This window comes from uncultured Pedobacter sp., assembly GCF_913776295.1.
Lineage (GTDB): Bacteria > Bacteroidota > Bacteroidia > Sphingobacteriales > Sphingobacteriaceae > Pedobacter.
The window spans coordinates 1-45964 of record NZ_CAJYOJ010000047.1; the positions used below are offsets into that span (position 1 = coordinate 1).

Annotated in this window: 35 protein-coding genes and 1 tRNA gene; 10 read left to right on the forward strand and 26 right to left on the reverse strand. The window is 39.0% G+C overall.

From position 1 onward, the window contains the following. Positions 1-609 precede the first annotated feature (609 nt). The 22 genes from feoB to QZ738_RS09960 form a co-directional block, all read right to left on the reverse strand. Positions 610-2724: a ferrous iron transport protein B gene (feoB, locus tag QZ738_RS09855; RefSeq protein WP_293787099.1), complete on the reverse strand. Its 2115-nt coding sequence runs from the start codon at positions 2722-2724 to the stop codon at positions 610-612. A 5-nt stretch (positions 2725-2729) separates the two neighbouring features. Beyond that, positions 2730-2945 carry a FeoA family protein gene (locus QZ738_RS09860; protein WP_039481214.1) on the reverse strand — a complete coding sequence of 72 codons (216 nt, stop codon included), beginning with the start codon at positions 2943-2945 and terminating at the stop codon, positions 2730-2732. Between the two features lie 96 nt (positions 2946-3041). Beyond that, positions 3042-5801, reverse strand: a complete 2760-nt coding sequence (locus QZ738_RS09865; protein WP_293787038.1) for an outer membrane beta-barrel family protein — start codon at positions 5799-5801, stop codon at positions 3042-3044. Between the two features lie 222 nt (positions 5802-6023). Continuing rightward, a complete protein-coding gene (locus tag QZ738_RS09870) occupies positions 6024-8843 on the reverse strand; it encodes an outer membrane beta-barrel protein (protein WP_293787040.1) in 2820 nt (939 codons plus the stop codon). 259 nt (positions 8844-9102) lie between these two features. Further along, on the reverse strand, positions 9103-9504 hold the full coding sequence (locus QZ738_RS09875; RefSeq protein ID WP_293787042.1) for a VanZ family protein: 402 nt from the start codon (positions 9502-9504) through the stop codon (positions 9103-9105). Positions 9505-9514: 10 nt separating this feature from the next. Beyond that, positions 9515-9895 carry a glycine cleavage system protein GcvH gene (gcvH, locus tag QZ738_RS09880; protein WP_293787043.1) on the reverse strand — a complete coding sequence of 127 codons (381 nt, stop codon included), beginning with the start codon at positions 9893-9895 and terminating at the stop codon, positions 9515-9517. Positions 9896-10084: 189 nt separating this feature from the next. Beyond that, complete coding sequence (dcd, locus tag QZ738_RS09885; RefSeq protein ID WP_293787045.1) at positions 10085-10705, reverse strand: dCTP deaminase; 621 nt, start codon at positions 10703-10705, stop codon at positions 10085-10087. Further along, positions 10702-11817 carry a hypothetical protein gene (locus QZ738_RS09890; RefSeq protein WP_293787047.1) on the reverse strand — a complete coding sequence of 372 codons (1116 nt, stop codon included), beginning with the start codon at positions 11815-11817 and terminating at the stop codon, positions 10702-10704. Before QZ738_RS09890 ends, dcd begins: the two co-directional genes overlap by 4 nt. A 10-nt stretch (positions 11818-11827) precedes the next feature. After that, a complete protein-coding gene (locus tag QZ738_RS09895) occupies positions 11828-12133 on the reverse strand; it encodes a hypothetical protein (protein WP_293787049.1) in 306 nt (101 codons plus the stop codon). Between the two features lie 275 nt (positions 12134-12408). Further along, positions 12409-19605, reverse strand: coding sequence for a cell surface protein SprA (gene sprA, locus QZ738_RS09900; protein WP_293787051.1), 7197 nt, complete (start codon positions 19603-19605; stop codon positions 12409-12411). An 11-nt stretch (positions 19606-19616) separates the two neighbouring features. Further along, entirely contained in the window at positions 19617-20201 is a 585-nt protein-coding gene (gene ruvA / locus QZ738_RS09905; protein WP_293787053.1) for a Holliday junction branch migration protein RuvA, read from the reverse strand. Between the two features lie 6 nt (positions 20202-20207). After that, entirely contained in the window at positions 20208-22529 is a 2322-nt protein-coding gene (locus QZ738_RS09910) for an NADP-dependent malic enzyme (protein ID WP_293787055.1), read from the reverse strand. 151 nt (positions 22530-22680) lie between these two features. Next, positions 22681-24084 (reverse strand): lytic transglycosylase domain-containing protein, encoded by a 1404-nt coding sequence (locus QZ738_RS09915; protein ID WP_293787057.1) that lies wholly within the window; start codon positions 24082-24084, stop codon positions 22681-22683. A gap of 204 nt (positions 24085-24288) precedes the next feature. Then, positions 24289-25707: an Asp-tRNA(Asn)/Glu-tRNA(Gln) amidotransferase subunit GatA gene (gene gatA / locus QZ738_RS09920; RefSeq protein ID WP_293787059.1), complete on the reverse strand. Its 1419-nt coding sequence runs from the start codon at positions 25705-25707 to the stop codon at positions 24289-24291. An 18-nt stretch (positions 25708-25725) separates the two neighbouring features. Continuing rightward, the gene (locus QZ738_RS09925) at positions 25726-25926 is read right to left on the reverse strand and encodes a twin-arginine translocase TatA/TatE family subunit (protein WP_029287719.1); all 201 of its coding nucleotides are present in this window, start codon (positions 25924-25926) and stop codon (positions 25726-25728) included. A 10-nt stretch (positions 25927-25936) separates the two neighbouring features. Beyond that, positions 25937-26296, reverse strand: a complete 360-nt coding sequence (locus QZ738_RS09930; protein WP_293787063.1) for a twin-arginine translocase TatA/TatE family subunit — start codon at positions 26294-26296, stop codon at positions 25937-25939. A 46-nt stretch (positions 26297-26342) separates the two neighbouring features. Further along, complete coding sequence (locus tag QZ738_RS09935; RefSeq protein ID WP_293787065.1) at positions 26343-27638, reverse strand: peptidoglycan DD-metalloendopeptidase family protein; 1296 nt, start codon at positions 27636-27638, stop codon at positions 26343-26345. A 147-nt stretch (positions 27639-27785) separates the two neighbouring features. Beyond that, entirely contained in the window at positions 27786-28577 is a 792-nt protein-coding gene (locus QZ738_RS09940) for a DUF4292 domain-containing protein (protein WP_293787067.1), read from the reverse strand. Beyond that, on the reverse strand, positions 28555-30252 hold the full coding sequence (locus tag QZ738_RS09945) for a tetratricopeptide repeat protein (protein WP_293787069.1): 1698 nt from the start codon (positions 30250-30252) through the stop codon (positions 28555-28557). Before QZ738_RS09945 ends, QZ738_RS09940 begins: the two co-directional genes overlap by 23 nt. A 41-nt stretch (positions 30253-30293) precedes the next feature. Then, on the reverse strand, positions 30294-30725 hold the full coding sequence (gene dut / locus QZ738_RS09950; RefSeq protein WP_293787071.1) for a dUTP diphosphatase: 432 nt from the start codon (positions 30723-30725) through the stop codon (positions 30294-30296). 53 nt (positions 30726-30778) lie between these two features. Further along, positions 30779-32257, reverse strand: coding sequence for a lipopolysaccharide biosynthesis protein (locus QZ738_RS09955; RefSeq protein ID WP_293787073.1), 1479 nt, complete (start codon positions 32255-32257; stop codon positions 30779-30781). 69 nt (positions 32258-32326) lie between these two features. After that, the gene (locus QZ738_RS09960; protein ID WP_293787075.1) at positions 32327-32599 is read right to left on the reverse strand and encodes an acylphosphatase; all 273 of its coding nucleotides are present in this window, start codon (positions 32597-32599) and stop codon (positions 32327-32329) included. A gap of 359 nt (positions 32600-32958) precedes the next feature. On the opposite strand from QZ738_RS09960, the gene QZ738_RS09965 reads away from it, so the two are divergent. After that, a complete protein-coding gene (locus QZ738_RS09965; protein ID WP_293787077.1) occupies positions 32959-33324 on the forward strand; it encodes a hypothetical protein in 366 nt (121 codons plus the stop codon). Positions 33325-33402: 78 nt separating this feature from the next. Here the strand turns inward: QZ738_RS09965 and QZ738_RS09970 are convergent, their stop codons facing one another. From QZ738_RS09970 to QZ738_RS09980, 3 genes are all read right to left on the reverse strand, one after another. Beyond that, positions 33403-34359, reverse strand: coding sequence for a nitronate monooxygenase family protein (locus QZ738_RS09970; protein WP_293787079.1), 957 nt, complete (start codon positions 34357-34359; stop codon positions 33403-33405). A gap of 283 nt (positions 34360-34642) precedes the next feature. Further along, the gene (locus QZ738_RS09975) at positions 34643-35809 is read right to left on the reverse strand and encodes an amidohydrolase family protein (RefSeq protein WP_293787081.1); all 1167 of its coding nucleotides are present in this window, start codon (positions 35807-35809) and stop codon (positions 34643-34645) included. 115 nt (positions 35810-35924) lie between these two features. Next, a tRNA-Thr gene (locus tag QZ738_RS09980) sits at positions 35925-35997 on the reverse strand. 400 nt (positions 35998-36397) lie between these two features. Between QZ738_RS09980 and QZ738_RS09985 the strand changes: the two genes are divergently transcribed. The 4 genes from QZ738_RS09985 to QZ738_RS10000 all read left to right on the forward strand — a co-directional run bounded on the left by QZ738_RS09985 (position 36398) and on the right by QZ738_RS10000 (position 38890). Next, positions 36398-36712 carry a hypothetical protein gene (locus QZ738_RS09985; protein ID WP_293787083.1) on the forward strand — a complete coding sequence of 105 codons (315 nt, stop codon included), beginning with the start codon at positions 36398-36400 and terminating at the stop codon, positions 36710-36712. Between the two features lie 78 nt (positions 36713-36790). Beyond that, positions 36791-37102, forward strand: coding sequence for a hypothetical protein (locus QZ738_RS09990; protein ID WP_205057711.1), 312 nt, complete (start codon positions 36791-36793; stop codon positions 37100-37102). A 77-nt stretch (positions 37103-37179) separates the two neighbouring features. Beyond that, complete coding sequence (locus QZ738_RS09995; protein WP_090982910.1) at positions 37180-37491, forward strand: hypothetical protein; 312 nt, start codon at positions 37180-37182, stop codon at positions 37489-37491. Positions 37492-37558: 67 nt separating this feature from the next. After that, complete coding sequence (locus QZ738_RS10000) at positions 37559-38890, forward strand: sigma-54 dependent transcriptional regulator (protein ID WP_293787087.1); 1332 nt, start codon at positions 37559-37561, stop codon at positions 38888-38890. Here the strand turns inward: QZ738_RS10000 and QZ738_RS10005 are convergent, their stop codons facing one another. Continuing rightward, on the reverse strand, positions 38891-41371 hold the full coding sequence (locus tag QZ738_RS10005) for an ATP-binding protein (RefSeq protein ID WP_293787089.1): 2481 nt from the start codon (positions 41369-41371) through the stop codon (positions 38891-38893). It abuts the gene before it with no gap. Between the two features lie 165 nt (positions 41372-41536). Here QZ738_RS10005 and QZ738_RS10010 point away from each other — a divergent pair, with 165 nt between their 5' ends. From QZ738_RS10010 to rlmN, 5 genes are all read left to right on the forward strand, one after another. After that, positions 41537-41695 carry a helix-turn-helix transcriptional regulator gene (locus tag QZ738_RS10010; RefSeq protein ID WP_367268581.1) on the forward strand — a complete coding sequence of 53 codons (159 nt, stop codon included), beginning with the start codon at positions 41537-41539 and terminating at the stop codon, positions 41693-41695. A 30-nt stretch (positions 41696-41725) separates the two neighbouring features. Then, positions 41726-41977, forward strand: a complete 252-nt coding sequence (locus QZ738_RS10015) for a hypothetical protein (protein ID WP_293787091.1) — start codon at positions 41726-41728, stop codon at positions 41975-41977. Positions 41978-42128: 151 nt separating this feature from the next. Continuing rightward, positions 42129-42689, forward strand: a complete 561-nt coding sequence (locus tag QZ738_RS10020; RefSeq protein ID WP_293787093.1) for a DinB family protein — start codon at positions 42129-42131, stop codon at positions 42687-42689. 135 nt (positions 42690-42824) lie between these two features. Continuing rightward, a complete protein-coding gene (gene rluF / locus QZ738_RS10025; protein ID WP_293787095.1) occupies positions 42825-43799 on the forward strand; it encodes a 23S rRNA pseudouridine(2604) synthase RluF in 975 nt (324 codons plus the stop codon). 89 nt (positions 43800-43888) lie between these two features. After that, positions 43889-44944 (forward strand): 23S rRNA (adenine(2503)-C(2))-methyltransferase RlmN, encoded by a 1056-nt coding sequence (gene rlmN / locus QZ738_RS10030; protein WP_293787097.1) that lies wholly within the window; start codon positions 43889-43891, stop codon positions 44942-44944. Positions 44945-45964 lie beyond the last annotated feature (1020 nt).

Genomic DNA, 45964 nt, shown 5'->3' on the forward strand with positions numbered 1-45964 from the left:
TTACTTTTTGATGCCAAAAAGTAAGAGCCCTTCGGCGGCGGTGAGCCGAGGCAAGACTGTGCTGTATGGCATAAGAAATCAGTTACGTCATTTATATTGATTTTTATACCATAAATTATTCCTCAGAGTGACATACAAGAGTCAGAGAAGAAAGTTATACTAATCAAGTTATTGTATTTAGAACAGCAGCTGCAGTTAAGCAGCCAGCCTAAAACAGCAGTAACGTACTGGCCAACTAGACCCGATTGAAGTGAACATTTCGATTTTTTATCGGGATAAAACGGAAAGCGGGAGGAAACTTTAATAATTATACAGGCCTTGCTCTCCCAATCTTAATCATCATGCTGATAGGAAGCCCTTCAACTACGCCACTATTGACAGAATGCCTAGTTCGGTCGTCCTCGACTGTAGCGCAGCGAAATGCCCGCCTGTGCGGACAGTCCTGCCTGTACAGGCGGGGAGAGATCTCTGAAATAGGCTATCGAAATCAGATCTAAAAGATTTCTCCACTGTGGTCGAAATGACGACTCATCGAGACCATCAGCTTCTTTAACATCTGTCCGTTTATATTGATTTTCATACAATAAATTATCGTCCGAAATCAATTATTTACTTCAACAACTGATAAGCAAGCAACGCAGCAACATATGCCATAGCCGTCATATAAGCCAACTGGATTATCGGCCATTTCCAGCCTTTGGTTTCGCGGTAAACGATTGCAACTGTGCTCATACACTGCATAGCAAAAGCATAAAAAAGCATCAGCGAAATACCTGTGGCAAAAGTATAAACGGGCAAACCAGTACGGTTATTAACCGAGGCCGACATACGTTCTCTTATCGTTGAGGTATCTTCATCACCCCCATCAACGCTGTAAATGGTGGCCATGGTGCCCACAAAGGCTTCACGGGCCGCAAATGAGGTAATTAAACCAATGCCAATTTTCCAATCATAACCCAAAGGACGGATGGCCGGCTCAATCCAATGCCCTAAAATCCCCACATATGAGTGTTCCAGTTTCTCAGTAGCGATAAGGGTTTTAATGTGATCGGTATTTTTTGTCGTGTCTGCCAGGGCAGATTCATATTTTTTATCAATATTTTCAAAGCGATTACCCGGCCCGAAAGAAGCCATTACCCAAAGAATGATGGAAATGGCGATAATTACTTTACCCGCTTCGAACACAAAGGTTTTCGATTTTTCGTACATGGTGTAGAATACATTTTTCCACCTTGGCATGCGATAAACCGGCAACTCCATAATAAAATAAGATCTTTCCCTGGTTTTAATGATAAATTTCATTACCCACGCTACCAGTACCGCAGCAATTACACCCACCAGGTACATCACCATGAGCGCCAAACCTTGCAGGTTAAAAATGCCAAGGACAGTTTGGGAAGGGATAATTAAGGAAATGATTAAAATATATACCGGAAGCCGTGCCGAACAGCTTACCAATGGCGTAACCATGATGGTAATCATTCGGTCTTTCCAGTTTTCGATGTTTCGGGCAGCCATAATAGATGGAACAGCACAAGCTAACCCCCCGATCATTGGTACTACTGATTTGCCGTTAAGGCCAACCTTGCTCATAATTTTATCCATCATAAAGGTAACCCGGGCCATATAGCCCGTATCCTCCAGAATAGATATAAATGCGAAAAGAATAGCAATCTGCGGGATGAAAACAAAAATACCGCCCAAACCTGCAATTACGCCATCTAACAATAAATCGGTAAGCATACCTGCGGGCAGATAATCATGTCCAATGCTGGTGATAAAACCAAAACCGGTTTCTATCCATTCCATCGGATAGGATGACCAGGCAAATATCGCATTGAAAATAACAAAAAGGATCAGCAAGAAAATGGCAAATCCCCAAACTTTATGGGTTAAAACGGCATCTAATTTATCACTGAACGAAAATTTCTTTTCAGTGCTTTTGTCAATCACCACATCAGCTAAAATGGTACTGAGATTTTTATATCGGGCAATGGTTTCTGCCGCCTGAATTTTAGAAGATTCGAAATGGTGGGCCTGTTCGATATTTTCAATTTCTTCCTGCTCTTTTTCGGTAAAGAAGGTTAAGTGCTCGTGCTGATGCAGCACCTGTAGTGCGTAATAATCGTTGTCGGATTCAAGCTTGGCTTTTATCGCATTAATTGCATCCGCAGCCAAAAAGTTCACATCTACATTCTTATACTGCGTGGCGATTTTATTGGTATTGGTAATAGCCTGTTTAAGCTTATCAATTCCGATGTTGTTCCTCGCCGAAATGGGAACCACCTGGATACCCAGTTTTTCAGACAGCTTGTCCTGGTTGATCTCAATCCCCTGCTTAGCGGAAAGATCAATCATATTTAGCGCTAAAACGATCGGGATGCCTAAGTCTGCCACTTGCGAATACAAAAGCATGTTGCGCTTTAAATTCGAAGCGTCAGCGATCAGTACAATCACATCAGGGTGGCTGTTATTTTTTTTATCGGCCAGCACCTGAAAAACGATGCTTTCATCAGCACTTTTCGGATACAAGCTATATGTTCCGGGTAAATCGATGATCTCTGCTTCTTTGCCATTTACAAGTGTTGTAAAACCTGTTTTCTTATCAACAGTGATACCTGGAAAGTTTCCAATTTTTTGATTTAATCCTGTTAAACGATTAAATAAAGTAGATTTACCTGTATTGGGATTACCAACTAATGCGACTTTAATATCCAAACCCAGTTTTTTTATTGAATAATAACAACATCAGCTTCACTTTTACGCAAACAAAGCTGATAACCAGCCACACGAATCGCCATAGGATCGCCGAGCGGAGCAAAACGTTCTACCTCTACTACCTCGCCAGGTAAGCAGCCCATTTCCATTAACTTTACAGACATATCTAAATCTGTAAAAGCTACAATTGTTCCCTTTTCTCCAACTTTTAGGTGCGACAGCTTCATGTGCTAAATTTGGCGCAAGTTAACCTTTCTTTAGATTTATTCCAAATAAGATAATCAGTATGGAATATAAATGATATAGCTTTACCGTAAAATGATCTAATTCCTTTGCCTGCCTCCGCCAAAGCCACCGCTGCCACCCCGGCCTCTGCCATCATCCGAGCCAGCTCTAATCATGTTTCTGCCTCCCATACGGTTTAAGGAGTAGGTAAACGAAAACATAAAATAACGCCGCAATACGTTGTAGCTTTCATCACGTATCGTGTTGTTATTAGCAGTACGGCTTACACCCTGGTTTTCATTTAGCAAATCATTTACAGCTGCTTTAAAAGTACCACGATTTTTAAAAAACTGCTTACTGATGTAAGAGTTTACAAGTGTAAAATGGGTATCAAAACCCTCTCCCCTACCTGTATTCTGATTATAATCGGCATCAATGAACCACCGGATATCGCCAGGGAATAAATAGCTCACACTCACATTGGGACTAAAAGTATAAAAAAGGGTATTAGAATTGGGCTGTACAGAATAAGTTGCACGGTTAACCGATCCGTTTACACCCGCAGTTAAATCAAGTTTATCTAAATTAGAAACCAAACGGTAACCATTATTAACCGACCAGCTGTTGGTGATATTTTTAAGTGAATTGGTAAAATTTACATCACGATCGTAATTGCCGCTCACATTGATATGAAAATTCAATTTATTCTCGTCCATAATCGGTAAACTTAAAGAAGAGGAAACAGATCCTGAATACACGCCACTCACGTTAACCGGTGTAACAGCAAGCTTTCCCTGGTCAGGTCCGGTTTGAATTAAACTGGTGCTGTTGGCGATACGGTTAGTGGTTTGGGTAAAATTTAAATTCACAAATAACGACCTGTTTTTCCCCACGGTGAAAGTATTGTAAGCCAGGCGAAGGCTATTATTAAATTCAGGCTTCAGATCAGGGTTACCAACCGGGATACTTTGGGTATTGGTATTGTTCCGGATGGGCTGCAACTGCTGAATGCTTGGCTGATTGGTACTTCCCCTGTAGTTAAATACCAAACGTTTACTGTTACTAAAATTATATCGGAACATGGCTGAGGGCGTATAATTAAACACATTTTGTTTTAGCACATATCCGGCACTGATGTTGTTATTGGTCCTATCGGTGTTTTGAACAGCCATACCTACATTCCAATTGTATTTTTTGGCCATTTTATTCAGGCTAAAACCAGCCGAATTGGTTAAAATGGTATTTTCATAGGAATTGCTAAAAGTCTGATCCAACAAATCATACTTCAGTGTAAACGGATTAAAATTATAGGTAAAACGATCGGAGGTATTGTGGTTATAACCGTTCTGATAATTAAATTCCAGGCTCAAAGTTTTATTCAGTGGTTCAGTATATACCAACCGTGTATTCTGACTAAGCGATTCACTTTCCTGATCATTAAACTGATCGGTAGTTTTTTGGCTTTCAACACCGTTTTCTTTGCGTGTTTCGGGGTTGTTATTATAATTATCGGCGTCGTTATTATTAATGTTCGTATTAAAATTAAGCGACAATGTTCTTCCGCGGCGCATAAATTTTTTACGCAACAAAATATTGTTACTTATGGCGGGCGCGGTATTATGGTTCCTGAGGGATTGCGTACCATTAATCATATATGTTTTATAATCTCTGGTATAAGTGCTGCTGTTGAAACTCTGATTATTGGTATAGCTTAGATTGGGCTGTACTTTAAGCGAAGTCAGGGAATCGAGCTTGGTATCGATCATAAAGTTTAAACGATGATTTAAGCGGTCTGAATTGTTGATTTGGTTATTATTAAAAACAGTGGTTACGTCGCCCAGCAAATTTTGGGTTACGCTGTTCCTGAGAATCAGGTTATCTGATTGATTAACAAAATAGCTGAAATTAATTTCAGTTTGATCGGCGTACACGTCTGAGAAATTAACTCCTCCGGCTTTGGTATCGGTGATACCACTACGTCCGCCATTGCCACCTCCGCCTCCCAAACCACCGCCAAAATTTTGTCTGTTCACATTATTAAACTGGGCCACTACACTCAGCCGTTTATCCTGATCAAAATGGTTGATATTTGCGTTTACCTCATAACGGTCGTTAGAACCATAACCGCCTGTGCTGTTTCCGAAATAGCCATTTTTCTTTTCTTTCCTGGTGGTGATATTAATAATTTTGGTTCTTGAGCCATCATCAATCCCGGTAAACTGTGCCTGATCGGAAAGTTCATCAATAATCTGAATTTTATCGATCATATCGGCAGGCAGGTTTTTAGTAGCCAGTAAAGGATCGTTCCCGAAAAATTCTTTACCATCTACCCTAACTTTGGTAATGGTTTCGCCCTGGGCTTTTACCGTCCCGGCTTTATCTACTTCTACACCTGGCAACTTCTTCAACAAATCTTCCACTACAGCATTCTCTACTACCTTAAATGAGCTTGCATTAAACTCAAGTGTATCCTTTTTCACCACAATCGGCGGAATTTCTGCTTTAATGTCAACCGTCTGAAGATCAATAGCCCCGCCCTCTAAAACAATGTCGGCCATGGTTATATCTAATTTTTCCCCAGTAATGGTAAAATCTCTGGTAGCATTTTTTAAACCCAAAAATGCAGCATACAGCCTGTAGTTTCCAGGCTTTAGGCTTTTAATAACGAACTTTCCGTCTTCTGCAGTGTTAACCGCACCTACCATGCTGGAATCTGTCAGGTTTTTAACAGCCAAAGAAGCATAGTCAATTGGTTTTTTATCTTTTGATTGGATAACCCGTCCGCTGACTGAGCCCGTTTTCTGGGCATAGGCAAAAAAAGAGAAAAAGATAAGAAGGATCGTGAAAGTCTGTTTCATTCATTTAGTTTGGTATACAGCATAAGAGACAACCCACCTTTATAAAGGTTTATTCTGCTTTGGTAACATTTGAAATACATAAATGTCAATTGTACATTTAATATAAAGATCTTATTAAAAAATAAAAGTCCCGACCTGGATCCGAACTTTTATTTCCATTGTAAAACTAATTAAAGATCAAAGATTTGCATTTCAATAGGCAACGGTTGCTTTAAGGTAAGGTTACATCCTCATGCGGCCTCCCCCACCACCGCCTCGTTGGCCTGGCATCTGCATATCGCCGCTCATGTTTCTACCCCCAATACGTGTTAATGAGTAGGTGAAAGAGAACATGTAATAACGTTTTAACACATTGAAGTTTACATCGGTAATAGAAGTACCGGTAGCTGTTCTGCTTACACCTGTGTTCTGGTTAAGCGCATCGTTCACTGAAAATTTAAATGTTCCCCGGTTTTTGAAAAACTGGCGACTGATGTAAGGATTAAGTATAGTATATTCCTGGTTGTACAAATCACCACCACCAAAGTTTCTGAAATAATCGATATCGATAGCTAACCTGATGTTGGCCGGCAACACATAACTGATATCAAAGCTTGGGTTAATGGTATAAAACTGTGTATTGGCCGATTGTTGTGCGGAAAAGGTAGAGTGGGTATAACTTCCGGTAATACCTCCTGTTAAATCGAATTTATCCACGTTGGTTACCAGTTTATATCCATTTGAGATGGTATAACTATTGGTTACATTTTTAACAGACGTTGTCCCTCCCTGTGGAATAATATAGTTTACATTTCTGTTATATGCACCGTTACCTGAAATATTTAAGGTTAATTTTCGCTCCGGCATTAAAGGTAAAGACCACGTTGCATTGGCATTACCGGCATACACACCATCAACATTAATATAACTTACCTGTTGGATACCACTAGGTAATTGCGCAACGCTATTACCAATGCTGTTAAATGTTTGGGTTAAGTTTAAACCAGCAAAAAAGAACCTTCCGTTTTCGATATTGAAGTTATTAAAATTGATCCGCAGCTGGTTATTGAACGAAGGTTTTAAAGCGGGGTTACCGACATAAATGGTTTGTGAATTGGTATTATCCGGAATCGGCTGGATCTGGTCAATACTTGGTTGTGTGGTAGATCCACGATAGTTGATGAACAAACGCTTACGGTTGCTAAAGTTGTACCTGAACTGTGCCGAAGGCGTAATATTGATGAAATTCTGTGTACGTTTTAACCCTGTGGTTAAATTGGTATTTACCCTGTTGGTCTGCTGCGCAGCTACGCCGATATTCCAGTTGTATTTTTTTTCTGTTGTGGTTAGGCTGGCACCTACAGCATTTGTTAAAGTGCGGTTGTTATAAATATTTGAAAAAGTATTGTCTATGATATCGAATTGCAGGGTTGATGGATTATAATTAAATACATCCCTCTGCGAATCGCTGTTTGCATAACCATTTTGATAGTTGAACTCTACACTCAAAGTTTTATTTAATGGTTCTGTATAAACTACCCTTGTGGTATTATTTATGGAGTGGCTGTTGGTATTGTTTAACTGATTGGTTAAAGAATCTCTTGTAACACCATTAATTGTGATTTTCTCATCACGATAATTAAGGTTAGTCCCATCGTTATCATTGATGCTGGTATTTACATTTAATGATAGGGTACGCCCCCTGCGTTTAAAGCTTTTCCTTACCAGTAAATTATTACTTACTGCGGGGGTTGCTGCTGTGGTGGCATTACGCTGTAAACCTGTTGTTAAAGAAGTGATAAAATCACGTGTATAATCCGTAACACTGTTTCCATCGGTTTCTGTGTAAGATACATTAGGCTGGATCTTGATCGATAAGGACGGGTCTATCTTGGTGTCAATCATAAAGTTAAAACGGTGATTGATCCGATCGGAAGTATTATCAAATTTCTGATTGATATTGGTTGTGCCGCTGCCCAATAGATTTTGAGTATTTGAGTTCTGAATAATATCTGATGTTGCCTTATTGAAGAAATAACTGGCCTGAAACTGGGTACCATCTTTATAGGTGTCGGCAAAGTTTAAACCTGCTGCATTGGTAGTAGTGATTCCTCCATTTCCGCCAGCATTATTTCCACCACCGCCGCCAAAACCGCCAAAACCACCACGGCCGCCGCCCCCCCCGCCAAATCCATTGCCCACGCCGCCGCCCTGGCCAAAGTTCTGCTTGTTCACATTGTTAAACTGGCCGATAAAACTGATCTGCCTGTCATCGTCAAATTTATTTACGTTCAAACTTGCGTCATAACGATCGTTGGAACCATAACCTGCGGTACTGTTACCGAAATAGCCGTGTTTCATGCCGTTTTTAGTGGTAATGTTTAAGATCTTATTTCTGGTACCGTCATCAATACCGGTAAATTGTGCCTGTTCAGATAATTCATCAATTACCTGGATTTTATCTACCATATCAGCCGGAAGGTTTTTGGTTGCCAGTAAGGGATCATTGCCGAAAAATTCCTTGCCATCAACCTTCACTTTGGTAATGGTTTCGCCCTGGGCTTTAACACTTCCATCTTTTGCTACCTCAACGCCCGGTACCTTTTTCAGGAGATCTTCTACTACGGCATTTTCACGCACCTTGATCGATTTTGCATCAAACTCTAAGGTGTCTTTCTTTACTACAATCGGGATAGTAGCCGTTACATTAACGGTATTCAAATCAACGCCATCATCACTCATGGCTATTTCTCCGGCATTTACTGCCGCTTTAGCCACTTCTACATCCTTAGTTGATGTTTTTAAACCTAAAAAGGCAGCATAAATCCTGTACTTACCCGGCGCTATCGCTTTAAAGGTAAAACTTCCGTCAGGACTGGTTTGGCCAGATGCCACAACGCTCGAATCTTTTAAACTTTTAATTGCAATTGTTGCAAAATCAACTGGCTTTTTATCTTTTGCATTAATTACTTTTCCACTTATCGAACCCGTATTTTGAGCCTGAACAATGTAAGTACAAAATAGGAGCGCCACAAATATTGCCCTCTGAACGTTTCTTTTCATTAAAAAATTAGATATTATGGTATAAAACTAAGCTATCAGACTGTAGAAAAGCCGAAAGGTTTGTTAAGGTCTGTTAAAAACAAGGTAACATTTTAAATACAGCCTCAGGAAAATATTGGGATCAGAAAGAAAGACCGATCGGTACGAAGATTATTTCTGTGATAAAGGATAGTTTTGGTAATATACTTTAGGACAATTGCAGTTTTTCTTAAAAATACTGCAGCTACTTCCGAACATTGCTAAAATTACACAGATGAAACTAATTTTCCTTCTCATTGAAATTAAATTTATGGAGCAATATATAACTAAAAACCGCCATAGATGCGCCTAACATATCACAGCCAAAATCCCACCATTCTGCCGAACGGTAGGTAAAAACTTTCCACTGCAATAACTCTATTCCTCCACCAATGATGGCATTGATAAGTAGAATTTTAAAAATGGTTAATTTTTGGACAGCGTAGTGATGTTGATCATTAATCTTGCCGAAAAACAGCAGAACGGATAAGACAAAGAAAAAGCCCATATGGGTCATTTTATCAAAGCCTTCGAAGAAAAAGCCACTTTTCCCAACAGAATCGGAAATGTGCATATTACAAAACACTAAAACAATGATGGTCCAGATAATAGCCCATCTCTGTTGTTTTAGTGCTTTGTACAAAATATCAGGATTAAGCACCTACCAGTTCCTGGTAAGCTTCTGCTGTTAATAAACCATCTAATTCAGTTGCATCGGCTAATGATACTTTAACCATCCAGCCTGCTCCATAAGGATCAGAGTTCACCAATTCAGGGTTATCGTTTAATTCTGCATTAACTTCCAACACCGTTCCGGTAACTGGCATGTATAAATCAGATACGGTTTTAACGGCTTCTACAGTACCAAAAACTTCTTCTTTTGCAACCTCGTCGCCTACAGTGTTAATATCAACATAAACGATGTCGCCCAATTCGCGTTGTGCAAAATCAGTTACGCCAATAAAAGCTTCGTTGCCTTCAACTCTAACCCACTCGTGGTCTTTAGTGTACTTTAATTCTGATGGAAAATTCATTATTTTATATGTTTTGAAAATAAGTTATCGGTTAAATTCCGTTAGCTAATATTTATTACAGTTTGTGCTTCAAAAATACAATTTAGTTTATCCATTCGCAATGGCTGAAAAATTTACTTATCAGAAAAGGGTTTAGAAGAATATCAACTTGAGAATGAAAATTATTTCATCCTGAAATTCAGAGAGGAATTATCTGTTATTATTTTTTTTCCAAAGCTTGGAAAGCGTGAAAAGATCTTTGTCATCTCCCGCCTTAGATGGCTCTGGCCGCACACTACACATATACTTTCTTGAAGTAGTAAAATATGTTGTAGTACTATCCGCTTCAAGAAAGATACCTTGAAAAATTCTAGCACCAACAGCTAGATTAATAGGGTTGTTATTGTTATTTGTTAATTCAATTGATAAGCATCCACAATAACCTGGTTGCACAAGAGTAGAAACAGTAAGCCCTAACCGAGAGTACGAACTTCTCATATACAACGAAATCATATATTTTTCTGGTAGCTTAACATATTCCAAACTACTTGCAAGAACCGTTTGGTTTGGATAAAGAATAAACGTTTCTCCCAACTGACGTCTTGTTTCTTGAAAGAACAGTCTTACGTCCCTTTGAGCATCGCCAGCATCTTCATTCATGGAAGTGTTAATAAATGGTTCCCGGCCCTGAACCGACACTAAAAAATTGCATCCTAACCTGAAATCTACCCCTATTTGGGTTACTTGACTACTTTCCAATAAAGGACGAATAGTTAAACTTTTGTCAGCTATTAATTCATTTATTTTCTGACCTGATATAAACCCGCTCATATTAAAGAGGCCTCCCAACTTTTTTCAATAAAATAATTACCTATGGATTTTTCAACTAAGTTGTTTAGAACCTTGTAAGCATTATCAGAAGTAAAGTCACCTGTTAGACCGGCATTTACCTTAAAATCGTCCGGTCCTTTTAGCCAAATTTCCCAAGCATAGGCAAAAACTCCATGTAATTTTGCAGTATTATCTATCTCAATTGGAAGAAACTTATAAAATTCGTCGCTGACTATATCCTCATGCCTTTTAATCAGATGTCTTCCTGATCTATTAAATGTAATTTTCTTGATGAGTTTTACTATTGGATTATCTATGTTATCAATAAAATCATTTACTACTTTTACCCTGTTAATTGTGGAAGGATGACTATAAGAAGCATTACTTGAATTTCTGGTAAGATATTGCAAATAATAATTTGATGATTTACCAATATACTGAGCAGCAAAGATATCACAGAAATATTCGGCTAAGTGATCAGTTAGAATATCAATTTCGTTTTGACCTCCAACTAAAAATTGTTCATACTGAATAAAATCCGAAGATGAGATAGATTGAACTTCCATGGCAACAATTTTTGAAATAGCGTACTTCAGATCAATGAAGTGCCCTAATTCATGATATAATACTACTGAAGAAAAATAATCCCGTGACAAAATCAACGGTAAATTGATTTGCACTAAGCGTTTTGCAAAAGTTATTCCATATTGTATATCAATTGACTGATAAACAAAGTCCTCTAATGCCAATGTGGGGTCATAACTAAAGGCAAGAGTATTATTGTTAAGGCTGGTTACAATTATATATTGCTGATCGATCCAATCATTCATAGCCACATTAAGACAATTAACAACTTCAAAGGGCATTGAACTTAATATACTATCTTTTAAAAATTCCAAACTATTGCATATAAAGCTAAGGTGCTCCTGTTTTTCAAATACAGGGGCTACAGCTGATAGACCTGATATGGATCCTTTTACAGCAGAAAAAAGTTTATTAAGATTATCTTGATAATTTTTTTTATCCAGATCAGAATAACTATTATTCTTTGATTTTTCTACAAAAATTTCAGTTTGTGAGAGATGAAGATTTAAGAGCGATGTATAGTCCATTGTAAATTAGCTATGCTAAAGCATGCCTTTTGTTCTCGTTCAGAACATTTAAAATATCATTAAATATTTTCCTATTCAATTTATCTTCGCTTAAACCGCTAAATAATGAATTTGCTTTTTGGGAAAGCAAAATTTTCACATTTAAACCTACACTATCTAATTCAGATATACCTTTTTCTTGATTTACAACCTGTATGACATCAGATAATATTGGCTGAACCAATTTGATATATTCATCATCTCCTTCAATAGCGTGTTGAAGAAATGAAATAAAAAAATCGAACTCTAGTTCTTGTTGGTTATGAGATCTTAACATTTTAGGTAGTTTAGGCAATAAATTAACCGAAATACAATGTAAATGTTCGAAAATTAATTCTAAAATTTAAAACTTTTACACAAAAGTTGCTAACTGTTCAGAGAAAAAAAACATAAAAACATGAAAATCAATTGTTTACATGAGCAAGTTATCAACATTTCAGATACAATCACTGGAGAAATCTCATAGATTGCAGTTTTCTTTAACTCGTTAATACAAAGCTAATGTTTATTTTATTATTGTTTTAATTTATTAAGTTTAACTTATTTTATTTTTTAGTTCAATGTAAACCTTAAACTAAAACCAAAATTACTGAACGAAGTATTAAAGGTTTGTGAGGTATAAGGTTTTGTGATATTTGAATCGTAAAACAATTTGATGTTGAATTTCTGATTTAACACATAATCTACACTTGGCCTCAAGGTAATATTCTTGGCTCCTGAAGATACTTCTGCCTCACTTACATCAGCACGATAGATCACTGTTTTATTATCCCGGATGGCCACATCCAATTTAAAATCCATATTGTTATCCATTTTGAGGCTTTTAAACCACCCGAACGGGAAACGGAATTTATTGGTGCGGTAGCCCAGCCCCAATACCATATTGTTTTCTGATAATTGGGCCAACTGACTGTTTGATAAGCTAAGTCCCAACAAACGCGATCGGTTTAACTCGAAAGAGGCAGTGAGGTTATTTTTAAACCTGGTATCAACACCAACCAAGGGAGAAAAATATTCAGAAATGGTTACCTGAGCAAACTGGTATTCCGGTAAAAAATTATTATTTACATCTCTGCTGCTAACCGAACCGTTCGTTTCCTGATAACGCAATAAGGTATTAAAGCCATTGATATTATAGGCTGAGCGATAGCCATGACGGATATCGACCGATGAAAATTTATCGGCAATAAAAGGAATACGGGTTAAACCGCTATAAGTTAGACTCCAGTTTGGAAGCGGTATTTTAGGGAAAGCATTCATTTTTGTTTTACCAGCATCTTTACCCGAATAGGCGGCCATAAAAGCAGATATGATTACGTCCTGGCTCTCCTTACCGTATCCGTCTGCATAGCCTCCACTGATACCAGCCGAATTCGGATTTTCAGCACCCAGCCTCCTGGAAATAATTATTCTATTGGCCATGAACTGGTTAAACAGTCCTGAGATAACCGTAGCATTACTTTCTTTAAAAGCCGTACCCAAAGCGATGTATGATACACTATAATCACCCGTGGTAATTGCACTCAGGTTCTCAAACGATGATACGCTGGCGACATACCTAAAATTGGTACTGAAATTTCTGGTCTGTGCTTTATTGGCTTTTAGCGTAATCCGTAAATCTTTAAAGGGTTCTACCAAACCGGTAAACTGAAAATCTTCACGAAGTGTGTTTACATATAACTGGTTTTGTAAAGTATCAGTTGTTAACCAGCCATTGCCCAGTGCCATCTCACGGATATCGCGCTGACTCCCAAAAACGAAACCCAGACCTGGGGCGCCAGTAGCCCTGTCAAGGCCAAAAAACTGTGTTGTTGGCATATAACCTGGCAGAAAAATACCTTTTGTTTGCACAAAACTGGCATTAACATTTTTTAAACTGGTTAAAATATTAATAAAGAAGTTCTTCGCTTTGTTGCCATCGTCATTACCGGCACTCCTGATGAAGCCAAATTTGTTGTATAGCGTAGTCAGATTTAACGTGGGGTTCACCTGAACGGTTCTGCTGTTTTGTACAGTGTTACCCAAATTTATATTGGGATCGCGCAGGGTAGAAAGTGGTTCCGTTTGCCAGTTAAAATTGGTACCATAACGGGTTTTTACGGTCACCCAGTTTAATCCCGGTATTTTATCAATCGGTAAATTATAGGTCACATTTAAATTGTGGTTATAATCGGTTGTACGTCCTAATCGTTTTAGGTTTTGCCAAACCGTATCACGTTTGATGCCATCAATTCTTCCATCCGGTTCATCGATAATCGAATAATTTGTGGCATTAAAATCCAACTGTAACGAACGCGTAAGGTTCCAAGCAATGCCATAAACCCGGCTCATGGTGAAGTTTTTGTTAAAGGTAGTTCCGTAGCCGTTCCGGTAAAGCCCAATGGTATTATTCGGATCGTTGTTCCGCAAGGTATTTTCTGAGTATAAACGGTCTACATCAATCCTGAAATTAATGGCACTTGGGAAAATGCTAAAGTTAAAGTCCTTTAACAAAGCCAGCATGTTCGATTTTATAATCTTTTCAAAAGGTGCTATTGTTTTGGCTTCTTTTGAATAACTATACTGTAATGAGGCCCTATAGGTATTCTGAATGCTATTTTGGTTAATAAAATCACGATGATTATATTGGGTATAAGCATAACTTGCAGCAAAATTTTCAATATCCCAAAGTTGGGCAGGTTTACTGGTATTGACACGTTCTTTCCTAACATTGGTAAAGTTAATGCCTCTTCTAATAGTATAATCCTGTGCAAAATTTAAAATCGAATCTTTTTGTTCTTTAGTAGATTGCGATAAAGCATTTTTGAGTTCGATATCTGGTGTTCTTGGATTGAACTGCGGGGTAGAAACCTGTTTAGAGTAATTCACAAACATCGGGATTTTCACACCCGATTTCTGAGGAAGGAACTTGCCCAGTTCCACCGCCGAAGAAACATCAAGCAATACATTGTCTGCACGGTTCCGCTCGCTCACTTTCGAATCAATAGTTCCAAAACCAATGGTAGATTTACTTCCTGAAATATTTACATCTGCAAAATCGGCCAATTTTAAGTTCAATCTTCCTGTTGCTGCCCAGCCGCCTCTTTCATCAAATTCAGTTAATCTTAATTCATTAAACCAAACCAGTGCACTTTTATCCAGGCCATCGTCATTTCGCTCATCATTGGCAGCACGGAGCGGATTTTTAACACCCACCATATATATTCTAACCTTACTCATATCAGGTTGCCCTTTAACGATAATTGTCCTGGTACCGTCAGTGTAGGTAAATGGGACATTTGTAGGCCACGGCTGGCCGTTAGCTTGTTTGGCTACGTTCCGGGCTAATTTTGCATTCTGGAAAAGCGTTAAGTTAATATCCATTCTATTGGCTTCAGGCCAGATGGCATCGGCATCTCTTGTACCTGGATTGGTAACCTTTAACGGAATTACATATTCATAATAATTGTCTTGATTATCGGTACCGATCCGTAAGAATGCTGCAACATCATTGTCATTTAAAACCTGGTTATTAACCGCTTCAGCATGAATAAACATTTCTAAATGTTTGTAAGACCGGAAATCGCTATAGGCAGTTTTAAACGCCGCTCTACCGTAACCATCTCTTAACGACTTTACAGTAACCGATAACGATTGCTCATTTAAACGGGTATCGCCACGATAATTGCTATAGTCGCGCTCCCGAAGAATACCAGGCGGTGTTACATATGGGATTGGTGACCGCTTACCATTTTCTTCGATGTTTACCGTTGAAACTTCAATAGTGGAATTATCGGGAGTTAGTGCAGGTAAAGATGGATCTACTATTACTTGTGATGCCTGGTTGGAAGCATTATATTCTCTCCACTCTCCACGGATTAACTGCAACTTCGCAAAACGCATTACGGCAGTATCTGCAAAATTGGTCATAAACATCCTAAAGAAACGGATAGATTTAAAATCCTGGATACCACCTACCCGATCCTGGTACTGGCTGATTGGGATTCTGAATTGATACCATGAAACAGCTTGCGTATTTCCATTGGCCAGTTTTACCTGTGAGGTCACTTTATCTGTAATAAAATTCTGGCCCACATTTAAATCGCCCGGACGCATCGAAACTTTGTACTGAAAATACTCATCACTTTGCGTCATGTTATTATCGCGGTTGATGTCTTCCCCATCGGGTAAAGAGGTAGAAGCAGAGTTTTCAAGTCCTAATTCTTCCTGCGACTGCTGGGATGTTTTAGAGTTTCCTTCTGTTCCGTTATATTTTTCGTAACGTTTAAGGATACCTGCATTAATCTGATCTAGCGCCGGCCCCCTGAAATAAGTATAGTTATCAGATGACGGATCGGCATCAAGTGCTGCCGAAGCTGTTGCATTCAGTTGCGATTTGATCTGAGTAATTGCCGCAGCAAATTTTACTTTTTCATCAGCATCTGATAATCCGTCCAAACCGACGTCCTGAGCCCTACGCGAACCGGGATTGTTATCGAAAGCCTGCACAACGGGTTGCAGTTTCGGTACGCGCCCCCAAACGGTTTCATCATATTTGCTTGGATCGTTTGTAGCAGGCAGACCATTTTCCAATGATTTTCTCCCATCTTTAAGAATATCTTCTGATATATTGCCCAGGTTAAAATAAATATCACCACCGGCAGAATTCGGTTTGTAAATAAATGGATCCATCACCCAAAACTCAATAAAGCCAACATTTAAGGCTTCAAAATCATTGGTTTCGATCTTACGCTGAAAACCGCCCCAACTATTTCTGGGTTGCAGTAAACTTCCATCAGGCCTAAAGTCAGTTGTACGGAAATTATATGGCCCCCTAACAGTTGGATAATAGGCCACATCTAAAGTGGTAATATTTAAAGCCTGCCCGGTTGCCGTTTCCTTAAATGGAAAAACTTCCTGCTCAATTACCTCTCTTACGTAATGATTGGAAAGTTCATTGCGATTGCCCCTGATATTGGCAGGGGTAGTAGAAGCTGCTGAATTATAAAAAGTTGGATCGATGTTGTAAAAAGCAATCCTTGCCCTGTTATAACCGTAAGACAAATCGTTGGATCGGTTAAACTCCGGGAAAAGCTGTGGTGTACCGGATAGCTGCCAGGCAATAGCACTCTTTAGATCGATTACAGATCTTGACGCCTCGAAATCATCCAGATAACTTACCCCGTTTTTACTGCCTGCAAAATTCAGTGCTCTGGGGTGCCCGGGAATGAGTTGAGCAAATTCACCATAAAATGTTACACTCGATGGTGCTTTGGTTGAAATGAACGGAAGCTTATCCACCAGTTTTGTTAAAAAGCGTGATGGTGAGCTATAGTTAATATCTGCTCCCCAAATGGTATTCGAAATGGGTTCTTCCCCGATATTTACCTTCTGGGTTAAAGGTTTTTCGGTCAGGTTCATGATCGTACCCCCAAGGTTTAGCTTATTGTTTACTCGGTAATCTAAACGGGTTCCGAAGAGCGACCGTTGCTGCAAACCAAAGGTTTCACTGTTTTCCGTGGTAATCCTGATCGGTTGGCCGGAAACCAGAAGTGCCTGGTTGATGATGCTTACACGACCGCCTTGATAGTCGACTGTAAAATCTACCCCCTCGGTAAGTGGCATAGTCCCTGCAAACACCTTTACCGATCCTTCCGGAACATTGATGGCATTTAAGCTGAATTCAGATGAAATATCAGACTGGTAGCTTACCTTGATGGTATACCTGTTCTGGTTTTGAAATAGTTGCCTGGCAATGGTTTGCGTTGAATCATATAATGCGGTAAATGTATATTTGTTGATCAATGCCTGTTCGCTGGGTAAAAACTTTGCAGCCAGATCTTTACCAAAAGGTTCTATCACGGGAAAAATAATCCTTCCATTTGCCGGATCGATCGTGATATAACCCGAATTGGTATTGGTAACCAACGAGGTTTGCCCGTTGCTGCCCACACCGAACATACTGGCCTGGTTGGCATTGCTTGCCGTAGAGTAAGATCCGAAGGCATTATTTGCCGCCACAAAATCGAAAACCCCATCAGGTTTCCGCTCGTTCTGCTGGTTCAGACGATCGAATTCTGTTAAGGCAATCCACTGTTTGTTAGCGGTATTCTGACCCTCGGTCATTACCGGATTATCTACCCCCGTTTCATTATCGATACGGTAAATATCGAGCTTAAAATTCTGACTGCTGATCTGGTACCCGCCGATAGAGTAAATATTTTTCATCATCAGGTCCCAGATTGGCAGCTGGATCTTGGTCGTTTCGTTCTTAAGCAATTTGGCATAAAGCACCTTAGGGTTAGCCGCATCAAAAGGGACATCGGTAGAAAACTCACCTACCTGATACTCCACACCGTTATAGGTGTAGCGATAGGCAACGGCCAAAACCTCATCGGCATTAAGTGGGTTGTTTAACGATAGATAACCCAGCTGCGGCTGAAAGGTGAATTCACGGTCTGTTAACTTCCTGGCATAAACCAGTTTGGCAAAGTTATCGGTGTTACTGCTGTTGGCTGGTGTTGTCTGGAAGAAAGAAAGCACGGCATTCGAATTTGTTTGCCTGATGGCACCGCCCTGATAAGCATTTAACTGCGAAATCAGATTGTTTGATTGTTGCGGAAAACCTGTAGCAGTGGTTCCTGCCGGTAAGCCAGAAGTCCCCCCATTAATCAAAACATTGTTAAAAGGAGCATTTTCACCCAAATCCATTAAACCCAACACATCCCTGGAGTCGTTTGTATTCCCTGCTTTATTGGTAATCCATACCTCTATTTTGGTAATCTGAACCGGTGAAGTAATAATGGGCGCATTGGCCAGGTTTCTGTTATAGTTATTCCTGAAATATTGCGACAGGAAATAGTGTTTATTCGCCTCGTAGCTGTCGATACCTACAGTTGTTGTATTTTGCTGTGCGCCATTGGTAATCTTGATCTCTCTTGATTGTGATTTTTGTTGTGTATAAACACTGGTTACATTTAAACGTCCGAATTTAAGTTGCGTTTTTATACCGAAAAGGGCCTGTGTACCGGTAATTAATGAAGTATTTAATGGCAAACTTACGTTACCTGCTTCTATTTTTTGAATGATATCATCTACGCCGCCCGTATAATCCAATTTGATCTGATTTTCGAAATCAAATTGTGCTTCTGTATTGTAATTACTTTTAATTTTTAGTTTGTTACCAATATTTCCAACCAGGTCCATCTGTATCCTTTGGTTAAAATCGAAATTGGTTTGTACCCTTTGCCTTTCGTTAAAGAGAGGGTTTTCATTTTTATTGATCCTACCCAAAAAAGTAAGTTCAGCCTCTCCACGTGGCTGGATATCAATCGTTGTGCCACCGAAAAGTTTCTCAAAAGCTTTACTATTTACCTGAATTTTCGGAATAATACCGGTACTTCTGTAATCACTCACTTCTGCATTGGAAATGCTGCGCCAATTACCCCTTTTAATTTCACTGTTTACCAAACGTTGGTACTCATCAATAGTTAAGTATTGCGTATTCAGAACAAAATTTTCACCGATTAGTTCCTTGATTATATAACGTTTATTCTTCGCATCGTATTCTACAACACGTTTTAAATTACTTGGAGATGGATAGAATGGATTAACTGCCGGATTAAGTCCCAGTTGTTCTTTTTCCCGTAGGCTAAAATTATTTTTCGGCTTAATAGTATCCGTTTTGCTTGGAACAACCTGGGCGTAAGTAGTTTGAAAAGCAATTAGAAAAAGAGGGATGAGAAACAGAAATGTAGATATTCTCTTCAAAGGCGTTAAGGCTATAAAGTTTTCAAAGCTTGTTTAATTAGTTGCTCAACCGAAAGGGTTCCCTCTGTCACTTTTAGTATCTGATCAATAGTTTTTTCGGCGGTTTGTTTGGCAAATCCGAGCATCACCAATGCTGATAACGCTTCATCTTTAACAGTATTGTGTTGAGGCATAGAAATTAATGAATCTGCCCCTTCTTTTTTCAGTTTATCCTGAAGTTCTAAAACCAGACGTTGTGCGGTTTTAGCGCCTAAACCTTTAATGCGTTGTATTAGTGGTAAATCCGCTTTAATAATTGCAGTTTGAATTTCACTGGGTGTGATAGAGGACAAAATCATCCTCCCGGTGTTGGGGCCAATGCCTGATACCGATATTAAATGTAAAAATAAACGGCGTTCGCCTTCATCAGCGAAGCCGTATAAGGTGTGTGCATCTTCTTTTACATGCAGCCAGGTATATAATTTGCACCTTTCCACATCGCCCAACGCACTGTAAGTATTTAATGAAATGTTGATATGATAGCCTATACCTCCGGCTTCAACCACCACATAAGCAGGGTTTTTAAAGGTCAATCTACCATCAATATAGGCGTACATGCAATATTACTTTTTAGTTGTTTTCCCAAATATACCTTTTCGTTTCGATGTTGCAATTTCTTCTTTTGCTTGCACATCTACAACAGCAATAGTAACCATATTAACAATTTCGCGTACGGAACTACCCAATTGAACAATATGAACAGGTTTATTCAGTCCTAACAGGATCGGACCAACTGCCTCGGCACCGCCAAGTTCTTGTAACAATTTGTATGCAATGTTTCCTGACTCCAGATTTGGGAATACTAAAGTGTTTGCCGGGGCATCAGCCAAAGTGCTAAACGGAAAATTATCCTGCAACAATTCGTTGTTGATGGCAAAGTTTCCCTGCATTTCTCCATCCACCACAATTTCGGGATGATTTTTATGAAGAATACTCACGGTTTCCCTTACTTTGTTTGGTGTTACCCCATCATTAGAACCAAAGTTTGAATACGATAATAAGGCAATGCGCGGTTTAATATTGAACTGTTTAACAGATTTATCAATCAATAAAGTAATATCTACTAATTCTTCTGCAGTTGGATCTACGTTTACTGTGGTATCGCCAAAGAAAACAGGGCCTTTTTTGGTCATCATCATGTACATCCCCGCAACACGTTTAACACCTGGTTCAACACCGATTACCTGCAAGGCAGGTTTAATGGTAGCGCCGTAATTTTTGGTCAAGCCCGAAATCATCGCATCAGCCTCGCCAAATTCAACCATCGATGCACCGTAATAGTTACGGTCTCGCAATAGCTTTGTCGCATCGCGCATAGAAGATACACCCTTACGCTGGCGTTTTTTGAAAAGAGCTTCAGCGTATTGTTTGGTCTTTTCCGGATTCTGCATCTGATCGATGATCTCCACTCCCCCAAGCTCTAAAGCATGCTCGTCGATAATGGACTGTATTTTCTCTCTATTACCCAATAGGATAGGAATGGCAATATTCTCATCTTTTACAATCTGGGCAGCTTTTAAAATTTTATAATTATCAGCCTCTGCAAATACCACCCGTTTAGGATCCATTTTCGCTTTGGTTGTTACCGCTCTCATAATGGCATCATCCAATCCTAAACGTTTCCTCAGTTCTTCATTGTAGGCGTCCCAATCGGTAATATTTTTTCTGGCTACACCACTTTCTATGGCAGCTTTTGCCACAGCCGTTGATACTTCGGTAATTAACCTGAAATCAACAGGTTTTGGAATGATATAATCACGCCCAAATTTTAGGTTGCGTGCATTGTAGGCTAAATTAACTGCTTCAGGAACTGATTTTTTGGCCAATTCGGCAATCGCCTTAACCGCAGCAATTTTCATGGCTTCATTAATACTGGTTGCCCGTACATCAAGCGCTCCACGAAAAATATAAGGGAAACCCAGTACATTATTCACCTGGTTCGGATAATCAGAACGGCCTGTAGCCATAATCAGATCTTTTCGGGTTTTGATCGCCAGCTCATAGGCAATTTCAGGGTTTGGATTTGCCATGGCAAAAACAATTGGGTTTTTGGCCATGCCCATTAACATGTCAGGAGAAATGACATTTGCTGCCGAAAGTCCGATAAATACATCGGCCCCTTTCATGGCTTCGCCGATATTAGCAATATCCTTCCTGGTGGTAGCGAAGCTCATGCGGATATCATCCAGATCGGTACGGTGGATATCAATCAACCCATTGATATCGAACATCACCAGGTTTTCTTTTTTAATGCCTAAGCTCAGGTACATTTTAGAGCAGGAAACCGCAGCAGCACCCGCACCACTTACCACAACCTTGATCTTATCTATTTTCTTCTTTTGTATTTCGCAGGCATTTAATAAGGCTGCACCAGAAATAATGGCTGTTCCATGCTGATCATCGTGCATTACCGGGATATTCATCTCCTGTTTTAAACGACGCTCGATCTCAAAACACTCCGGGGCCTTAATATCTTCCAGATTGATTCCTCCGAAAGTTGGCTCCAACGCTTTAACGATTTTTACAAAATCATCTACATTTTCGGTATCCAGCTCCAGATCAAAAACATCAATATCGGAGAATATTTTAAACAAAAGGCCTTTGCCTTCCATTACCGGCTTACCCGCCTCAGGGCCGATATTGCCCAGCCCTAAAACGGCTGTACCATTACTGATTACTGCAACTAAATTACCTTTGGCGGTATATTTATAAACATCCTCTGTATGGTTTGCTATCTTTAAACAAGGTTCTGCAACTCCCGGAGAGTATGCGAGGGTTAAATCCCTTTGCGATGTTGTTGGTTTAGTAGGTACTACCTGTATCTTTCCCGGACGGCCTTGCGAATGGTAATCCAACGCATCTTGCTTTCTATTCGTATTACTCATTAAGTAACTTATTAGTGACGGCGCAAAGGTACAATTCTTTTTATGAGGCTTAAAATAAAATGCCGTTCAAAAAAAGTTAAATGAGATACGGAGATAACCGGAATTCACCTGAAAAACAGGTTAACTGAGGCCTCAGGTTCAAGATTTTAAATTAGCCCTTACTAATTTTAAGGATCATCCCAACCTGCAAGCCTGCTTTTAACAAATTATTATCTTTTCTGATACTTTGAACGGTTGCCCCGTCAAACTTCTCCGCAATTTCTGATAAGGTATCGCCCGTTTTTACTTTGTAACTTAAAAACGATGATGGCGCTTTTAATGGTTTACGGTTTTTGGCATAAATCTTCAATCGTTGTCCGGGTACCAGGGTTTTGCTTTTTAAGCCGTTCCAAACCCTTAAATCCTGAACTTCTACACCAAATTTATCAGCTATGGTGGTTAAACTTTGTCCTGAAGCAACCCTATGATAAACTAGAGCGGATGCGGTTACGCTTTTATTCTTTTGCTTTCTCAAATCCCGAACATCATCTGTCCTGGCAGCCACCACTTTCATATCAACATCTAATTCTTGGTTGTTCAGCACCTCGTAAATCCCTGCGTAATCGATATCCCTTAACTTTGGCATTACAATTCGTTTAGGTTCATCGTCTGTGCCGTTAACAATTTTTTTCTTGTAGGAGGGATTTAAAGCCATCATAGCCGACTCTTCTATATTAAGCACTTTGGCGAGGGTAGCCAAGGATACAAAACGGTTAGTCTGCACCGTATCTGTTTTCAGGAACATATTGGAAGCCTGTGCCGTAATCTGGTGTTTATGGGAATAATTCATCACATAAACCGCAGCAATAAAGGCCGGTACATAATTTCTGGTTTCCTTTGGTAAAAACTGCCTGATTACCCAAAAATCTCTTGATCCCGCTTTATCAATGGCCCGGTTCACATTTCCTTTTCCGCAATTATAAGCGGCAATAGCCAGCAGCCAGTCGCCGAGTTCTTCAAAAGCATCTCTGAAATAGGCAGCGGCAGCATAACTGGCTTGTATCGGATCTTTGCGTTCATCTACAAAATTATCCATCTTTAAGCCATAGGCTTTGCCTGTACCAAACATAAACTGCCAGATGCCTGTTGCGCCTACTCTCGAAATAGCATGCGGATTCATCTGCGATTCTACAATAGTAAGATATTTTATTTCCTGCGGAATATGATAATCCTTTAAGGCTTTGTCAAAAATCGGGAAATAATAGCTTGATAAACCGATCATTTTACCAAACATATCCTTACGCCTGGCATAAATATCGATATACTGCTGAACGTATTCGTTATAAGGAAGGGGTACCGTTTTAGTAATAGAATCTAGCCTGAGTTTGTAGATAAAGTTTTGCCCCATGCTCAATGGGTTTTCCGAAACAACCGGTACGGCTACGGTATCGGTATTGATGAAGATGTTGTTGCGAATCTTTGGTAAGCTATCCAGTTTGAGCGTTTGCTGCGCAAAAGAGCAAGAAACATATCCTAAACAAGCGCAAATTGAAGCAAAAAGTAATTTTTTAATCATGGGCTATTGGTTCAAATTTTTATTAACCATGGCTTGTATTCCAACAATCCTTTGTACAAACTCCCTTTTCTTTCCAAATATAGGAATTAAGCGAAATCTGCGAACCTCCCAGACCATGCCTGGAAAACAGTTAATAAAATGTCACGCCATACTCAACCGTAATGCTTTTGCATTAAAACTGCTCGTATTTAAATGACAATAAAACTATGATAAAAATGCCTGAGAAAAAGCTAAAAGCTTATCTTCCTCAAAATGTTTGGCTGTAAATTGTATACTTAACGGCAAACCTGCAGTATTATTGCCTATTGGCAAAGCAATTGCCGGATTTCCACTTAAAGAAGGTAGAACGGTAAAAATATCGGCCATGTACATCACCAATGCATCCTGTAGATGGTCACCTATTTTAAAAGCTGCTGTTGGTGCCACAGGAGAAAGAATCAGATCATAATCCTGAAACAAACCATCCATTTTTTCCCTGATTAACCGACGAACCTGCTGTGCTTTTTGATAATAAGCATCATAATACCCTGCACTTAAAACAAAAGTACCTAAAAGGATACGACGTTTAACTTCTTCGCCGAAGCCCTCGGCGCGGGATAATTTATAAAGTTCATTTAAGGATTTCGCTTCGAGGTTACGGTATCCGTAATGAACGCCATCATAACGCGAAAGATTTGAAGAAGCTTCGGCCGTTGTTAAGATATAATAAGCCGGAACCAGATAATCCAACAGATCAAAAGAAACATACTCCACAGTATGCCCATCGGCCCGGAGCTGCTCAATTGATTTTAGAATAGCGGATTTGATTTCAGGGTCAAGCGCCTCGCTTTCAATGGTTTCTTTTAATACCGCTATCTTATGTTTTTGATGTTTATGCAACTGAACAGGATAATCAGGCACTGCAAGAGGGGAAACAGTAGAATCATACTCATCCGCGCCGGCTAAAACCTGTAAAAGCAATGCCGCATCTTCAACTGAAGAAGTAATAGGTCCAACCTGATCAAAGGAAGAGGCATAACCTATTACTCCATATCTTGAGATACGGCCATAGGTGGGTTTAAGGCCAATCTGTCCGCAAAATGCAGCTGGTTGCCTTACTGATCCACCGGTATCAGTACCCAGGGCAGACAAACACATATCGGCCTGAACGGCCACTGCCGAGCCGCCTGAAGAACCACCTGGAACCAGTTCTGGATTTGCCGCGTTTTTGACAGCACCAAAATATGAGGTTTCATTAGAACCGCCCATAGCAAATTCATCACAGTTTAATCGCCCAATAATAACGGCATCTTCCTGTAATAAACGTTGCACAACTGTAGAAGAATATGGAGATACGAAGCCATCGAGCATTTTTGATGATGCTGTAACGATGTGACCTTCATAACAGATATTATCTTTAATACCAATTACCATCCCTGCAAGTTTACCTGCAGTGCCATTTTCTATTTTTTGCTGTACTGCTTTCGCTTGAACCTCAGCCGACAAAAAAAACACCTCATTAAATGCATTGAGGTGTTCATTATTTTCAATTTGCTTAAAATAATAAGCCAATAAATCGGGTAAAGTTAATTGCTTTTGCGAAATGAGTGTTTGAATCTCTTTCAGAGAGCTGTACTTCTTCAAAACCAAAAATTATTGCAATTAAACAGTTTTATCACGGTTAGATGGATCCACCTGCTCTCCATCAACACCATCCTTACCATCTTTAAATTCTTTAACACCTTTACCTAAACCTCTCATCAGTTCAGGAATTTTTTTACCACCAAATAATAACAATACCACTACCGCAATAATGATAATTTCTGGTGTTCCAAGCATTGCTGCTATTGTTGTATTTAACATAACTTTTTGTTTAAACTTTTTCTTTGTCGGTTATAATTTTTTCGTCAGCAGGTTTAGTTGCTTCAGTATGCGTTGTACCTGGCGTTACCTTTTCATCAACAGCTGTTTCTTCTGTTGGATGATGACGCTGACTGTGGTTTACCGCTGTTTCTTCTGCCTCTTCCTTATCCAGATCCATCGCATTGATATTTCTATGGATCTCACGTTTTACGCCATCAGAAGCATCTTTAAACTCCCTGATCCCTTTCCCCAGTCCTCTCGCCAGTTCGGGTAATTTTTTACCGCCAAACAACAAAAGAACCACCACTAAAATGAGTACGATCTCCGATCCACCCATGTTTAAAAACTCTAATAACGTGCCTTGATACATCACTAATATAATTTATACAAATATAGACATTTTAAAAACTATTCTTTTATTTACTGATCCAGGCTTCCGGATTTAAAGCCGCCTGCCCTCTTCTGATCTGAAACTTTAGAACAGCATCATCACCGGTATTGGCAACAACCCCAATGGTTTGTTTAGTATCAACAGAATTACCCACACTCACACTTACCGATTTTAGATTCTGGTATACTGTAAAATATTCACCATGGTTGATCAGAACTACCGTTCTACCCATCACTACCTGAACAGCGGCAACTTTACCAGCAAATACGGCCCTGACTGCGGCACCATCTGTTGTCGTAATGTCAACCCCATCGTTGGTATAACTGGCCTGATCTAACTTGTGCAGACCAAACCTTTCGGTTATTGTTCCTGTTGCTACAGGCCAAGGTAACCTCCCCCTGTTATTTTCAAAGCCTGCCGATAGTCTGGCCGTTTCCGGGGTTGCCGTCAACAATTCCCCGGTCGATTTGGCTTTAGCAGCTGGTGTACTTGGAGTTGCGGGTGCAGGTTTGTTTTCTGCTTTGGCTTTAGCTGCCGCAATTCGTGCTTCTTCTGCCGCTTTCCTTCTCGCTTCTTCCGCCGCCTTTCTTCTCGCTTCTTCAATGGCCCGCTGAATTGCTGCACTGATGGCCCGGTCTATCTGCGCCTGCTGTTTTTTACGGCTGTTAATATCCTGTCTAAACTGTTTTTCGTCTTTGCTCAGCTTATTTAATTCTACGGATTGTTTACTTTTATCTTTACTTAAACGTTCACGTTCTCTTTCCTGCTCTTTTAAAAGATCGCTTTTCTCTTTGAGTGTTTTATCCAACACCCTAATTTTTCCGTTAAGATCTTGCTTCGTACTTTCAATATATCCAGCCTGTTTTTTACGGTATTGACTAAATTGCTGTAAATATTTTATCCGTTTGTACGCCTGGTTAAAATCCTTTGCTGCAAATATGAACATCATTTTATCATACGAATTCCTGTTTCGCTGGGCAAAACGGATCATGCCTGCATATTCTTTTTTAAGATCGCCTAACTGACCCTGCAGAGTATGTACGGTATTTGTGTTCTGAGAGATTTGGTTATCCAGATTTTTTATTTCAGAGTTAATGGTACCAATTTTATCCTGGCGCAACCTAATCTGGGCATTTATGGTATTAATCTGCTGTATGGTAAGCTTTTTGCCATTAGCAGTTTTATTCAAATTCTTTTGAAGCTGTTCGATTTCGCGTTGTATAGCTTCTTTTTTCCTTCTGAGCTGGCTTTCAGTTTGTGCAACTGCCGAAAAAGTTAGCACACTTAAAAAAAGGATAAGTAGGAGTTTTTGTAGCTTCATTAAGCCAAAAGTATAAAAATTTTACAGGAAAAAGCACTAAAATTGAGATACTAAAGTCATAATCACTTATTACAGAACCATCTTCACTTAATCTTCATCACATGCAAGGCTTGCCTGATGATTATCAATATCCACCAGCAATTATTGTTATTTCACAACCGTAAATCTCTTTGGTACATTAAACGGAAAATCAACCGGAACATTGCCATCAATTTTTACATATTGGAGGTCGATATTGATGGTTTTCGCTTTAGATAGCGTTTTGATCTTCAGCGCACCCGGAAATAAAAACTCGTTTAATTTTTGATAATCAGTATAAGTAACTTTTAAAGCCTGACCATTGTTAGCATCATTTAAATTGGTTTCAGCAACTTTAAAAAGTGTGTTAAAAAGTAGCCTGTAATCTAACGCTGATTTGCTTCCGGAAACTACCCAAACGCCATTTTCCTGTTTAATATCCGATTCAGCCGTTAAAAACTCGCCCATGGCATTCCCGGTCAAAATGGATTGCAGCGTATTAAAATTAACCTGTTTGTTGGTAAAATTGTAAATATAACTGAACGGTTTTTTGAGGTACTCGTTTTTCATCCGGTTCATGATCCTGATACTATCAGGCGTAATTAAAGCACGTGCCACCTCTGCCATACCACCCAATGCCGTAATGCTAACCCAAATGGTTTCTTTGTCTTTTAATTTGAAATTCATGGTTACATCATTCGCATCGCCGGCAATATCCAGAGTTGCTTTTGCTTTAAGCGAAAGGGTATTAAATTTAAGTTGTTTGCTATTTAATAGCGCTAAGGCCTCTGCTTTAGAATTATCCGTTTTAGTTTCGGTTTTTGTAGGAGGAGCTACTACAATTTCTTTTTTAGGTTTACATGCCGAAACAAAAATTACCGCTCCCAACAGGAATAGACTATTTAAAATATTTCTTTTCATTTATCTTTTTAATTAATACTTCTGATCTGTTTCCGGCCTCTTTTGCTTTTTGCCATTGGACTAATGCAGCATCCTTTTCACCTTTCAGGAAAAGTATATCTCCATATCGCTCCAGGTAAACACCATTTTTAGTACTATTGTTTTGCAATGCCTTTTCGATCCAGGTTTTCGCCAGATCATATTTTTGCTGTTTAAACAGAATGAAAGCATAGGTATCTGCAATTGAGGGATTATTCGGCATGGCAAGTGCAGCTGTTTCGGCATATTTAGCTGCCTTTGTTAAGTCGTCATTTCTTAAGGCCAGATAATAGGCATAATTATTCATAATGAGATAATTATCGGGCTCTATTGCAATAGCTTTATCAAAGGCGCTTTTAGCTTGCCCAAAATTGTTTTGATTAATGTACACATCACCCTGAAGTGCATAAATTTGCGCTTGCAGGCTTTTATTCTCTACATCTAACTGTGAAGAGGTTTTCAAATTGTTTTGGGCAGCCACATATTCGCCGGTTTTAAATTGGGCATAAGCCATATAATAATATAAACTGGCCTGATTGGGATAAATACTTAATGCCTCATCGCCAACTTTTATGGCTTCATCATAGTGCCCAAGCAATGTTTGGATGTTAATCACCTGTTCCCAAATTACATAAACCTGCTCGTTAAGCTTCAAAGCAGCCTGATATTGGACCAATGCTTCTTTTAAATTGTTTTGCTGATAAAGTACGTCGCCATAAAGTGCTAATGCTTTTGCTTCAGCCGGGTTTTTCTCTGCAACCAGCTTACTCAGTTCAGTTACGTTTTTAGCAACAACGGGCTGGTTTAGTCTGGGGAAAAGTGCGGCAACAATCTTCACTTTTTCTGTGAGCGGCATCTCATTGCTTTGGAAAGCCAGTTTTAAGGATGAAAAGGCTTCCTCATCATTTTTCTGTCTATGGTAGATATCGGCCAGAGCGAGGTTTACCTCAAAATTATTCGGGTCCAGTTGCTGTGCTTTGATCAATACCTTTAATGCTTCCGGATCGTTCCCCTTCTGTAAAAGTAAACCTGCAGCATATAAATAGTTCTTTACATCGGCCTGATTACCTTCCAACAATTTCACAATGTCACTCTCGGTAGTATTGCCATTAGATTGCAGCCGCTTCCTGGCATTTGCCAAATCCCTTGACTCCCCAAATTTGCCCTGAATTTCTTCATAGGTTTTTTTGGCAGCATCCAGCTGATTGGCTAAAAACTGGGCATTGGCCTTATCAAAATAATAGGCATCGTTTTTAGGATCAAGACGGATGAGTTGGTTAAATACCCCGATTAGTTCAGGCATATTATTACTGCGTTTATAAACTTCCCCAAGTAAACGCCAGTACCATAAATTTCCGGCGTTTATTTTTATGGCCTGTTTAATATGTTGTTCAGCTTCCAAAAGCTTATCTAAACGCAGATCTGCATTGGCCAGTTCGAAATGAGCAGCATGATTATTAGGATCTAACCCCACAATTTTATTGAAATGGATAGCGGCCTGAAGATAATTTTCAGACATTTTCTCCCGAAGACCCGCAAAGAACAACTGCTTTACCATATTGCTATCGCGATTGTTACCTGGTGCAACCGTTCCCTGCCCAAAAGCCTGGATGCTCACCAAAATGGCTCCGATAAGAAAATGTATTTTATACCTCATTATCTAAAAATTACTGCAAACTGTCAACTCCAAACTGAAAACTATTTTCCGGTATGTCCGTAACCGCCTTCTCCGCGAACCGTTTCACCCAGCTCAGTAACCGGCTGCCAGCTCACGGTTTCGTGTTTGGCCACTACCATCTGGGCAATCCTGTCGCCATTAACAATTTTAAAATCCGTATCTGATAAATTTACCAATAAAACTTTTATTTCGCCACGGTAATCGGCATCTATGGTACCGGGTGAATTTACAATACCGATGCCATGTTTATAGGCTAGCCCACTTCTTGGTCTGACTTGTGCTTCGTAACCAACCGGTAACTCGATAAACAAACCTGTAGGCACTAATAGCCGTTGTAACGGCTTAAGTATGATATCCTCTTCGATAGCGGCTCTTAAATCCATTCCTGCTGCATGTGCAGTTTCGTATTTCGGTAGCGGATGCGCTGATGTATTGATGATTTTTATTTCCATTTACTAGATATGAGATTGGAGATGTGAGATTTTAGATAACTGTTTCTAACGATTTACTTTTTTAATATTTTCACAACATTATTCTTTTCGGAATAGAAAATACCCAGGAGAAATAAAACTAAAATACCGTTTCCAATATAAATATTGCGTTTAAACACCCAAAAAGATAAATATACCATTACAATGGAAACCAATATATATGTACTCATTGCTTTGAGTTTATAAGGTATCGGGTAATGCTTTTGTCCGAGTAAATAAGAAATGACCATGATAATGAAATAGGCAAACATGGATACCCATGCCGAACCCATATAACTAAATTTGGGAATCAGGATAATATTCATGATTATGGTAAAGACTGCACCTACTAAAGAGATATATAAGCCATAGCGTGTTTGGTCGGATAAACGATACCATACTGACAGGTTCATATAAATGCCTAAACAAACGTAGCCAAACAATAAAAATGGAACTGCATTGAGCCCAACCCAATACCTTGAATTTATAAAATATTTGATGATTTCAATGTTCGCCGTTAAACCTACAAAGAGAATAGATAAAGCGAGTACAAAATAATACAGGATATTGGCATAGGTTTGCTTTGCATTGGCATTTTTAGCATGACTAAAGAAAAAAGGTTCGGCACCTAATCTAAAAGCCGTATTAAAAATACTAATAAAAATGGCCAATTTACATACAGCTCCATAAATACCTACATCGTGATTGGCAATGCTTTCTGGCAGGTATTTACCTAACAAAATTTTATCTAGGTTTTCATTAATGATAAATGATAGATTAGCAACAAGTACAGGCCAGCTATAACCAAGCATATTATTAAATAAGCTTTTGGTAAACTTAAACTGAATTTCTAAGAACTGTGGAATAAGCATCAGCATGGTAACTAAACTTGCGATCAGATTGGCTACGAATACATAACCCACCCAACGACCTTTATACCATGAAGTGAACCATCCGCTCATTATATCATGTTTGATGAGGAATGGGATAACGTAAATGAATACCAGATTTAAGCCCACAAAAGTACCTATATTCAGAAACTTGATTAAACTATATTTTAATGGCTTTCCATCTGCTCTTAATTTGGCGAATGGAATTACACTGATCGCATCCACAAATAAAATCCATGCGAAATAATGTACATAAGATTTTTGATCGGCCAATTCAGCTATGTTCCCGTCCAAAGTATACCTGGCCAGATAATCAGAAAAAATTAATGCGGTAATTAAAAATAGGGTTGATATAAATGCAATTACCAGGAAACTATTGTTATAAACCTCCTGTTTGCGATCTTCATGTTTGTTTAGGTACCTGAAAAAAGTGGTTTCCATGCCAAAGGCCAAAATTGGATTGATAATGGAAACATAACTGAACATTTTGGTAAAAACACCATAAACGCCAGGAGCGAAAACACCGGTATAAACTGGCGTTAAGATAAAATTGAACAACCGCGAAAAAATGGTGCTAACACCATAAATCATGGTTTGTCCAAGAAACTTTTTATATACAGACATTTAGTATCTAGATAAAAGTATCAGGTATCAAGATTATACACCGATAGCGAACTTGATACAAAATACTTTTTACTTTTTAAAGATTTCAAAATTACGATAGTTTTTTACTTCGCCATTGCTTACCTCCACATTTTCGACACGCGATCGGTCAGGCCCTTCATGGCACCAGTTTACAAATTCTTCCAGAAAAACGTCCTCGCCTTCTGCTTCGATATAAACCGATCCGTCTTTTTCGTTCCTTACAAAACCATTTACCATCATCTGGTTGGCAATAATCTTGGTGGTTTCTCTAAAACCAACGCCCTGCACTTTACCTGTTACTTTTATATTGAGGTGTTTCATTTTTTGTTGTAAAGTTGAAATTTAGCCGTAAAGGTAAATGAATTATCACAATTCTTAAGCAACTGCTAACGACCACATCAAAACCGATTGAGAGATGCTGTTCATAAATGGCAGCAAATTTTGCTGAAATTTAATCGCTTTTTGCTTTAAAACTGTTAAATGTGGGTGATATCAACAAATCCCAAGATCAACTGTCATATGGCTCTAAAGTCGCGATTTAGCCTTTACGATTACATCTTCACCAAACAGTTAGCATTACCCTTTAAATAAAATTATAATTAGACTGGTTATCATTAACACTAATTTTTCCGGAATAGGTTAACATTTAAGTAATTTGAATTTTAAAACGGGAGATAATAATGAGTGTACATATAGGATTGATGATCTGGAAGGAAATGAAGACCAAAGAGATTCCCATTTCCATATTTGCAAAAAAAATGGCCATTAGTAAAACCAGGGCGCAGGAAATCATTAACAGTTCTACCTTGGATGTTTCTCTACTGGCTCATGTAAGTGAGGTGCTGGGCTACAATTTTTTTAGTTATTACGAAAAAGGCAAACTATTCTCCGAGCTTAGTAAAAAGGAAACACAAGCATCAGCAGAAGAAATTAAAAGATTAAAAAGCCTGCTGAGTGAGAAAAACAAAACGATTGAACTTAAAGACAAAATGATCCAAAATCTTTCGCATACTGTTTCCTTACTCGAAAAAGTCCAGTACCGTTAATTTGGGAGGTTTTATAGTGATTTTGATTTTATTCGGATTTCCTAAAATAAACCACTGTATTGTTAGATACACTTCGATCTAACTATCCCATTCGTTTCGCAACTGGGTGAGCCGGCCTGTTGTGATTTTAAATTCCTGCCATATTTCTTCCAGGATAACCCTCGCAGGCTTGATTTCTTTCAGCATTGCTGAAACCTGACCAATTTCGAGTTCACCGTTTTCTATATCGCCCTCAAACATACCCAGTTTCGCTTTCGCATGTCCCAGGAGTTCTGACAGCTCATTCCGTGTTGCTCCTTCAGCTTCTGCATGGGCAACAGCATCGGCAAATTCATTCTTCAATAACCTTACCGGAACCAGCTTTTTCATCGCTAATTTAGTTTCGCCTTCAGCAGCAGCAATAATTTTTTGTTTAAATGCATCGTGAGCAGATGATTCTTCAGCTACGGCAAAAGCCGAACCGATTTGTACGGCATCGGCTCCCAATGCAAATGCAGCCAGCATGGCTCTTCCACTCCCAATACCTCCAGCTGCGATGACCGGAATTTCGACCTTCTCTTTAATCAGCGGGATTAAACACATGGTGGTGGTTTCTTCTCTCCCGTTATGTCCACCCGCCTCAAAACCTTCGGCAACAATCGCATCAACACCAGCTTCCTGCGCTTTTATGGCAAATTTGGTATTTGCAATAACATGAACGACGATAATACCCCTTTCTTTTAAATAACTGGTCCACGTTGCCGGATTACCGGCAGAGGAAAATACAATTTTAACCTGCTCTTCAGTCACCACATCTATAATTTCCTGAATGTTAGGATAAAGCAATGGAATATTCACACCAAAGGCCTGGTGAGTAGCTAATTTACATTTTCGAATATGCGATCTTAAAACTTCAGGATACATGGAACCTGCCCCGATAATGCCCAGGCCTCCGGCATTGGAAACCGCTGAAGCCAGTTTCCAACCGCTACACCAAACCATTCCAGCCTGGATAATTGGGTATTTAATATTGAAAAGTTTACAGATGGGGTTCATAGGTCATTTATTTTATAAATGATGGGCCAATTATGGAGTATTAATTTATGCTGAAATAATTCTATATAATTCTAAATTAAGAAAATAGTGACCTTTGCCTAAACTTCTTTTTTCAAGAATCCCCATCTCTGTTAATCGTATTAAAAAGATTGAAACCGAGATTTTGCACATTAAAAATGTTTAGTTTTAGTGTACAAAGATCAAGTAACCTCAAAATTATGGGCGAAATAAGTTTATACTTTAAAAAACTCTTTTTTTAAGGTTATTAGAAAATGAATAATTCTTAAATCAATCGCTCAACCCGGACACTCTCAATTGTAAAATCGGCCGACAGTTGGATTAAATTCAATCCCGGCTTTTTGCCAGCTTCTATTGTTCCCATTTGCTGATCAAGCTCCAAAAACTCTGCTCCGTTTATGGTTGCCCAGTTTAACAGCTTTTCAAAAGGAACCTGTTTGTATTTCTGCAATGTCAGCATTTCTGACAGAATATTAAGATGGTGGTTGCTGGCCAAACTATCTGTTCCCAAAGTGATTTTTAATCCTTCATCCATTAACAGGTCAACATCAGGCAAAGCATTTTCGATATATAAGTTGGCTTGCGGACAAAGGCACCAATATAAATCGGGATTGCTTCGTTTAGCAAATTCAATATCAGCCTTATTCGTAACCGTATTATGTACAAGTAAGGTTTTTTGTTTTTTAATATAAGGCAACCAGGTTTTTAATGAGGTTTTGTTTGTTGGATCAAAAAAAGTAATATCCATTCCTAAAAACTTATAAAGCTTTAAAAAACCACCTGTTTTACTTTCAAAAAAAGCATTTTCATCGCTAGTTTCCTGATTGTGTACACTAATAAATGAATTTGATTTTTCAGCTTCTTGCCTGATTAATTCGAATAGTTTAGGTGAAACAGTGTATGGCGCGTGTGGAACTATCGTTGAAGGCAGAGGTTTGAAATCTTTTTTGATTTCCTTTAGATGTTCTAATACCGCATCCGCACGTTCAGGATTAAAACCTAAAGCCTCTATAAAAGTATGATAATAAATCTTACTTGTTTCTTTTACCTTTTTGGAAGAAATTTGGTTGGAAATATCGCCAACAGCAATAATTCCATTATCAAACATCTGTTGATCGGCTTTTCGCAGTGCTAAATCGATCTGTTCGGCATCGCCCTGTCTGCTTTTAATAATATGCTGCACAAATTCTACCAAACCTGTTCGCTCAGGAATTTGGTCCAACATGTGCGATAATTCTAAATGACAATGGGTATTTACAAAGCCTGGAACAATTGCGCCCTTATACTTAATGATATCCAAATCAAGGTTCACCCAATCTTTTTCGGCTAAAACCTCTTTTATTTCGCCATCGGGCGTTATTGCAACCACTCCATTCTTAATTGGCGGGGAAGAAACAGGAAATACCCAATCAGCTGAAAAGTATTTTAACATACCGCAAATTAATGGAATAATCGGGGCAAATAAAATATTTTCCTGGACTGCTTTATTTAATTATGAAGTGAATTTTAAATTACTAATCGAAGAACAGTAGTACTGAGAAAAAAAGAGCCTCCTATCGGAATCGAACCAATGACCTACTGATTACAAGTCAGTTGCTCTACCAGCTGAGCTAAGGAGGCTTTAATCGGGCTGCAATGATAGAAAAAATTCTTCACTTTTAAAAATTGAAAATTATTTTTCTCCGCTGTCAATCGACCTGCTGTTGAATGTTAGCATCCCACAGCTAAAAGGAACTCGGGAATGTAGTCCTGATAGTCATAATTCTACTATAAAGATTTTAAAATCCGGAAAGTGGTAACATCCGGTGGCAAAAAAGCGCCTTAAACCATTGATGATAATAACAAATGAATGCAAACTTGTAGTGCTTCACCACAGAGTGTAGACATCCTCCACAATCTAAAAAGGTTGGCACAAAAACAATTAACTGAAAATCAGGTCTTTAATAAAATAAATTCATTTGGCATCATTATGAAACATTAGCAAGTATTGTTACACAAATTAAATTTTAAAATATATACTATGAAAAAGTTCGTTTTAGCAGCTACAGTATTAGCATTAGCAGGATTCTCAACAGTAAAAGCAAGTGAAGTAAATACAACCAAAAATACTGCAATTGTCGCAGTTCAAGATAGCGCAGTAAAAACTCCGGTTAAACTGGAAGAATTGCCTGAGCCGGTAACCACCGCATTAAAATCCGATGCTTACAAGGGTTGGACCGCTACCGAAGCCTGGTCAGTTAAAGAAGGTACTAAAGAGTATTATTTAATCAACGTAAAAAAAGAAGCAGAAACCGGATCTGTTAAAATCGATAAAGACGGTAAACCTGTTCAATAAATAAAAACAATTAGCGCTCTACAATTAACAAGTATTTAACGTAACAGAGGTTACAAAACATATTTAAAACACAATATCATGAAAAAGATCATTTTAGCCGCTACTTTAGCATTCGCAGGATTCACAGCAGTACAAGCAAGTGAAGTAAATACAATCAAAAATGCTGTAATTGTTGCAGTTCAGGATAGTGCAGTAAAAACTCCGGTTAAACTGGAAGAATTGCCTGAGCCGGTGACCACCGCGTTAAAATCTGATGCTTATAAAGGATGGACCGCTACCGAAGCCTGGTCGGTGAAAGAAGGTACCAAAGAGTATTATTTAATCAACGTAAAAAAAGAAGCGGAAACCGGTTCTGTTAAAATCGACAAAGACGGTAAACCCGTTCAATAAATAAGGACAATTAGCGCTCTTAATTAACAAGTATTCAAAGTAACGATAGTTACTAAACATATTTAAAACACAATATCATGAAAAAGATCATTTTAGCCGCTACTTTAGCATTCGCAGGATTCACAGCAGTACAAGCAAGTGAAGTAAATACAATCAAAAACGCTGCAATTGTTGCAGTTCAGGATAGTGCAGTAAAAACTCCGGTTAAACTGGAAGAATTACCTGAGCCGGTAACCACCGCATTAAAATCTGATGCCTACAAAGGATGGACCGCTACCGAAGCCTGGTCGGTGAAAGAAGGTACTAAAGAGTACTACCTAATCAACGTAAAAAAAGAAGCAGAAACCGGTTCTGTTAAAATTGATAAAGACGGTAAACCCGTACAGTAACCCAAATAATTACATCTACCTATAATAAGAAAGCCAGATTATGTCTGGCTTTTCTTATTTTTGTTATATGGCGAGAATCCTGATTTTAGAAGACGATACTACATTTGCTCAAATACTTGATGGTTTTTTAACCAAAAACGGTCATGAGATTACCCTTGTAACACAAGTAAAGCAATCACTTAAGCAAGTTGAAACCAATACGTTCGATTTACTTTTAATCGATTACCGCCTGCCGGATGGAACCGGATTTGAAGTGCTTACCCACCTTCGCGATTTGGGTCTTTCTATTCCATTAATTATTATGACCAGCTTTAACGATGTTCGTACAGCGGTCAAATCTATTCAGTTAGGTGCCTTTGATTATATTACCAAGCCTGTTAATCCAGATGAGCTATCAATGGTGATTAAAAATTCTTTAACCAAGAAGGATTTAAAAAGCATTGAACCAAAAGAGGTAAACAGCGATTTTATAAAGGGCAAAAGTGCCATTGCCGATAAACTGTATGAGCATATTAATTTAGTAGCACCTACCGACATGTCGGTAATTATACAGGGCGAAAGCGGCACAGGAAAAGAATTTGCAGCCAGAACCCTGCACCAGCAGAGTAAACGTGCCGATCGACCTTTCGTTGCTATAGATTGCGGTGCATTATCCAAAGATTTAGCTGCCAGTGAATTATTCGGACATGTTAAAGGCGCATTTACCGGGGCATTAAATGATAAAAAAGGCCAGTTTGAGGCTGCAAATGGCGGAACTTTGTTTTTAGATGAAGTGGGCAACCTGAGTTATGAGGTGCAGATCAAGTTGCTCAGGGCTTTACAGGAAAGGGTGATCCAGCCTTTGGGCAGCACCAAACAGATTCCTGTTAATGTCCGTATCATCACGGCTACCAATGATGATCTGGCCAATAGTATTCAACAGGGGGAATTCAGAGAAGATTTATATCATCGTTTAAATGAATTTAAAATCCAGCTTCCGCCATTACGGGAAAGAGGTGGGGATTTAGAGTTGTTTATCAGCCACTTTATAACTTTATCTAACCGAGATCTGGGCCGAAATGTTAAAAGTATTTCCCCCGAAGCAAAAGCATTATTGTTGAGTTACGATTGGCCAGGAAACCTACGCGAGCTAAGCAATGTGATTAAACGAATGGTCTTATTAACACAGGGCGACGTTGCTCAAATTAACGCATTACCTGATGAAATGATGATTTCTGTCCGTCAGCAATCGGCCCCAGGCAATTCATCCGATCTGAAAGCTGTTAATGAACAGAATGAAAAAGCATTGATTACGGAAACGCTGATCAAAGTAAGATATAACAAATCAAAAGCGGCAAAAATCTTAAATATCGATCGCAAAACGTTGTACGCTAAAATGGAACGCTACGGGATAGAGTAATTATTCGGCATTAGCGTAGTCGATTTTTTCTATAAAGGAAATTAAATCATCCAATGCTTTCATCTGTAATAACACTTCAGATTTAATATTTGCTGTTAATCCTTTTTCGTTTATTTCCATTTCCAGAATTCTAAAGGCATTTGCTAATGTTTTAGCGCCCATCTGCGCTACACGCCCGGCAAGGCGATGAACCAATAACCTGCTTTTATCCCGATTGTTCTCATCCAGGTATTTTTTAAGCTCAAACGCATCATCAATCGAATCTTGTTTAAAACGATTAAGGATTTTCTCCAAAAGCTCCTGATCGCCAAAGGTCATCTTTTCAATAGAAGAAAAATCAAATTCAGGCTGGTGATCTGTTAAGATCTCTGTTTTATCAAAAATAGAGAGGATATCAACTGCCCTAAACGGCTTCATAATTAATCCATCAAAGCCCTCGCTTAAAACCATTTCGCGCTCTTCAGGCAAAACCTGGGCAGTAATGGCATAAAATTTAACATGTTGCGGTAGCTTCTTTTTTAATAAGTGACAAAGTTCAAAGCCTGTCATTTCAGGCATACGCATATCAATCAGAACATTCTTCAAATCAGGATCGGGTTCAGTGTGAAGAATATCGGCCACCTGGGTAAAACTTTTGTAAGGAACTTTATTTTTTTGAAAAATCATTCCGCATAAATCCAGGATCAGCTTATCATCATCAATAACCCATACAGTACCGGGGTTTACTATGGCATAGTGTGTTAAGTCTAAAGCATCGTTTACACGCTCATTGGTATTTTCATATTTGATATAAATATTAAACGTAGTGCCAATGCCCCGCTTACTTTTCACATAAATCCTTCCTCCCTGTGCTTCAATCAATGATTTAACGATGGGCAGGCCCAAACCGGTACCAGTAGGATTAATCACATACTTTTCAGGAGATTCTATCTGCTCAAATTCATTAAATATCTTAGGAATATCTTTTTCTTCGAAACCAATTCCAGTATCCTTTACGGTAAAATGAAAGTGAAGATCATTTCCTTGCCTTTTGTAAGATACCGCAAGCTTAATCTCTCCTTTCAAAGTAAATTTTACCGCATTCCCCAGTAAGTTAAATAAAATCTGCTTTAGCCTGAAAGCATCGCCTTTTACAAATTCAAGTTCGGCAAGATCAAATGCTGTATTCAACTGGAGTAACTTCTGCTCTGACAATGGCCGCATAACCGAAACCACTTCATCCAAAGCTTTTTGGATATTAAATACCTGATTGTTAAAGCTAAACTCTCCTGAAGTAATCCGGTTATAATCCAATACCTCGTTTACAATCTGAAGTAAATGAATGGATGATTGATAAATGGCATCGACATCTTTTTTATTCGGTACGTCCTGTTGAGTAATCAGTTCGGCATAACCCAAAATAGATTGTAAGGGAGTTCGGATTTCATGGCTCATGTTTGACAGAAACCGCTGTTTTGCTTTACCATGGTATTCGGCCTCATCTTTAGCCAGTTCCAATTCTCTTCTATATCGGTTGCTCTTTGTAATATCTGCCATAATCAGATACAGCAAAATAACCGTTAACAGAAAAAAGATAATGATAATGGTTGTGATCTGCGTAATTCCATCATTAACCACTTCCTTTGCCTGGATGCCGTTCAAATCTACCTGGGCTACAGCCTGTCCTTCAACTTCTCTTAAAATCTGTAGTATTTTGGCCGTCAAAGCATTGGTTGCACTCGATAAATCAGCTTCCCGTTTTAAAAATTTCTGGCTTTTCTGACGTTGTTCCTGTTCGATATTTTTTAACGAACCCGTCATGCTTTTCATGATACTATCCTCGGCCTTTGCATTTAAGGTATCACGTTTAACTTTGAATTCTTCGTTGATAATTTTATAAACATCAGCTTTTTTCTTGCCAAAAAGTTTACTCAAGAATCCCCGCGATTTTTGTTCCTCTTCAGGTGCAACGGTAGTGGTTGATGTGGTTGTTTCGGTGGTTAATACCGCACTGTCTGATTGCCTGCTGCGTGTAGCTACCAGCTCATTTAATTTCCGAACCTCCTCTGAAAAAGATTTGGTGTTCACTAGTGTTTCTCTTACTTTGAGATAATTCACAAATTGTTTATCACGTTCGGACAATAAACTTTTAATCGATTTTATCCTGGCCAATTGGGCAGAATCACCCCGGTACAATTTACGCAGTGTATCTAAACTTGATCTTAACCTCCGCGATTCTTTAAGAAAACTGTAGCTACCCTGTTTGTTAAAAGCCTCATCGCGCTGTAATTGGTCTAACCTGGCTATCTTATGCGAGAGATCATTAACGATCCTTAAACGATCGTTTGGTGCAGAAATTTCTTCAACGGTATCCAGCATCCGTGTAAAGGCAAACTTACTGATACCCCATGCTAAAAGCAGCGCAAAACAGGCGAACAAAAAACCGATGATCACTTTGCTTTTGATTGCCCGGAAGAATCTTTTCTGAATAACAGCCGCCATTGATTTAGATTGTATAGGTTATCCCTTATCATAACGGTTTAACCTTAAGAATTGATATGCATTTATCTTTTACAAATAACATACCACAAGAAAAATTGATTAAAAAACTTTAATTTTAGTCGCCTCAAAAAACAAACCATTAACCGTATCGACCGCCTTTTCGGAATGTTAACCCTGCTTCAATCCAGAAAATATATTACTGCGGAAAAAATTGCGGAAAGGTTTGAGATAAGTGTTCGCACCGTTTACCGTGATATTAAAGCATTAGGCGAACAGGGAATACCGGTAAGTTTTGAGCAGCATAAAGGATATTATCTGGTATAGGGTTATTTTCTGCCTCCTGTTTCTTTTAACATGGACGAAGCAAATGCCTTGCTACTGGTGGAGAGTTTAGTAAATGGAATTGCTGATAGTGCTATCCGTATGCATTATTCTACCGCTTTAACAAAAGTAAAGGCGGTATTAAAAACCGGCCGGAAGGAAAAGCTCGAAACTTTACCTCAACATTTTAAATTGACGATTCCGCAGAACTTAAATTTTAATTCCGAATACCTGTCGATTATTCAGCATGCCATTGCTGAAAAACACCTTATTATAATGCCTTAAAAACTTAGGCATACCTTTCAAGAAAAACACAACACATGCCACTAAGTGACTATATGCATTTGCTTGCGGTAAATGATGTAAAACATTTTCTACGCTGCCATAGGGTTGTCAGTAAGCGGTATTTTCTTTGCGTAAACAAACATTAAAAATCATGAGCATAGCTGATTTATTACTGATGGAATTACACACGGCAGAAAAAACGAAACCGAAAAATATGGAAATTATCCGTTTATTGTTGAAAGAATTGGAGAGTGAAATTAACCTCACCAAAAAATTCCTGGCTATTGTTCCAGTAGAAAAATTTGATTGGGCACCCCATGAAAAAAGTATGAAAATGAAATCTCTTGTCGTTCATATTACTGATCTGCCGAGTTGGGTTTCTTTAGCCTTAACTACCGAAGGACTGGATTTCGAAACAGCACCTTATGTAGAAAAACCTATAGAAAATGTTGGTGACCTGGTTAAAACTCTGGAAGAAAATTATAACAAAGGAAAAACAGAATTGGAAAATGCAACAGACACAGATTTAAATGGCCGTTGGGTTTTAAGGATGGGAAAACAGGTTCTGGTCGATTATTCTAAATATGAAACGATCCGCCACACCATTAGCCAAATCATTCACCACAGGGCGCAATTAGGCATTTATTTAAGATTACTCCATATCCCAATCCCAGGTAGTTATGGCCCGAGTGCCGATGATCCGAATTTTTAAATCTCATCATTCAGAACAGGTTATCGAAACCTGTTACGTTTGCTAACCTGTTCGCTTAGAAAGCCTCGTTTATTCTTTTGTTGCCGGTATGGAATGAAGAATGAATAACATAATTTATTTCCGTAAAATTGCAGTATGAACAATAATGCTGCAACCCGTTTAAATAAATTTATTAGTGAAAGTGGATTGTGTTCACGCCGTGAAGCAGACCGCTATATTGAAAAGGGAACAGTTTTCATCAACGGAAAAAGAGCTAAAATTGGCGATCAGGTTTTTGCCGGCGATAAAGTGATGGTAAACGGCCATCATATCGAACCTAAAGAAGAAAGTAATTTCATCCTTCTCGCTTTTAATAAGCCTGTTGGGATTACCAGTACTACAGAAGGCAGTGTACGTGATAATATTGTTGATTATATTAATTACAGTGAAAGAATATTTCCGATTGGCCGGTTGGACAAAGATTCATCTGGCCTGATCTTCCTCACCAACAATGGCGATATCGTTAACAAAATTTTAAGGGCAGGAAATAAGCATGAAAAGGAATACTTAGTTACGGTTAATAAGCCAATTACCGAAGATTTTATCTTTGAAATGAGTAATGGCGTTCCCATTTTAGGCGTAAATACCCGCAAATGTAAAGTACGCCAGATTAGTACGTTTGTTTTCAATATCATCCTAATCCAGGGTTTGAATAGACAAATTAGAAGGATGTGTGAACATTTTGGCTACGAAGTAACCAAACTCGAGCGTACACGCATCATGAATATCAATCTTAAAGGTATCCCAACCGGAGAATTTAGGGAACTTACCGAAGAAGAGATGAAGGCCCTTACTAAAAGTGTAGAAAATTCATCTTCAGAAGCTAAAGCTAAAACAAAAAGCGCTGCCAGAAAAAAATCAAATACCTGGGAAGAAATTCCAGAACTGGAAGAAGAACAGCCAAAAAAAGTGTTCAAACCTAAACCCAGTCCTCAAAAATCTACCGGCAAAAAAGCAGCTGGTCATTCAGGTGCAAAATCTGCTGGCAAAAATAATAGTGGCAACAGGAATTCGAAACCCGCAAAAGGTAAACCTTCAGGTAAGTCAAACACGAGAGGTAGAGCAAGATAAGCCAATTAATTGTAAAATTTGGCATCTTGCAGGCACCCTCAACCTTCTACCTTTCTGCCTTACACCTTTTTTAACTACCTTTGCAACAAATGGTAACAGTTAAAAAAATCGATATCCGTGCATTAGATCTGCCACAATTGCAACAACACCTTACCGCAATGCAGCAGCCTGCTTTTAGGGCCAGGCAGATTTATCAGTGGCTTTGGGAGAAATCGGTTACAAGTTTCGAGCAAATGAGTAATCTTTCTAAAGATCTTCGTAAAGTATTGGATGAAAATTTTGCCATAAATGCGGTGCAGGTGAACAACTCCCAGTTTAGTAACGACCATACCATTAAAAATACTTTTAGGTTAGCAGATGGTAATATTGTTGAAGGGGTGCTCATCCCGTTAGAAGATCGTATGACTGCCTGTGTAAGTTCGCAGGTGGGCTGTAGTTTAACCTGTAAGTTTTGTGCTACCGGCTACATGGACCGTAAGCGTAATTTAAATGCTGACGAAATTTATGATCAGGTAGTATTGATTGATCAACAGGCAAAGCAGAATTATAACAATCCCCTTACCAATATTGTGTATATGGGAATGGGGGAACCGCTTCTAAATTATGCCAATGTTTTAAAGTCTATCGAACGAATTACTGCGCCTGATGGCCTGAATATGAGCTATAAGCGTATTACCGTTTCTACTGCCGGTATTGCCAAAATGATCAAAAAACTGGGCGATGATGGTGCTAAATTCAACCTTGCCTTGTCGCTGCATGCTGCTGATGATAAAAAGCGTAATGAAATCATGCCTATAAATGAGGCAAATTCTCTAAAATCGCTGGCCGAGGCTTTAAAATACTATTTCGCCAAAACCAAAAATCCGGTAACTTATGAGTATATCGTTTTTAATCATTTTAACGATGAAATTTCGGACGCCATAGATCTGGCTAAATTCTGTAAACATATTCCCTGTAAAGTAAACCTGATTGAATATAACCCGATTTCTTTCGCCGACTTTACCAATGCGGAGGGCGATAAGATTGATGCTTTTTCTAATTATTTAAAAAGTCAGGGGATTAATACCAACATCCGCCGTAGCCGTGGTAAAGATATTGATGCCGCTTGTGGGCAACTGGCAGTCAAAGAAGAAGCGAATGCTTAAGCCGTCTATTACAATATTCTTGATATAATCGTTTTCATTATCGAGCGCAGTTTCCGGTGCATTTAGGTTCGCTCCGGTCCTGATGTACGCTTTATCGGAATGTAAGATGGAAAAGGGACGATGGAACATACCCTGCGGAGATCTGCGTGATCTGCGGGACAAGCCTTAACCTTTCTAATTCCTGGATAATTCGAAGAGCCTCTGTTTTTTCTGGAGCGCATTTTCAGGTGCGCATAGGTTGGCTCCGGTCCTGCTGTACGCTTTATCCTTTTGAAAATCTTACTCTCTGAACAATCTTTTCCTATCCAAAAGGGATGCCGCTCCCATCAGGGCTATCGTGAAGGGTAAGATGGAAAACGGATGATGGAACCTACTCTGCGCGGATCAGCGTTTTCTGCGTGACAATCCTTTGAGTCTTTACCATTTATGGTTAAAAGAGCGTTTGATTTTTTTAGGAGCGCAGGTTCCTGTGCTTGTCGGTAGGGTTCCGTCCTGCTGTTCGCTTTATCCTTTTGGAGAAGTATCAAAAAGATGATGAAAATTCTTTAAACCAAAAGGGATGCCGCTCCCATCAGGGCTATCGTGAAGGGTAAGATGTAAAACGGATGATGGAACATACTCTGCGGAGATCAGCGTTTTCTGAGGGACAATCCTTTCAGTCTTTTACCACTTACGGTTAAAAGAGCGTATGATTTTTTGGGAGCGCAGGTTCCTGTGCATTTAGGCTGGCTCCGGTCCTGCTGTACGCTCTATCCTTTTGGAAATCTTACTGTCTGAACAATCTTTTCCTATCCAAAAGGGATGCCGCTCCCATCAGGGCTATTTAACCCGGGACAAAAATTAGAAGATGGGAAAGCCGGAAAAATCTAAAACGGATGATGGAATGCTCTCAGCGGAGATCGGTGTAATCTGCGGGATACAAGCTTAGCGCCCTAACGCCGTAATGCCGGGAAACCGCGCTATGCACTGCGCGCCATGCTCTATGCGCTGCGCTCTGCCCATAAAACAAGAAAGCCCTTC

What these genes read in the sequence shown, in the direction of transcription:
- QZ738_RS09910 (WP_293787055.1), bottom strand. Translation starts at nt 22,529, where the DNA reads ATGAGTAATACGAATAGAAAGCAAGATGCGTTGGATTACCATTCGCAA.
- rlmN (WP_293787097.1), top strand. Translation starts at nt 43,889, where the DNA reads ATGGTAACAGTTAAAAAAATCGATATCCGTGCATTAGATCTGCCACAA.
- QZ738_RS09865 (WP_293787038.1), bottom strand. Translation starts at nt 5,801, where the DNA reads ATGAAACAGACTTTCACGATCCTTCTTATCTTTTTCTCTTTTTTTGCC.
- QZ738_RS09960 (WP_293787075.1), bottom strand. Translation starts at nt 32,599, where the DNA reads ATGAAACACCTCAATATAAAAGTAACAGGTAAAGTGCAGGGCGTTGGT.
- QZ738_RS09935 (WP_293787065.1), bottom strand. Translation starts at nt 27,638, where the DNA reads ATGAAGCTACAAAAACTCCTACTTATCCTTTTTTTAAGTGTGCTAACT.
- dut (WP_293787071.1), bottom strand. Translation starts at nt 30,725, where the DNA reads ATGGAAATAAAAATCATCAATACATCAGCGCATCCGCTACCGAAATAC.
- ruvA (WP_293787053.1), bottom strand. Translation starts at nt 20,201, where the DNA reads ATGTACGCCTATATTGATGGTAGATTGACCTTTAAAAACCCTGCTTAT.
- QZ738_RS10015 (WP_293787091.1), top strand. Translation starts at nt 41,726, where the DNA reads ATGGACGAAGCAAATGCCTTGCTACTGGTGGAGAGTTTAGTAAATGGA.
- QZ738_RS10020 (WP_293787093.1), top strand. Translation starts at nt 42,129, where the DNA reads ATGAGCATAGCTGATTTATTACTGATGGAATTACACACGGCAGAAAAA.
- QZ738_RS09970 (WP_293787079.1), bottom strand. Translation starts at nt 34,359, where the DNA reads ATGAACCCCATCTGTAAACTTTTCAATATTAAATACCCAATTATCCAG.
- QZ738_RS09860 (WP_039481214.1), bottom strand. Translation starts at nt 2,945, where the DNA reads ATGAAGCTGTCGCACCTAAAAGTTGGAGAAAAGGGAACAATTGTAGCT.
- QZ738_RS09955 (WP_293787073.1), bottom strand. Translation starts at nt 32,257, where the DNA reads ATGTCTGTATATAAAAAGTTTCTTGGACAAACCATGATTTATGGTGTT.
- QZ738_RS09985 (WP_293787083.1), top strand. Translation starts at nt 36,398, where the DNA reads ATGAAAAAGTTCGTTTTAGCAGCTACAGTATTAGCATTAGCAGGATTC.
- gcvH (WP_293787043.1), bottom strand. Translation starts at nt 9,895, where the DNA reads ATGAATTTTCCATCAGAATTAAAGTACACTAAAGACCACGAGTGGGTT.
- QZ738_RS09975 (WP_293787081.1), bottom strand. Translation starts at nt 35,809, where the DNA reads ATGTTAAAATACTTTTCAGCTGATTGGGTATTTCCTGTTTCTTCCCCG.
- QZ738_RS09930 (WP_293787063.1), bottom strand. Translation starts at nt 26,296, where the DNA reads ATGTATCAAGGCACGTTATTAGAGTTTTTAAACATGGGTGGATCGGAG.
- QZ738_RS09890 (WP_293787047.1), bottom strand. Translation starts at nt 11,817, where the DNA reads ATGGACTATACATCGCTCTTAAATCTTCATCTCTCACAAACTGAAATT.
- QZ738_RS09965 (WP_293787077.1), top strand. Translation starts at nt 32,959, where the DNA reads ATGAGTGTACATATAGGATTGATGATCTGGAAGGAAATGAAGACCAAA.
- QZ738_RS09895 (WP_293787049.1), bottom strand. Translation starts at nt 12,133, where the DNA reads ATGTTAAGATCTCATAACCAACAAGAACTAGAGTTCGATTTTTTTATT.
- QZ738_RS09915 (WP_293787057.1), bottom strand. Translation starts at nt 24,084, where the DNA reads ATGATTAAAAAATTACTTTTTGCTTCAATTTGCGCTTGTTTAGGATAT.
- rluF (WP_293787095.1), top strand. Translation starts at nt 42,825, where the DNA reads ATGAACAATAATGCTGCAACCCGTTTAAATAAATTTATTAGTGAAAGT.
- QZ738_RS10005 (WP_293787089.1), bottom strand. Translation starts at nt 41,371, where the DNA reads ATGGCGGCTGTTATTCAGAAAAGATTCTTCCGGGCAATCAAAAGCAAA.
- QZ738_RS09995 (WP_090982910.1), top strand. Translation starts at nt 37,180, where the DNA reads ATGAAAAAGATCATTTTAGCCGCTACTTTAGCATTCGCAGGATTCACA.
- QZ738_RS09925 (WP_029287719.1), bottom strand. Translation starts at nt 25,926, where the DNA reads ATGTTAAATACAACAATAGCAGCAATGCTTGGAACACCAGAAATTATC.
- QZ738_RS10000 (WP_293787087.1), top strand. Translation starts at nt 37,559, where the DNA reads ATGGCGAGAATCCTGATTTTAGAAGACGATACTACATTTGCTCAAATA.
- QZ738_RS09990 (WP_205057711.1), top strand. Translation starts at nt 36,791, where the DNA reads ATGAAAAAGATCATTTTAGCCGCTACTTTAGCATTCGCAGGATTCACA.
- QZ738_RS09940 (WP_293787067.1), bottom strand. Translation starts at nt 28,577, where the DNA reads ATGAAAAGAAATATTTTAAATAGTCTATTCCTGTTGGGAGCGGTAATT.
- dcd (WP_293787045.1), bottom strand. Translation starts at nt 10,705, where the DNA reads ATGAGCGGGTTTATATCAGGTCAGAAAATAAATGAATTAATAGCTGAC.
- QZ738_RS09870 (WP_293787040.1), bottom strand. Translation starts at nt 8,843, where the DNA reads ATGAAAAGAAACGTTCAGAGGGCAATATTTGTGGCGCTCCTATTTTGT.
- QZ738_RS10010 (WP_367268581.1), top strand. Translation starts at nt 41,537, where the DNA reads ATGTTAACCCTGCTTCAATCCAGAAAATATATTACTGCGGAAAAAATT.
- QZ738_RS09945 (WP_293787069.1), bottom strand. Translation starts at nt 30,252, where the DNA reads ATGAGGTATAAAATACATTTTCTTATCGGAGCCATTTTGGTGAGCATC.